This is a genomic window from Pseudomonas neuropathica (assembly GCF_051174785.1).
GTDB classification, from domain to species: domain Bacteria; phylum Pseudomonadota; class Gammaproteobacteria; order Pseudomonadales; family Pseudomonadaceae; genus Aquipseudomonas; species Aquipseudomonas neuropathica_A.
The window spans coordinates 4,131,888-4,187,500 of record NZ_CP195111.1 but is presented as its reverse complement, the minus strand read 5'-3'; the positions used below and the strand labels follow the sequence as shown (position 1 = coordinate 4,187,500).

The 55,613-nt window shown below is 60.8% G+C and carries 51 protein-coding genes (2 of these 51 cut by a window edge); 27 read left to right on the top strand and 24 right to left on the bottom strand.

The features are described from left to right. Together ACRRSD_RS18875 and ACRRSD_RS18870 are read right to left on the bottom strand one after the other, a co-directional pair. On the bottom strand, window positions 1-1,324 hold the 5' portion of the coding sequence (locus ACRRSD_RS18875) for a CoA-acylating methylmalonate-semialdehyde dehydrogenase (protein WP_038360740.1). It extends 170 nt beyond the left edge of the window; the window shows 1,324 of its 1,494 coding nt (coding positions 1-1,324); it begins with the start codon at window positions 1,322-1,324; its stop codon lies beyond the left edge, outside the window. A 75-nt stretch (window positions 1,325-1,399) separates the two neighbouring features. Continuing rightward, entirely contained in the window at window positions 1,400-2,749 is a 1,350-nt protein-coding gene (locus tag ACRRSD_RS18870) for an aspartate aminotransferase family protein (protein ID WP_435034663.1), read from the bottom strand. A gap of 138 nt (window positions 2,750-2,887) precedes the next feature. On the opposite strand from ACRRSD_RS18870, the gene ACRRSD_RS18865 reads away from it, so the two are divergent. The 7 genes from ACRRSD_RS18865 to ACRRSD_RS18835 all read left to right on the top strand — a co-directional run bounded on the left by ACRRSD_RS18865 (window position 2,888) and on the right by ACRRSD_RS18835 (window position 10,826). Then, complete coding sequence (locus ACRRSD_RS18865; protein ID WP_305441260.1) at window positions 2,888-3,808, top strand: LysR family transcriptional regulator; 921 nt, start codon at window positions 2,888-2,890, stop codon at window positions 3,806-3,808. 131 nt (window positions 3,809-3,939) lie between these two features. Beyond that, the gene (locus tag ACRRSD_RS18860) at window positions 3,940-5,328 is read left to right on the top strand and encodes a uracil-xanthine permease family protein (RefSeq protein WP_435034662.1); all 1,389 of its coding nucleotides are present in this window, start codon (window positions 3,940-3,942) and stop codon (window positions 5,326-5,328) included. A gap of 88 nt (window positions 5,329-5,416) precedes the next feature. Then, a complete protein-coding gene (locus ACRRSD_RS18855) occupies window positions 5,417-6,067 on the top strand; it encodes a TetR/AcrR family transcriptional regulator (protein ID WP_038360732.1) in 651 nt (216 codons plus the stop codon). A 7-nt stretch (window positions 6,068-6,074) separates the two neighbouring features. After that, a complete protein-coding gene (locus ACRRSD_RS18850; protein ID WP_435034661.1) occupies window positions 6,075-6,656 on the top strand; it encodes an IMPACT family protein in 582 nt (193 codons plus the stop codon). Window positions 6,657-7,232: 576 nt separating this feature from the next. After that, on the top strand, window positions 7,233-8,780 hold the full coding sequence (locus ACRRSD_RS18845) for an ABC transporter ATP-binding protein (RefSeq protein ID WP_435034660.1): 1,548 nt from the start codon (window positions 7,233-7,235) through the stop codon (window positions 8,778-8,780). Window positions 8,781-8,793: 13 nt separating this feature from the next. Further along, window positions 8,794-9,900, top strand: a complete 1,107-nt coding sequence (locus ACRRSD_RS18840) for an ABC transporter permease (RefSeq protein ID WP_435034659.1) — start codon at window positions 8,794-8,796, stop codon at window positions 9,898-9,900. Then, window positions 9,900-10,826: an ABC transporter permease gene (locus ACRRSD_RS18835; RefSeq protein WP_134175660.1), complete on the top strand. Its 927-nt coding sequence runs from the start codon at window positions 9,900-9,902 to the stop codon at window positions 10,824-10,826. Before ACRRSD_RS18840 ends, ACRRSD_RS18835 begins: the two co-directional genes overlap by 1 nt. On the opposite strand, the gene ACRRSD_RS18830 is transcribed toward ACRRSD_RS18835, so the two are convergent. Continuing rightward, window positions 10,823-11,302 (bottom strand): hypothetical protein, encoded by a 480-nt coding sequence (locus ACRRSD_RS18830; RefSeq protein WP_435034658.1) that lies wholly within the window; start codon window positions 11,300-11,302, stop codon window positions 10,823-10,825. The two genes, ACRRSD_RS18835 and ACRRSD_RS18830, sit on opposite strands and share 4 nt — an antisense overlap. Window positions 11,303-11,384: 82 nt before the next feature. Here ACRRSD_RS18830 and ACRRSD_RS18825 point away from each other — a divergent pair, with 82 nt between their 5' ends. From ACRRSD_RS18825 to ACRRSD_RS18815, 3 genes are all read left to right on the top strand, one after another. Continuing rightward, window positions 11,385-11,735, top strand: a complete 351-nt coding sequence (locus tag ACRRSD_RS18825; protein WP_077570877.1) for a MerR family transcriptional regulator — start codon at window positions 11,385-11,387, stop codon at window positions 11,733-11,735. 25 nt (window positions 11,736-11,760) lie between these two features. Next, entirely contained in the window at window positions 11,761-12,444 is a 684-nt protein-coding gene (locus ACRRSD_RS18820; RefSeq protein WP_435034656.1) for an SDR family oxidoreductase, read from the top strand. 252 nt (window positions 12,445-12,696) lie between these two features. After that, window positions 12,697-14,055 carry an 8-oxoguanine deaminase gene (locus ACRRSD_RS18815; protein WP_435034655.1) on the top strand — a complete coding sequence of 453 codons (1,359 nt, stop codon included), beginning with the start codon at window positions 12,697-12,699 and terminating at the stop codon, window positions 14,053-14,055. A 124-nt stretch (window positions 14,056-14,179) separates the two neighbouring features. On the opposite strand, the gene ACRRSD_RS18810 is transcribed toward ACRRSD_RS18815, so the two are convergent. Further along, a complete protein-coding gene (locus ACRRSD_RS18810) occupies window positions 14,180-15,271 on the bottom strand; it encodes a calcium:proton antiporter (protein WP_435034654.1) in 1,092 nt (363 codons plus the stop codon). A 287-nt stretch (window positions 15,272-15,558) separates the two neighbouring features. On the opposite strand from ACRRSD_RS18810, the gene ACRRSD_RS18805 reads away from it, so the two are divergent. The 3 genes from ACRRSD_RS18805 (at window position 15,559) to ACRRSD_RS18795 (ending at window position 18,776) form a co-directional block, all read left to right on the top strand. Beyond that, entirely contained in the window at window positions 15,559-16,632 is a 1,074-nt protein-coding gene (locus ACRRSD_RS18805; RefSeq protein WP_435034653.1) for a BMP family ABC transporter substrate-binding protein, read from the top strand. Window positions 16,633-16,776: 144 nt separating this feature from the next. After that, complete coding sequence (locus tag ACRRSD_RS18800; protein WP_435034652.1) at window positions 16,777-17,742, top strand: 2-oxoglutarate and iron-dependent oxygenase domain-containing protein; 966 nt, start codon at window positions 16,777-16,779, stop codon at window positions 17,740-17,742. Window positions 17,743-17,822: 80 nt separating this feature from the next. Next, a complete protein-coding gene (locus ACRRSD_RS18795) occupies window positions 17,823-18,776 on the top strand; it encodes an adenosine deaminase (RefSeq protein ID WP_435034651.1) in 954 nt (317 codons plus the stop codon). Window positions 18,777-18,897: 121 nt separating this feature from the next. Here ACRRSD_RS18795 and ACRRSD_RS18790 read toward each other — a convergent pair whose 3' ends face one another. The 3 genes from ACRRSD_RS18790 to ACRRSD_RS18780 all read right to left on the bottom strand — a co-directional run bounded on the left by ACRRSD_RS18790 (window position 18,898) and on the right by ACRRSD_RS18780 (window position 22,400). Continuing rightward, entirely contained in the window at window positions 18,898-20,280 is a 1,383-nt protein-coding gene (locus ACRRSD_RS18790; RefSeq protein ID WP_122606376.1) for an MFS transporter, read from the bottom strand. A gap of 138 nt (window positions 20,281-20,418) precedes the next feature. After that, window positions 20,419-21,153, bottom strand: coding sequence for an ArsR/SmtB family transcription factor (locus ACRRSD_RS18785; RefSeq protein WP_038360695.1), 735 nt, complete (start codon window positions 21,151-21,153; stop codon window positions 20,419-20,421). A gap of 317 nt (window positions 21,154-21,470) precedes the next feature. Continuing rightward, window positions 21,471-22,400, bottom strand: coding sequence for a LysR family transcriptional regulator (locus ACRRSD_RS18780; RefSeq protein WP_435034650.1), 930 nt, complete (start codon window positions 22,398-22,400; stop codon window positions 21,471-21,473). A 119-nt stretch (window positions 22,401-22,519) separates the two neighbouring features. Between ACRRSD_RS18780 and ACRRSD_RS18775 the strand changes: the two genes are divergently transcribed. The 3 genes from ACRRSD_RS18775 (at window position 22,520) to ACRRSD_RS18765 (ending at window position 24,193) form a co-directional block, all read left to right on the top strand. After that, the gene (locus ACRRSD_RS18775; RefSeq protein WP_435034649.1) at window positions 22,520-22,813 is read left to right on the top strand and encodes a putative quinol monooxygenase; all 294 of its coding nucleotides are present in this window, start codon (window positions 22,520-22,522) and stop codon (window positions 22,811-22,813) included. Between the two features lie 32 nt (window positions 22,814-22,845). Beyond that, a complete protein-coding gene (locus ACRRSD_RS18770; protein ID WP_435034648.1) occupies window positions 22,846-23,859 on the top strand; it encodes a zinc-binding alcohol dehydrogenase family protein in 1,014 nt (337 codons plus the stop codon). A 160-nt stretch (window positions 23,860-24,019) separates the two neighbouring features. Next, window positions 24,020-24,193, top strand: coding sequence for a hypothetical protein (locus tag ACRRSD_RS18765; protein WP_007914687.1), 174 nt, complete (start codon window positions 24,020-24,022; stop codon window positions 24,191-24,193). Window positions 24,194-24,200: 7 nt separating this feature from the next. Here the strand turns inward: ACRRSD_RS18765 and ACRRSD_RS18760 are convergent, their stop codons facing one another. Both ACRRSD_RS18760 and ACRRSD_RS18755 read right to left on the bottom strand, forming a co-directional pair. Next, window positions 24,201-25,403 (bottom strand): multidrug effflux MFS transporter, encoded by a 1,203-nt coding sequence (locus tag ACRRSD_RS18760; RefSeq protein WP_435034646.1) that lies wholly within the window; start codon window positions 25,401-25,403, stop codon window positions 24,201-24,203. Window positions 25,404-25,492: 89 nt separating this feature from the next. Next, window positions 25,493-25,690, bottom strand: coding sequence for a cation transporter (locus tag ACRRSD_RS18755; protein WP_034154772.1), 198 nt, complete (start codon window positions 25,688-25,690; stop codon window positions 25,493-25,495). A gap of 148 nt (window positions 25,691-25,838) precedes the next feature. Here ACRRSD_RS18755 and ACRRSD_RS18750 point away from each other — a divergent pair, with 148 nt between their 5' ends. From ACRRSD_RS18750 to cueR, 3 genes are all read left to right on the top strand, one after another. Continuing rightward, entirely contained in the window at window positions 25,839-26,222 is a 384-nt protein-coding gene (locus tag ACRRSD_RS18750; RefSeq protein ID WP_102901604.1) for a hypothetical protein, read from the top strand. 195 nt (window positions 26,223-26,417) lie between these two features. Continuing rightward, a complete protein-coding gene (locus ACRRSD_RS18745) occupies window positions 26,418-28,811 on the top strand; it encodes a heavy metal translocating P-type ATPase (RefSeq protein WP_435034644.1) in 2,394 nt (797 codons plus the stop codon). After that, on the top strand, window positions 28,808-29,221 hold the full coding sequence (gene cueR / locus ACRRSD_RS18740) for a Cu(I)-responsive transcriptional regulator (protein ID WP_025111722.1): 414 nt from the start codon (window positions 28,808-28,810) through the stop codon (window positions 29,219-29,221). Before ACRRSD_RS18745 ends, cueR begins: the two co-directional genes overlap by 4 nt. Here cueR and ACRRSD_RS18735 read toward each other — a convergent pair. The 3 genes from ACRRSD_RS18735 to ACRRSD_RS18725 all read right to left on the bottom strand — a co-directional run bounded on the left by ACRRSD_RS18735 (window position 29,175) and on the right by ACRRSD_RS18725 (window position 33,367). Next, the gene (locus tag ACRRSD_RS18735) at window positions 29,175-30,383 is read right to left on the bottom strand and encodes an MFS transporter (RefSeq protein ID WP_435034641.1); all 1,209 of its coding nucleotides are present in this window, start codon (window positions 30,381-30,383) and stop codon (window positions 29,175-29,177) included. The genes cueR and ACRRSD_RS18735 overlap by 47 nt on opposite strands. 326 nt (window positions 30,384-30,709) lie before the next feature. Continuing rightward, window positions 30,710-31,606 (bottom strand): PA4780 family RIO1-like protein kinase, encoded by an 897-nt coding sequence (locus ACRRSD_RS18730; RefSeq protein WP_103306280.1) that lies wholly within the window; start codon window positions 31,604-31,606, stop codon window positions 30,710-30,712. Window positions 31,607-32,089: 483 nt separating this feature from the next. Continuing rightward, on the bottom strand, window positions 32,090-33,367 hold the full coding sequence (locus tag ACRRSD_RS18725) for an acetyl-CoA C-acetyltransferase (RefSeq protein ID WP_435034639.1): 1,278 nt from the start codon (window positions 33,365-33,367) through the stop codon (window positions 32,090-32,092). Window positions 33,368-33,620: 253 nt separating this feature from the next. Here ACRRSD_RS18725 and ACRRSD_RS18720 point away from each other — a divergent pair, with 253 nt between their 5' ends. The 4 genes from ACRRSD_RS18720 (at window position 33,621) to ACRRSD_RS18705 (ending at window position 39,536) form a co-directional block, all read left to right on the top strand. Further along, window positions 33,621-34,973, top strand: a complete 1,353-nt coding sequence (locus ACRRSD_RS18720) for a 3-oxoacyl-ACP reductase (RefSeq protein WP_435034638.1) — start codon at window positions 33,621-33,623, stop codon at window positions 34,971-34,973. A gap of 2 nt (window positions 34,974-34,975) precedes the next feature. After that, complete coding sequence (locus ACRRSD_RS18715) at window positions 34,976-35,830, top strand: MaoC family dehydratase (RefSeq protein ID WP_435034637.1); 855 nt, start codon at window positions 34,976-34,978, stop codon at window positions 35,828-35,830. A 299-nt stretch (window positions 35,831-36,129) separates the two neighbouring features. Next, complete coding sequence (locus ACRRSD_RS18710; protein WP_435034636.1) at window positions 36,130-37,731, top strand: collagen-like triple helix repeat-containing protein; 1,602 nt, start codon at window positions 36,130-36,132, stop codon at window positions 37,729-37,731. A gap of 134 nt (window positions 37,732-37,865) precedes the next feature. Then, window positions 37,866-39,536: a ShlB/FhaC/HecB family hemolysin secretion/activation protein gene (locus tag ACRRSD_RS18705; RefSeq protein ID WP_435034634.1), complete on the top strand. Its 1,671-nt coding sequence runs from the start codon at window positions 37,866-37,868 to the stop codon at window positions 39,534-39,536. Window positions 39,537-39,680: 144 nt separating this feature from the next. Here ACRRSD_RS18705 and ACRRSD_RS18700 read toward each other — a convergent pair whose 3' ends face one another. The 9 genes from ACRRSD_RS18700 to cpaB form a co-directional block, all read right to left on the bottom strand. Beyond that, window positions 39,681-42,071: an autotransporter outer membrane beta-barrel domain-containing protein gene (locus ACRRSD_RS18700; protein ID WP_435034633.1), complete on the bottom strand. Its 2,391-nt coding sequence runs from the start codon at window positions 42,069-42,071 to the stop codon at window positions 39,681-39,683. Window positions 42,072-42,257: 186 nt separating this feature from the next. Next, window positions 42,258-42,530 (bottom strand): DUF3613 domain-containing protein, encoded by a 273-nt coding sequence (locus ACRRSD_RS18695; RefSeq protein ID WP_435034632.1) that lies wholly within the window; start codon window positions 42,528-42,530, stop codon window positions 42,258-42,260. Window positions 42,531-42,541: 11 nt separating this feature from the next. Further along, window positions 42,542-43,231: a tetratricopeptide repeat protein gene (locus ACRRSD_RS18690; protein ID WP_435034631.1), complete on the bottom strand. Its 690-nt coding sequence runs from the start codon at window positions 43,229-43,231 to the stop codon at window positions 42,542-42,544. Window positions 43,232-43,241: 10 nt separating this feature from the next. Next, a complete protein-coding gene (locus tag ACRRSD_RS18685) occupies window positions 43,242-44,132 on the bottom strand; it encodes a type II secretion system F family protein (RefSeq protein WP_435034629.1) in 891 nt (296 codons plus the stop codon). Further along, on the bottom strand, window positions 44,129-45,013 hold the full coding sequence (locus tag ACRRSD_RS18680) for a type II secretion system F family protein (RefSeq protein ID WP_435034627.1): 885 nt from the start codon (window positions 45,011-45,013) through the stop codon (window positions 44,129-44,131). Before ACRRSD_RS18680 ends, ACRRSD_RS18685 begins: the two co-directional genes overlap by 4 nt. A gap of 10 nt (window positions 45,014-45,023) precedes the next feature. Next, on the bottom strand, window positions 45,024-46,295 hold the full coding sequence (locus ACRRSD_RS18675) for a CpaF family protein (RefSeq protein WP_435034626.1): 1,272 nt from the start codon (window positions 46,293-46,295) through the stop codon (window positions 45,024-45,026). Continuing rightward, window positions 46,292-47,482: a pilus assembly protein gene (locus ACRRSD_RS18670; RefSeq protein WP_435034625.1), complete on the bottom strand. Its 1,191-nt coding sequence runs from the start codon at window positions 47,480-47,482 to the stop codon at window positions 46,292-46,294. The genes ACRRSD_RS18675 and ACRRSD_RS18670 overlap by 4 nt, the downstream gene beginning before the upstream one ends. Beyond that, window positions 47,479-48,750 (bottom strand): type II and III secretion system protein family protein, encoded by a 1,272-nt coding sequence (locus tag ACRRSD_RS18665; RefSeq protein WP_435034624.1) that lies wholly within the window; start codon window positions 48,748-48,750, stop codon window positions 47,479-47,481. The genes ACRRSD_RS18670 and ACRRSD_RS18665 overlap by 4 nt, the downstream gene beginning before the upstream one ends. A gap of 21 nt (window positions 48,751-48,771) precedes the next feature. Further along, complete coding sequence (gene cpaB, locus ACRRSD_RS18660) at window positions 48,772-49,719, bottom strand: Flp pilus assembly protein CpaB (RefSeq protein ID WP_435034623.1); 948 nt, start codon at window positions 49,717-49,719, stop codon at window positions 48,772-48,774. Window positions 49,720-50,056: 337 nt separating this feature from the next. Here cpaB and ACRRSD_RS18655 point away from each other — a divergent pair, with 337 nt between their 5' ends. Together ACRRSD_RS18655 and ACRRSD_RS18650 are read left to right on the top strand one after the other, a co-directional pair. Next, a complete protein-coding gene (locus tag ACRRSD_RS18655) occupies window positions 50,057-50,266 on the top strand; it encodes a Flp family type IVb pilin (RefSeq protein WP_435034622.1) in 210 nt (69 codons plus the stop codon). A 71-nt stretch (window positions 50,267-50,337) separates the two neighbouring features. After that, on the top strand, window positions 50,338-50,754 hold the full coding sequence (locus ACRRSD_RS18650; protein WP_435034620.1) for a response regulator: 417 nt from the start codon (window positions 50,338-50,340) through the stop codon (window positions 50,752-50,754). Window positions 50,755-50,786: 32 nt separating this feature from the next. On the opposite strand, the gene ACRRSD_RS18645 is transcribed toward ACRRSD_RS18650, so the two are convergent. Continuing rightward, entirely contained in the window at window positions 50,787-51,560 is a 774-nt protein-coding gene (locus tag ACRRSD_RS18645; protein WP_435034618.1) for a response regulator transcription factor, read from the bottom strand. A 124-nt stretch (window positions 51,561-51,684) separates the two neighbouring features. Further along, window positions 51,685-52,155: a prepilin peptidase gene (locus ACRRSD_RS18640; RefSeq protein WP_435034617.1), complete on the bottom strand. Its 471-nt coding sequence runs from the start codon at window positions 52,153-52,155 to the stop codon at window positions 51,685-51,687. Between the two features lie 75 nt (window positions 52,156-52,230). On the opposite strand from ACRRSD_RS18640, the gene ACRRSD_RS18635 reads away from it, so the two are divergent. Then, complete coding sequence (locus tag ACRRSD_RS18635) at window positions 52,231-52,671, top strand: TadE/TadG family type IV pilus assembly protein (protein WP_435034615.1); 441 nt, start codon at window positions 52,231-52,233, stop codon at window positions 52,669-52,671. Next, window positions 52,668-55,403 (top strand): PAS domain-containing protein, encoded by a 2,736-nt coding sequence (locus tag ACRRSD_RS18630; RefSeq protein ID WP_435034613.1) that lies wholly within the window; start codon window positions 52,668-52,670, stop codon window positions 55,401-55,403. The genes ACRRSD_RS18635 and ACRRSD_RS18630 overlap by 4 nt, the downstream gene beginning before the upstream one ends. Here ACRRSD_RS18630 and ACRRSD_RS18625 read toward each other — a convergent pair. After that, window positions 55,400-55,613: the 3' portion of a pilus assembly protein TadG-related protein gene (locus ACRRSD_RS18625; RefSeq protein WP_435034611.1), read on the bottom strand. Its footprint extends 1,778 nt past the window's final position; only the last 214 of its 1,992 coding nucleotides appear in the window; its start codon lies beyond the right edge, outside the window; it ends in the stop codon at window positions 55,400-55,402. The two genes, ACRRSD_RS18630 and ACRRSD_RS18625, sit on opposite strands and share 4 nt — an antisense overlap.

Sequence of the window (55,613 nt, the reverse complement as noted above, 5' to 3'; positions counted from 1 at the left end):
CCGGCAGCGGTACGTTGACGCCAACCATGCCGACTTCGATCTCGTCGCAGAACAGACGCGCCGCTTCACCGTCACGGGTGAAGATGCAGGTGCCGTTGCCGTATTCGTGATCGTTGATCAGTTGCATCGCCTCTTCCAGGCTGTTCACACGAACGATGCACAGGACCGGCCCGAAGATCTCTTCTTTATAGATGCGCATCTCTGGGGTGACGTTGTCGAACAGGCAGCCACCGAGGAAGAAGCCTTCTTCATGACCGGCCACGCTGAAACCACGACCGTCGACCACCAGGGTCGCGCCCGCTGCCACGCCGTCGTCAACGTAACCGCTGACTTTGTCGCGCGCCTGACCGGTCACCAGTGGCCCCATGTCCAGACCGCACGAAGTGCCGGCGCCGATTTTCAGCGCCTGAATCTGTGGAACCAGTTTCGCCACCAGCGCATCCGCGACCTGGTCACCCACACACACGGCAACCGAGATCGCCATGCAACGCTCGCCGCACGAACCGTAGGCCGCGCCCATCAGTGCACTGACCGCGTTATCCAGATCGGCATCCGGCATCAACACTGCGTGGTTCTTCGCGCCGCCCAGTGCCTGAACGCGTTTGCCGCGCTTGGTGCCTTCGGCATAGATGTACTCGGCAATCGGCGTCGAACCGACGAAACTCAGCGCTTTGACTTCCGGCGCTTCGATCAAGGCGTCCACCGCAGTCTTGTCACCGTGCACCACGCTCATCACGCCTTTCGGCAGACCGGCTTCCAGCAGCAGCTGAGCGATCAGCAGTGTCGAGCTTGGATCGCGCTCGGACGGCTTGAGGATAAAGCAGTTCCCGCAGACAATCGCCAGCGGGTACATCCACAGTGGCACCATGGCCGGGAAGTTGAACGGGGTGATCCCGGCAACGATGCCCAGCGGCTGGAAGTCCGACCATGCGTCGATGTTCGGGCCGACGTTGCGGCTGTACTCACCCTTGAGGATTTCCGGGGCAGCGCAAGCGAACTCGACGTTCTCGATGCCACGCTTCAGTTCACCGGCGGCGTCTTCCAGAGTTTTACCGTGTTCTTCGCTGATCAATTGCGAGATGCGTGCTTCGTTCTGCTCCAGCAGTTGCTTGAAGCGAAACATCACTTGCGCACGTTTGGCCGGTGGCGTGTTGCGCCATGCCGGGAACGCAGCCTTGGCGGCATCGATGGCTTTCTGGATAGTCGCCTGGCTGGCCAGTGGCAGCTTGTGGATAGCCTGACCGGTAGACGGGTTGAATACATCAACCGCGCGACCGTTCTCGGTCACCAGTTCGCCATTGATCAAATGCGGGATAACGCTCATCGAAAACTCCTGAATTCTTGGCCACGGGCCCCGTCAAGGAGTGCCCGTTTTTGTAGGTATATATAGAAGGAAAAATCAGTCGAGTTTGTTCAGCACTTCGCCGACCGCGTCGAACAGACGATCGAGGTCTTGCGGCTTGCTGTTGAAGGTTGGCCCGAACTGCAGGGTGTCGCCGCCGAAGCGCACGTAGAACCCGGCTTTCCACAGAGCCATGCCGGCTTCGAACGGACGCACGATGGCGTCGCCGTCGCGCGGGGCAATCTGGATCGCGCCGGCCAGACCGAAGTTACGGATGTCGATAACGTTCTTCGAGCCTTTCAGACCGTGCAGCGCGTTCTCAAAATGCGGAGCAACTTCCGCAACGCTCTGTACCAGATTCTCCTTTTGCAGCAGGTCGAGTGCTGCCAGGCCAGCGGCGCAGGCCACCGGGTGCGCCGAGTAGGTGTAGCCGTGCGGGAATTCCACAGCGTATTCCGGGGTCGGCTGATTCATGAACGTCTGATAGATCTCGGAGCTGGCAATCACCGCGCCCATCGGGATCGCGCCGTTGGTGACTTGCTTGGCGATGCACATCAGGTCCGGGGTCACGCCAAAGGTGTCGGCGCCGAACATATTGCCGGTACGGCCGAAACCGGTGATCACTTCGTCGAACACCAATAGGATGCTGTGCTGATCGCAAATTTCGCGCAGACGTTTCAGGTAACCCTGTGGTGGAACCAGCACGCCAGCGGAACCGGCCATAGGTTCTACGAATACTGCGGCGATGTTCGAAGCATCGTGCAACTCGATCAGCTTCAACAGCTCATCGGCCAGCGCAATACCACCCTGCTCCGGCATGCCACGGGAGAACGCATTGCTCGCCAGCAAGGTGTGCGGCAGGTGATCGACGTCCATCATCGCCTGACCGAACAGCTTGCGGTTGCCGTTGACGCCGCCGAGGCTGGTGCCGGCGATGTTCACACCGTGGTAGCCACGGGCACGGCCAATCATTTTGGTTTTGGTCGACTGCCCTTTCAGGCGCCAGTAGGCACGGACCATTTTCACCGCGGTGTCAGCGCACTCGGAACCGGAGTCAGTAAAGAAAACGTGGTTCAGATTGCCCGGGGTCAGTTCGGTGATTTTCTCAGCCAACTGGAACGACAGCGGGTGGCCGTACTGGAAGCCCGGCGAGTAATCGAGGGTGCCCAACTGTTTGGCGACCGCTTCCTGAATTTCCTTGCGGGTGTGGCCAGCGCCACAAGTCCACAGGCCAGACAGCGAGTCATATACCTTGCGGCCCTTGTCGTCGATCAGCCAGCTGCCTTCGGCGCCAACGATCAGACGCGGGTCGCGCTGGAAGTTGCGGTTGGCGGTGTACGGCATCCAGTGCGCGTCCAGCTTCAGTTGGCTGGCCAGTGGCGACGGCGCGTTTTCAGGCATGTTCATCGGGCAAAACCTCGCAGGGCATAAGCTTCAGGGAGATAAAAAGCGTTGTTGCAGCTAAATTGCCACGCGGATAAAGTCTGTGAAATTCAACTCTTCTAACCTTCAGTTAGAACTCTGCTAAACAATGAGAATAATGAGATGAGCAGCCGCCGCCCCGATCCGCTGGCCCAGGTCAGTGACTTTGATATTCGCCTGCTGAGGATTTTTCGCAGTGTGGTGGAATGCGGTGGCTTCTCGGCGGCGGAAACCGTGCTCGGCATCGGTCGCTCGGCGATCAGCCAACAGATGAGCGACTTGGAGCAGCGCCTCGGTTTGCGTTTATGCCAACGTGGGCGCGCGGGGTTTTCGCTGACCGAAGAAGGTCGCGAGGTGTATCAATCGGCGCTGCAACTGTTAAGTGCGCTGGAAAGTTTCCGCACCGAGGTCAATGGCCTGCACCAGCATTTGCGTGGTGAGCTGATCATCGGCCTGACCGACAACCTCGTCACCCTGCCCCATATGCGCATCACCCACGCCCTCGCTCAGTTGAAGGAGCGCGGGCCGGATGTGCAGATTCAAATCCGCATGATTGCGCCGAATGAAGTCGAGCAAGGCGTGCTCGATGGGCGTTTGCATGTCGGCGTAGTGCCGCAGGCCAGCGCGTTGTCGGGGCTGGAGTATCAGCCGCTGTACAGCGAGCGTTCGCTGCTTTATTGCGCGGTGGGTCATCCGCTGTTTTACGTCGATGACAAACAACTCGATGACGAACGCCTGAACAGTCAGGACGCGATTGCGCCGACGTTCCGTTTGCCGGCGGAGATTCAGGCGCATTACCAGGCGCTCAATTGCACGGCCAGTGCTTCTGACCGTGAAGGTATGGCGTTTCTGATTTTGACCGGACGTTACATCGGTTACCTGCCGGATCACTACGCCAGTCTCTGGGTGCAGCAAGGTCGTTTGCGTGCGCTGAAAGCGCAAACACGTTTCTACGACTTGAGCCTCGCATCGGTCACGCGCAAGGGGCGCCGCCCTCATTTGGTGCTGGAGAGCTTTCTGGAGAGTCTGGCGGCAACGCGTTGAAGGCAAGATCAAAAGATCGCAGCCTGCGGCAGCTCCTACGTTTGCGGGTGATTCGCTCATAAAGCTGAGCAAGTGGACAGGTTTTTGCAGAGGGGGAATTACTTCGTTCCTTTGATAAGAAGCCTTAAGCCATGCAGCCAGATTCCGCACCGTCCAGCGACCTGATCTACGGCCTCAACGACCGCCCCAAACCACTCGCCGCGATACTCGCGGCGCTGCAACACGTACTCGCCAGTTTCGTCGGCATCATCACCCCGCCGCTGGTGATCGGCTCGGCCCTCGGGCTGACCGCGCATTTGCCGTACCTGATCAGCATGGCGTTGATGGTTTCGGGCGTCGGCACCTTTATTCAGGCGCGGCGGCCATTCGGGATTGGCGCGGGAATGATCTGTCTGCAAGGCACCAGTTTTGCTTTTCTTGGTGCGGTGCTGTCGGCCGGTTTTCTGGTCAAGCAACGTGGCGGCAGCCCGGAAGACATTCTGGCGATGATCTTCGGTGTGTGCTTTTTCGGCGCAGTCGTGCAGATCGTCCTCAGCCGCTTCATCGGCCAGTTGCGCAGAGTCGTCACGCCGCTGGTGACCGGCATCGTTATCACCCTGATCGGCATCAGTCTGATCAAGGTCGGCATCACCGATCTGGGCGGTGGCTTCAATGCGCCGGACTTCGGTGCACCGGGCAATCTGGCGCTGGGCGTGTTTGTGTTGCTGACGATCATTCTGCTCAACCGCTCGAACACGCCATGGGTGCGCTTGTCAGCGATCATCATCGGCTTGGTGCTCGGCAGTCTGGCCGCGTGGTTCAGTGGGAAGCTGGTGCCGCAGCCGTTGCCTGACTTGCCACTGGTGAGTTTTCCTACGCCGTTCAAGTTTGGCTTCAGCTTCGACTGGACGGCTTTCCTGCCGGTCGCGCTGATTTATCTGATCAGCACCATCGAAACCGTCGGCGACCTCACCGCCAACTGCATGCTTGCCCGCCAGCCGATCAGCGGCCCTTCCTATATAAGCCGCCTGCGCGGTGGCGTACTCGGCGACGGCGTGAGTTGCATGATCGCCGCGACGTTCAGCGCTTTCCCCAACACCACGTTCGCGCAGAACAACGGCGTGATCCAATTGACTGGCGTCGCCAGCCGCTACGTCGGTTTGTACATCGGCGCGATCCTGTTTTGTCTCGGTATGTTCCCGATGATCGGCGCCGTGCTGCAACAGATCCCGAAACCGGTGCTCGGCGGCGCGACTCTGGTGATGTTCGGCGCGGTGGCCGCTGCCGGCGTGCGCATCCTCGCGCAGTCGCCGCTGGACCGACGCAGCATGTTGATCATCGCCACGTCGTTCGGCGTCGGCCTGGGCATCGCCGCACAACCGAACCTGCTGCACCTGCTGCCGAAACTGGTGCAGAACCTGTTTGATTCGGCGATCACCAGCGGTGGCCTGACCGCGATCATCCTGTGTCTGCTGCTGCCGGAGTCGAAACCAGAGGTCGCTGAAGCACCTGCTTCGCTGAACAAGATCGAACAGGCGTAACGGTTTTATTGCGCAAGGACTTGTCGGATGCCTGTGGGTGCGCTATCAACGCAACTGGTTGCACCCACAGACAAACCCGGAAGTGCCTATGACCTTTGAAGTCCCAGCCCATGGCGGCAAACCCGCCAGCCGCATTCGTCAGAAAAACGAAGAGACCATCCTCAAAGCCGCCGAAGACGAATTCGCCCGTCACGGTTACAAAGGCACCAGCATGAACACCATCGCGCAGAATGCCGGATTGCCCAAGGCCAACCTGCATTACTACTTCACCAACAAGCTTGGGTTGTACGTGGCGGTGCTGAGTAACATCATCGAGCTGTGGGACAGCACCTTCAACACCCTCACCGCCGAAGACGATCCCGCCGAAGCGCTGACCCGCTACATCCGCGCCAAGATGGAATTCTCCCGGCGTCAGCCGCAAGCCTCGCGAATCTTTGCGATGGAAGTGATCAGCGGCGGCGAATGCCTGAGCGAATATTTCAATCAGGATTACCGCGCCTGGTTCACTGGCCGCGCGGCGGTGTTTCAGGCGTGGATCGACGCAGGCAAAATGGACCCGGTCGATCCGGTGCACCTGATCTTCCTGCTGTGGGGCAGCACCCAGCATTACGCTGACTTCGCCACGCAGATCTGTCGCGTCAGCGGGCGCAGCAAGCTGACCAAACAGGACATGGAAGACGCCGGCAACAACCTGATCCGCATCATTCTCAAAGGCTGCGGCCTCACTCCTCCTCTATAAGACGCTTATGCCTTTCACCCTCAGCGGTTTTTGCGAGTACCGCGAAGAGATTCGCAAAAGCCGCTTTATCACCTTCGCCACGCCGATCGGCAGCCCCGCCGAGGCCCAGGCATTTTTCGAACAACACAGCGATTTCAACGCCTCGCACAATTGCTGGGCGTGGAAACTCGGCGATCAATACCGCAGCAATGACGACGGCGAACCGGGCGGTACGGCCGGGCGACCGATTCTGGCGGCGATTGAGGCGCAGGATTGCGATCAGGTCGCGGTGTTGGTGATCCGTTGGTACGGCGGGATTCAACTCGGCACTGGGGGTTTGGCCCGGGCATATGGCGGTGGCGCGAACAAGTGCATGCAAACCGCAGCGAAGATCGAATTGATCAGTCGGGTGCCGTTGAGCTGCGCTTGCGGATTTGCCGAGTTGGCGTTGGTGAAGTTACGAGTGGCGGATCTGGGTGGGTTGGTGGTGGAGGAGAACTTCACCGCGAACGGGGTTGAGTTGAAGTTGGCGATAGGTGAGGCGCAGATTGCGCTGCTGCAGGGGCAGTTGGCGGATCTGAGTCGGGGGCGGATTTTGTTGCAGCGCTGAAGCAAGATCAAAAAATCGCAGCCTTCGGTAGCCCCTACGGTAGTTGCGATGTTTTGGGGCGAACGCGATTTTACGTATTCCACACACTTGCCCACATCTGCTGTGTACCCGACTGTGGATAACCTGAGTACATTCCGCTGTAACCCTTCTGTCACGTGGCTTTGCGCGGTTTGCTCACTTTTCGTTCAATTCATCCGACGAAATGAAATTTTCAAGCCGAAACAATCAGTTAGCACTGTTTATCACCATTAGAAGAAAGCACCGCAGTGCTTATGCCCGGGTGCACAGCTTGCGCACAATAACTGTGGAACAAGCTGTGGATAACCCGTTCATGGCTGGCGCAGTCGCTGGATCCATCTAGCCCCCGAGGGTTTGCTCGTTTTTTGATCAGATCATCACGGGCAAAACTGGCGCCCGATCAACGGCTTTGCTCTGAATTGGTGCCGTCGTCGCGCAAAATTCAGCCCTGAATGCTCTACGCCAAGTGCAGCCAGAGGCCCCCCGCTCGCGTTCCTGACTCAATGGCCAGGAAATTGCTTTATCCACAGGCACAACTCCAAGCAAGTCGAGCCTGTCATGTCTATTACTGCTCCCATCCCGCGTCTGCAATTGCGCCATATCAGCAAACGCTATCCCGGTTGTCTGGCCAATGACGCCATCGACCTGAATATCGCGCCGGGCGAAATCCATGCACTGCTCGGTGAAAACGGTGCCGGCAAAAGTACCTTGATGAAGATCATCTACGGCGTCACCCAGGCCGACGCCGGCGAGATGCTCTGGCAGGGTCAGCCAGTGAATATCCGCAACCCGGCGCAGGCACGGCAGTTGGGGATCGGCATGGTGTTCCAGCATTTTTCGTTGTTCGAGACGCTTAATGTGGCGCAGAACATTGCGCTGGCCATGGGTGCTGCAGCCGGCACGCCGAAACAACTGGAACCAAAGATTCGCGAAGTGTCGCGCCGTTACGGCATGGCGCTGGAGCCGGAGCGACTTGTCCACAGCCTGTCGATCGGCGAGCGGCAACGGGTGGAGATCGTTCGCTGCCTGATGCAGGACATTCGTCTGCTGATTCTCGACGAGCCAACCTCGGTGCTGACGCCGCAAGAGGCCGACGAGTTGTTCATCACCCTGCGCCGCCTCGCCGCCGAAGGCTGCAGCATTCTGTTTATCAGCCACAAGCTTGGTGAAGTGCGCGCGTTGTGTCACAGCGCCACGGTTCTGCGCGGCGGGCGTGTCGCCGGACATTGCCGGCCGGCCGAGTGCTCGGATCAGCAGTTGGCGCAGTTGATGGTCGGCGAAGCCGCGGCGTTGATTGGCGACTATCCGAAGGTCAGCGGCGGCGCGGCGTTTTTGCGGGTGAGCGGATTGAGTTGGCACAACCCGGATCCGTTTGGCTGCTCGTTGGCGGACATCAATCTGCAAGTACGCAGCGGTGAAATCGTCGGCATCGCCGGGGTTGCGGGCAATGGTCAGGATGAGTTGCTTGCCCTGCTCAGCGGCGAACAAACCTTGCCTCGGGCGGAGGCCGCGACCATTCGCTTCGCTGAGCAACACGTCGCGGACTTGCGCCCGGATGCGCGGCGCAAACTGGGTTTGGCGTTCGTGCCTGCCGAACGCCTCGGCCACGGCGCGGTACCGGAATTGAGTCTGGCCGATAACGCTCTGCTTACCGCGTTCCAGCAAGGCTTGGTCAGCCACGGTTTGATCGAACGCGGCAAAGTCGAAGCCCTCGCCCAACAGATCATTCAGCGTTTCGGTGTGAAAACCCCGGACACGCACACCGCCGCGCGCAGTTTGTCCGGCGGCAATCTGCAGAAATTCATCCTTGGCCGGGAAATCCTGCAGCAACCGAAACTGCTGATCGCCGCGCACCCGACCTGGGGCGTCGACGTCGGCGCGGCTGCGACCATCCACCGCGCGCTCATCGCGTTGCGCGATGCCGGCGCAGCGATTCTGGTGATTTCCGAAGACCTCGACGAACTGTTCCAGATCAGCGATCGCCTCGGCGCGTTGTGCGGCGGGCGCCTGTCGACGTTGCACAACACCACCGATACACAACTCATCGACGTCGGCGGCTGGATGGCCGGTCAGTTCGATCATTCGCTTTCAGCCGCCACGTTTTAACGGAGTTTTCCACATGCTGCTTTCCCTCGAACCCCGTGGCCAGCAATCGCGCTTGATGCTGTGGTGCTCGCCGTTGTTGGCAGCGGCGCTGACGCTTGGTTGCGGCTCGCTGCTGTTTATCGCCCTTGGCCACGACCCGCTGCAAACCTTGCACACGCTGCTGATCGCGCCGGTCAGCGATTTGTATGGCGTCTCTGAATTATTGGTCAAAGCGCTGCCGATTCTGCTCTGCGCACTGGGGTTGGCCGTGGCGTATCAGGCGCGAATCTGGAACATCGGCGCCGAAGGTCAATTACTCCTCGGCGCGCTCGCCGGCAGTGCCTTGGCGGTGAATATCATCGGCATGCAAAGTCGTTGGGCGCTGGTATTTATTCTGCTCACCGGCACCCTCGCCGGTGCGGCGTGGGCCGGGCTGACCGCGTGGTTGCGCACGCGCTTCAACGCCAACGAAATCCTCACCAGCATCATGCTCAATTACATCGCCCTGAACCTGCTGCTGTTCTGTGTGCACGGACCGTTGAAAGATCCCGCCGGCTTCAACTTTCCCGAGTCGGCGATGTTCGGCGACGCCAGTCGTTTGCCGCTGCTGATGGACGATGGCCGCGTGCATGCCGGGGTGTATTTCGCCTTGCTCGCACTGGTCGCCGTGTGGGTGTTGTTGCAGAAAAGCTTTGTCGGTTTCCAGATCAAAGTGCTTGGCATGGACAAGCGTGCCGCAAGGTTTGTCGGCTTTCGCGAGAAGCGCTTGATCTGGCTGGCGCTGTTGATCAGCGGCGGCTTGGCAGGGCTCGCAGGTGTCTGCGAAGTCACCGGGCCGATTGGCCAATTGGTGCCGCAGGTTTCGCCGGGGTATGGCTATGCGGCGATTACCGTGGCGTTTCTCGGGCGCCTGAATCCGATCGGGATTCTGTTCTCCAGCCTGTTGATGGCGCTGCTGTACATCGGTGGCGAGAGCGCGCAAATGACTCTGAATCTGCCGCAGGCGATCACCCAGTTGTTCCAGGGAATGATGCTGTTTTTCCTGCTCGCCAGTGACGTGCTGATCCTCTATCGGCCACGTCTGAATCTGCGCTGGGTGAAGCGCACTTCGACCACCGCCGTAACTGCCGGAGCGCTGTGATGGATATCGATCTGTTGAGCAATATTTTCTACGCCATGGTGCGTTGCGGCACACCGCTGTTGCTGGTGGCGCTGGGGGAACTGATCTGCGAGAAGAGCGGCGTGCTTAATCTTGGGCAGGAAGGGATGATGCTGTTTGGCGCGGTGATCGGTTTTATCGTCGCGCTGAACAGCGGCAACCTGTGGCTCGGCGTGTTGCTGGCGATGTTGGCCGGGATGCTGTTGTCGTCGCTGTTTGCCTTGGTGGCGTTGGTGTTCAATGCCAATCAGGTGGCGACCGGTTTGGCCCTGACTATTTTTGGTGTCGGGCTGTCGACCTTTGTCGGCGCGGCTTGGGTCGGTAAACCGCTGGCTGGGTTTGAGCCGTTGGCGATTCCTTATCTGAGTGACATTCCGCTGATCGGGCGGATGCTGTTTGCTCAGGATCTGCTGGTGTATCTGTCGTTCGCGCTGTTTGCGCTGGTGGCGTGGGTCATCGTCAAAAGTCGTGTCGGGTTGATCATTCAAGCCGTGGGCGAGAACCCGGATGCGGCCAGTGCGATGGGCTTGCCGGTGTTGACGGTGCGCACGCTGGCGGTGCTGTTTGGCGGGGCGATGGCCGGGTTGGCCGGGGCGTATCTGTCGCTGGCGTACACGCCGATGTGGGCGGAAAACATGACCGCCGGGCGTGGCTGGATCGCGCTGGCGCTGGTGGTGTTTGCCAGTTGGCGAGTGTGGCGGTTGTTGCTCGGCGCATATCTGTTTGGCCTCGCCAGCATCCTGCACTTGGTGGCGCAGGGGTTGGGGCTGGCGATTCCGTCGAGTCTGCTGGCGATGCTGCCGTACGTGGCGACGATTGTGGTGCTGGTGTTGTTGTCGCGGGATGCGCTGCGTACGCGGTTGTATGCGCCGGTATCGCTTGGGCAGCCTTGGCAGGCGGGGCATTAAGAGGTGAATTTACTGGCCTCTTCGCGAGCAAGCTCGCTCCCACAGGGGATCTGAGTGAACTCGGTCAACTGTGGGAGCGAGCTTGCTCGCGAAGGCGTCAGCACAGGCAACACTTGAGCAATGCCCCACGCCAGTTCGAATACCAGGAAAACAATCAGAATCGAACTGGCACCGTGTAACAAGGCATACGCCTGCCAAGCCGCAAACAAAAACCTGGCCACCGCGTCATACCGTCCATAAAGCGCCTGCGGATCACGAATCCGCAGCACCGCCCAAACACACACCACCGAACCCAACAGATTCGCCATCAACAGATGCACAGGCTGAAACGCCGGCAGTTCGCCGGGCAAGTCCAGTGCGGTCAATAAACCGTGCACAAGCGCAAAACTCCACGGCGTGGCAAACGCCGCCGTGACGATCAGGTCATACCAGGCGCTGCCACGCACCACGTTGCGATACTGCGTTGAAGTCCACATTGTCCTTGCTCCAGAAATCCAGGGAGCAAGTACGGTAAAGCCTGGAGTATGCTCCAGGGTCAATAGCCCTTTGAGAGCCAGCATGCGCATCGGTGAATTAGCCCAGGCCAGCGCCGTCAGCCGTGACACCCTGCGTTTCTATGAGCAGCGCGGGTTGATTGCGGCGCAGCGTAGTGCCAACGGTTACCGCGACTATCCGCCGGAGATGGTGCAACTGGTGCTCTATATCAAGACTGCGCAGCGTCTGGGATTTACCCTCGGCGAGATCGGCGACAGCGTTGCCGCGTTGTGGAACGCGCCCGATCCTGACAACGCCGTGGCGCAGTTGCTGCGCGACAAGCTGCAACTGATCGAAACCCGCATGCGCGAACTCGACGCGCTGCGGCAGGAGTTGCAACTTCGCCTCGGTCAGGCCTGTCCATTGAATCCATGATCCTCATTCATCAAGGAAGCCCTTCATGTCTGCAAAAAACGCACTGATCATCGGCGCCTCCCGGGGCCTTGGCCTCGGTCTGGTGAAAACCCTGCTGGCCGACGGCTGGCAAGTCACTGCTACCGTGCGCAATCCTGCCAATGCCGATGCGCTTCAAGCATTAGGCAAGGTGCGGATCGAGAAGCTCGACATGGACGATCAGCAAGCGGTGATCGCCCTGAGTCAGCAACTCAAGGGCGAAACTTTTGACCTGCTGTTCGTCAACGCCGGGGTCAAAGGCCCGGCCGATCAGACCCCGGGCGGCGCAACACTGGCCGAAGTCGGTCAGTTGTTCTTCACCAACGCGGTGGCACCGATCAATCTGGCCCAGCGTTTTGTCGGGCAAATTCGTGACGGTAGCGGTGTGCTGGCGTTCATGAGTTCAGTGCTCGGCAGCGTGACCATGCCGGACGCGCCGGAACTGGCGCTGTACAAGGCGAGCAAGGCTGCGCTGAATTCGATGACCAACAGTTTTGTCACGCAGTTGGGCGAGCAGAAAATGACCGTGTTGTCGTTACATCCGGGTTGGGTGAAGACCGACATGGGTGGTGAAGGTGCTGATCTGGATGTAGAGACCAGCACCCGTGGGCTGGTTGATCAGGTGAATGCTTATACCGGTAAGGGCGGACATCACTTCATCAATTACAAGGGCGAAACGATCCCCTGGTAATTGATGATCCCCTGTAGGAGCTGCCGAAGGCTGCGATCTTTTGATCTTAAAAACAAAATCAAAAGATCGCAGCCTTCGGCAGCTCCTACAGTGGTTGTGTATTTTGGTGATGTTGTCCGGTCGGGTTGGGCTTGCCCGATGCGGCAATTTGTTTGAAACTGCGCCCCTCGTCCCTCGCGGCGACCCTGGATCAGCAGACAGGGCATCACTGAGCTGGCAACCCTGAACCCCATTTTCAGAGGAGCCGGCAACATGCCCGCGACCCGTACCTGGTTAAAAAATCCCCTCGCCATTTTCACTTCCAACGAACTCGATGCCCGTGGCGGTCTTGTCGTGCAAGACGGTGTCATCGTCGAAGTCCTTGCTGCCGGCCAACAGCCGTCGGCGCCGTGCAATGAAGTGTTCGATGCCCGCGAGCATGTGATCCTGCCGGGCCTGATCAACACTCACCATCACTTCTATCAAACCCTGACTCGCGCTTGGGCGCCGGTGGTCAATCAGCCGTTGTTCCCGTGGCTGAAAACCCTGTACCCGGTGTGGGCGCGCCTGACGCCAGAAAAACTCGCCCTCGCCACCAAAGTCGCTTTGGCTGAATTGCTGCTGTCGGGTTGCACCACCGCTGCGGACCACCACTACCTGTTCCCGGACGGCCTGGAAAACGCCATCGACGTGCAAGTCGAAAGCGTCCGCGAACTGGGCATGCGCGCCATGCTCACGCGCGGTTCGATGAGCCTCGGTGAGAAGGACGGCGGCCTGCCACCGCAGCAGACAGTGCAGGAAGGTCAGGTGATTCTCGACGACAGTCAGCGCCTGATTCACGAGTACCACGAACGTGGCGACGGCGCGCAGATCCAGATCGCCCTGGCGCCGTGCTCACCGTTTTCGGTGACCCCTGAAATCATGTCCGCCAGTGCTGAACTGGCCAACAAGCTCGACGTGCGCCTGCACACGCACCTCGCCGAAACCCTCGACGAAGAAGATTTCTGCCTGCAGCGATTCGGCCTGCGCACCGTCGATTATCTCGACAGCGTCGGCTGGCTCGGCCCGCGCACCTGGCTGGCCCACGGCATCCATTTCAATCCGGACGAAATCGCTCGCCTCGGTCAGGCGGGCACCGGTATCTGCCATTGCCCTAGCTCGAACATGCGTCTGGCTTCCGGCATTTGCCCGAGTATCGATCTGACTGACGCGGGTGCGCTGTTTGGTCTGGGCGTGGATGGTTCGGCGTCCAACGATGCCTCGAACATGATTCTCGAAGCGCGTCAGGCGCTGTACATCCAGCGTCTGCGTTATGGCGCCGAGAAGATCACCCCGGAACGCGTGCTGGGCTGGGCGACCAAGGGTTCGGCGAGCTTGTTGGGCCGTACCGATATTGGTGAGATTGCCGTAGGCAAGCAGGCAGATCTGGCGTTGTTCAAGCTTGATGAGCTGCGTTTCTCGGGCAGTCATGATCCGATTTCGGCGCTGCTGCTGTGCGGTGCTGATCGTGCGAATCGGGTGATGATTGGTGGCCAGTGGCGTGTGGTGGATGGCCAGGTTGAAGGGCTCGACTTGAAAGGCCTGATCGCCGATCACAGCCAAGCGGCGCGCCAGCTGATCGCCGGTACCTGATCCACCACCGTTCAAAACTGTGGGAGCGAGCCTGCTCGCGAAGAGGGAGTGTCAGACAACATGTTTGTTGGATGACACACCGCTTTCGCGAGCAGGCTCGCTCCCACATTGGTTTCTGCCAGCCTCAGAGACCGAGCAAGGACAGCATGATGAACGTCGCAAACAGCACAAAGTGGGTCATGCCTTCGATGGCATTTGTTTCACCGTCATTCAGGTTGATCGCACTGACGATCAGCGTGATGAAGATCATCACCGTCTGCACCGGAGTCATCGCCATCTGAAACGGCTGGCCGGTATACAGCGCCATCGCCTCCATCACCGGCACAGTCAGAATCACCGTCGACAATGACGCCCCCATCGCAATGTTCACCACCGACTGCATGCGGTTGGCCAACGCTGCGCGCAACGCGGTCAAAATCTCCGGCGCGGCGGAAATCGCCGCGACCAGAATCGCCGTGATCACCGGCGGCGCGCCCGTGCCTTCCAGGCCCAGATCGAGGGTCTTCGACATCACTTCGGCCAATGCGCCGATCACCACAATGCCAAACACCAGAATGCCGATCGACAGGCCAATGCTCGGTGCTTTCGCGTGTGAGTCCTGCGGTTCTTTCTTGCGGCGTTTGTCCGGGTAGCTGTAGCTGAAAAAGTAACTGTGCGGCCCGACCTGCATGCGCAGAAACAGCGCATACAGCACCACCATCGCACCGATGGTGAACGCCGAATAAATCTTCCAGTTGGCCTCAGGAATAAACTCCGGCACCACCATCGACACGCCCATGGCGGTGAGGATCATCACGCTGTAGCTGCGCGCGGAATCATCGTTGTACGACTGTTCGCCGTGTTTGATCCCGCCCATCAGCGCGGCGAGGCCGAGGATGCCATTGATGTCGAGCATCACGGCCGAGTAGATCGTGTCGCGCACCAACGTGGGCGACGCTTCGTTGCTCATCATGATTGCCAGGATCACCACTTCGACCAGCACGGCCGCCAGCGTGAGGATCATCGTACCGTAAGGGTCGCCGACCTTTTCGGCGAGCAATTCGGCGTGATGGGCGACGCGCATCGAGGCGGCGACGATGAAGGCGATCAACACCAGGCCGGCAGTCAGCGCGACGATCTGGCCGCTGTGCAACATCCAGTGTTCTAGCGGATAGGCGACGCACGCGGCGATGACGGCCAGTAGCAGAAAACTTTCTTGCTTGAGGATTGTGAACATGGCGGGCCTTTTGCCGAAAGAGTGCGAATGAGCTACTGACTGCGGAGCGGCGCTAACGTTTCGTTACACCTTAGCGCACCAAGCGATGGCAGTTGGTTTCAGGCGTGCACTTTTATCTGCCCTGCCGGCCCCTTCGCGAGCAAGCTCGCTCCCACATTGAAATGCGATCCCCTGTGGGAGCGAGCTTGCTCGCGAAGGCCACACCGTGGTTTCGGATTGTTTGTTGTCCTTTTGGTCAGCAATTTGCATTGACCCTGACCACACACAACAAAATGGAGCTCCCATTCATGCAAATACGTCCGCTGCACAAACTGCTGTGCGCCGCCCTCGGTCTGGGGATCAGCCTGAGCGCCAGCGCTGCCGATCCGCTGAAGGTCGGTTTCGTTTACATCGGCCCGATCGGTGACCACGGCTGGACGTATCAGCATGAGCAGGGGCGCAAGGCACTCGCAGAAAAACTCGGTACGCAGATCACCACCAACTACGTCGAGAACGTCGCCGAAGGTGCCGACGCCGAGCGAGTGATCCGCAACATGGCCAAGGACAAGTACGACCTGATCTTCACCACCTCTTTCGGCTACATGAACCCGACGGTGAAAGTCGCCAAACAATTTCCCAAAGTGACCTTCGAACACGCCACCGGCTACAAACAGAACAAAAACCTCGGCACCTATCTGGCGCGCACTTACGAGGGTCGCTACGTCGGCGGTTTCCTCGCGGCGAAGATGACCAAGACCAGGAAAATCGGCTACGTCGCTTCTTTCCCGATCCCCGAGGTGATCCGCGATATCAACTCGATTCAACTGGCCTTGAACAAATACAACCCCGGCACCGAGATCAAAGTGGTGTGGGTCAACTCCTGGTTCGATCCGGGCAAGGAAGCGGATGCGGCCAACGCGTTGATCGATCAGGGCGTCGACGTAGTGTTCCAGCACACCGACAGCCCGGCGCCGATTCAGGCCGCCGAACGTCGTGGCGTATACGCGGTAGGTTACGCCTCGGACATGGCGCACTTCGGGCCGAAAGCGGTGTTGACCTCGATCGTCAACGACTGGGCGCCACACTACATTCAGGCGACGCAGAGCGTGATCGACCACACCTGGAAACCTCAAGACTACTGGGGCGGATTGAAGGAAGGCACGGTTGAACTGCCGATCAGCGATCTGGTGCCGGCGCCGGTGAAAGCCGAGGCCGAGCAGATCATTGCCGACATCAAGAGCGGTGCCTTCCAACCGTTCACCGGGCCGATCAAGGATCAGGCCGGCGTCGAAAAAATCCCGGCGGGCGTAAGCGCGACCAATGCGGAACTGGCGTCGATGAACTACTACGTAGAAGGCATGAAGGCCGAGATGCCGAAGTAAATATCCAATTCACCACACAAAACCCTGTGGGAGCGAGCCTGCTCGCGAAAGCGGTGTGTCATTAAACAAAAATGTTGTCTGACACTCCCTCTCGCGAGCAGGCTCGCTCCCACATTGGAAACTCAGCGTATTCAAGGATTGTGTATGGATCAGCTTCCGATCATCGACATTAGCCCGCTCTATAGCGACGACGAAAACGCCTGGCCTGCCGTGGCAAAACAGATCGACCTGGCCTGCCGCGAATGGGGCTTTTTCTACATCAACGGTCACCCGATTTCAGCGCAGCGCATCGACGCCGTGCTCGATCAGACTCAACGTTTTTTTGCGCTGCCCGCAGCGGAAAAACTCAAGATCGACATCACCCAGACCCGCCATCATCGCGGCTACGGCGCCATCGCCACCGAGCAACTCGACCCGAGCAAACCCAGCGACCTGAAAGAAACCTTCGACATGGGCCTGCACCTGCCGGCCAACCATCCGGACGTGCTCGCCGAAAAACCGTTGCGCGGGCCGAACCGTCATCCAGCGCAAACCGGATGGGCTGAGTTGATGGAGCAGCACTACCTCGATATGCAGGCCCTGGCGCAAACCTTGTTGCGGGCGATGACTATCGCGCTGAACATCGAACGCGACTTTTTCGACAGCCGCTTCGTTGATCCGGTCAGCGTCCTGCGCATGATCCATTACCCACCGCGCCACACCGCCAGCTCCACCGAACAGCAAGGCGCCGGCGCGCACACTGATTACGGCTGCATCACCCTGCTCTATCAGGACAGCGCCGGCGGCCTGCAGGTGAGAAACGTCAAAGGCGAATGGATTGACGCGCCACCAATCGATGGCACCTTCGTGGTCAATCTCGGCGACATGATGGCGCGCTGGAGCAACGACCATTATCGCTCGACCCCGCACCGGGTGATCAGCCCGCTCGGCGTAGATCGCTACTCGATGCCGTTCTTTGCCGAGCCACACCCGGACACGCGCATCGAATGCCTGCCCGGTTGTCAGGATGCACAGCATCCGGCGAAATATCCGACCACCACGTGCGCCGATTTCCTGCTGTCGCGCTTCGCCGATACCTACGCCTATCGTCGCGAGCAGGAAGCCGTTTGATGGATCGCTTGGTCAGGTTTTGCCAATTGTTTCGACGAGCATCTGTAGAATGCCGTCATTGCACCTGATGAGAAAAGAATATGTACGATTGGCTCAACGCCTTGCCCAAGGCCGAACTGCACCTGCACCTGGAAGGCTCGCTGGAGCCTGAGCTGCTGTTCGCCCTGGCCGAGCGCAACAAGATCGCCCTGCCGTGGAACGATGTGGAAACCCTGCGCAAGGCTTACGCCTTCAACAACCTGCAGGAATTCCTCGACCTGTATTACCAGGGCGCGGACGTATTGCGCACCTCACAGGATTTCTACGACCTGACCTGGGCCTACCTGCTGCGCTGCAAGGCGCAGAACGTCATTCACACTGAACCGTTCTTCGATCCGCAGACCCACACCGACCGGGGCATCCCGTTTGAAGTGGTGCTCAACGGCATCGCCGCGGCATTGAAGGATGGCGAGCAGCAACTGGGCATCACCAGCGGTTTGATTCTCAGTTTCCTGCGCCACTTGAGTGAGGAAGAAGCCGAGAAAACCCTCGACCTGGCGCTGCCGTTCCGTGATGCGTTTGTCGCGGTCGGTCTGGACAGCTCCGAGATGGGCCACCCGCCGAGCAAGTTCCAGCGTGTGTTCGATCGTGCCCGCCACGAAGGCTTCCTGACCGTTGCCCACGCTGGCGAAGAAGGCCCGCCGGAGTACATCTGGGAAGCCATCGACCTGCTGAAAATCCAGCGTATCGACCATGGCGTACGCGCCATCGAAGACGAACGCCTGATGCAGCGGATCATCGACGAGCAGATCCCGCTGACCGTGTGCCCGCTGTCGAACACCAAGCTTTGCGTGTTCGATCACATGTCGCAGCACAACATCCTCGACATGCTTGAGCGTGGCGTGAAGGTTACGGTGAACTCCGATGACCCGGCCTACTTTGGTGGTTATGTGACCGAGAACTTCTACGCGCTGCATGAGCATTTGGGCATGACCCAGGATCAGGCCAAGCGCCTGGCGCAGAACAGCCTGGATGCGCGACTGGTAAAACCATAAGCAGCAGCGCATGACCAATGTGGGAGCGAGCTTGCTCGCGAATGCGGTGTGTCATTCAACGAAGATGTTGTTTGATGTAACGCTTTCGCGAGCAAGCTCGCTCCCACAGTTGGTTTAGGGTTCAGCCAATAACTTCTGCTTCAGTCAGCTCTTCCAGGGTTTTCCCCCGCGTCTCCATCCCGAACAGCCAGACCACCCCCGCCGCGATCGCAAAGCACGCCGCGCCCAGCGCAAACACCCCGCCCTGCCCGGTTATCGGGAACACCAGCCCGGTCACCAACGGCCCGAGCAACGAACCCACGCGGCCAATGGCCGAGGCAAAGCCCGATCCGGTTGCCCGCGCCGACGTCGGATACAACTCCGGCGTGTAGGTGTAGAGCACCGCCCACATGCCGAACAGGAAAAACTGCATCAACAGCCCGGTGCCGATCAGCAGCGCCACGTTGCCGCCAAACACCGCACTCTGCCCATACAGAAACGCCATCACCCCGCCGCCGAGCAGCGTGACGATGCACACCGGCTTACGCCCCCAGCGCTCGACCAGCCACGCCGCCATGAGAAATCCGGGAATCCCGCCCAGGGATATCAGTACCGTGTAATACACCGACTGCGTCACGGCAAAACCCGACTGTTGCAGCAACGCGCTGAGCCACGACGTCAGCCCATAAAACCCGAGTAGCGCAAAGAACCACAGACTCCAGATCATCGTCGTGCGCTGACGATACTGTGGCGACCAGATCTGCTTGAGCGCGGCAAAGAAATCGCCGGGCGGCGTCACGGTGCGCGGCAAGCGCAGCGGTTCCGGCAACGCTGCACCGCCGAGCGACGAACGCACCCGCGCCTCGATGCCGTTCAACACCTTGTCTGCCGCCTCATGTCTTCCAGCCTGTTCCAGCCAGCGCGGTGACTCGGGAATGAAAAAACGGATCGCCAACACAAACACCGCCGGCACCGCCAACACCAGAAAAATGTCGCGCCAGCCAATCAGTGGCAGCAGAAAGTAGGACAGCACCCCGGCAGCAACGAAACCCAGCGGCCAGAAGCCGTCCATCAATGCGATGTAGCGCCCGCGGCGTTGCGCTGGAATCAGTTCGGACAGCATCGATTGGGCGATCGGGAATTCCATGCCCATGCCAATCCCCAACAGAATGCGAAACAGCGTCAGCGTCTCGACCGTTTGTGCCGTCGAGCACAGATAACTGGCCACACCCCACAAGACGATGCTCCACTGAAACACCGGTTTGCGCCCGAAACGATCGGCGAGCATGCCGGACAGCGACGCCCCCAGCACCATACCGAAAAAGCTCGAACTGGCGAGCAGTCCTGCTTGCGCACTGCTCAGGCCGAACTCGGCTTTGATCGAGCCAAGCAGGAACGTCATCATCGCCAGATCCATGGAGTCGAAGAAAAACGCCAGTGCGATGATGATGAAAATGATCCGGTGATAACCGCTGAGTGGCAGTCGTTCCAAGCGTTCTGCCGCACTGTAACCGTGAGTGTCCATGCCGCCTCCCCCATCCGAAATGTCCCCGGATCGAGTGTGCGTGATAGCGCCTCGGCGTTCGTGCTGGATGCGACCTGTTCGCAGTCGTGGACGACGCCAGAAGCGCTGAGGCAGTTGCGGGCGTCGATTGCGAGTGCTCTACAAGGCCATTTCCAGCTCGGTTTCCCTCGCGAATCGATGCAGTTCCCGTTGGCCGGTGGCCGTCAATTGCAAGGCCCGAGAGTCGTTCGGTAGCGTCAGCCAACCGGACTGCATGAACAACTGCAACAGTGCGGCGCCGAGTGAGCCCCCCATGTGCGGACGACGTTCGCTCCAGTCCGGGCATGCACACGCCACCTGCACGTTGCGGTGAGCCAGCGCCTGAATGAACACGCCACGGCCAGCCAAGCGGTTCGCGCCTTTGTGGGTCACCACGACGCGTTGTTCAAGCTGCTCGATCCAGCCGGCATCGAGCAACCGCTGATACAGATCCGCCGCCAGCGTACCGCCGAGGTGGTCATCGCAAAAACGCGCGCGCAACAGCGAAGACGGTGCGGTCTGCGGCTTGGCCATGGGGGTGGTGCGCTTGAACACCTCGGGAATTTCCCGCGGCGCACTGGCGATAGTGGCGCTGGCCAATGCTTCAATCGCCGCACCGACCTCCGGTGCCGAGAGACGGAAAAAACGTTTACGACCACGGACTTCGACCTTCAACAGACCACCCGTCGATAGCCGCGCCAGGTGCGCACTGGCCGACGACGGCGACAGCCCTGCCAATAGCGCAAGCTCCTCGGTTTGCCGGGCCGAGCCATCCATCAACGCCCACATCATCGCGCTGCGCTTGGGGTCGGCCAGCAACGTGGCGATCTGGCTGATGCAAGGTGCATGTTCCATGTGTTCACTCCCTGTTGAATCGTATCTTCTACTGCTCGGAGACATCTTGGCCGGTAATGAGTCATCGGCCAAGACGCGAAAATCGCCATGAACCGGGGCGAGGCAAGCCACTGACGCAGCTTGCTCCGGCACAGAACCCGCAGCAGTTGCGCGACCGTCACTCGAAGACTGGCGACGCGCTGCGAGGGTCTCCGGGCCGGGGTGTCGGTGCTGGCATGAGGCGGGCGCTAGTATAAGCGGGTTAGCCCCCGCGTCCCGCGCCGGGGCCTGCGCAGGTGGTGATTGTTCCTGAGAGAAATTTCTCTATTTACCTGCGACTAATGATCAACTTTCGGAAAAACGGGAAATTGACTACTTAAATCAGCGCATCGGCTGGCGAGCATTTCCCTCAGAAGGTTCACCGGCTTACTCAATTGTGCGCGATGGGCGCACAACAAATTCAGCGGTGCGCGCTCACAGAGCAGCTCTGGCAGCAGCACTTTGAGGCGCCCGGCGAGCACATCGGCGCCCACATCCAGCCACGACTTGTAGGCAATTCCGGCACCGGCGAGCGCCCACAGGCGCACAACGTCGGCGTCATCGCTGAAACGGTCGCCACTGACGGTGAGGCCGACTTCACGTTTACCGTCATGAAAACTCCAATGGTCATGAACCCGGCTGCCGAGCATGTACAGCAGGCAGTTGTGCTGAGTCAGTTGTTCGAGCTGGTGCGGCTCGCCGTGTCGGGCCAGGTACGCCGGGGAGGCACACAGCACACGGCGGTTTTGCGGGGCGATGGGCAAAGCGACCAGGCTCGAGTCTTCTGGCTCGCCATAGCGCAAGGCGATGTCCACCGGTTGACGGAACAAATCGGCGATGCGGTCGCCAAGCAGCAAGCGCACGGTCAGCTTCGGGTGCTCGCGCTGGAACTCGTCGAGCCATGGCAGCAGCAGATTGCGCCCGAAGTCCGAGGGCGCCGACAACTGCAGAACGCCGCTGACCTGTTCCTGCCCGCTGGCGAGCAAACGCCGGCCTTCATCAAGATTGCTCAGCGCCGCCCGCGCGTATTCGAGAAAGCCTTCGCCTTCGGCTGTCAGCCGCAGGCTGCGGGTCGAACGGGCCAGCAAGCGCGCACCGAGTTGCTGTTCGATCCGTTTCAACGCCGCACTGGCCACGGCCGCGGACATGTCCATCACCCGCGCCGCTGCTGACAAACTGCCCAGGTCCGCCGCCCGGACAAACAACTGCAAGTCGTCGAAACGCAGCATGCTCAGCCTCGATTATCAAAAAAATATTGAAAGAGACTGCCCTTTTAGCCGGTTTTATCTCGCAGAGAAATAGCCAATCATCTCTCCATCGTATTCATCCCGCTTCTCTGGAGCCGAGCATGTCCCAGCCATTCACCGCTATTGCCACCCTGATCGCCAAACCGGGCCAACAGGACCTTCTCGAACAGGGCCTGCACGCACTGGTTGAGCCGAGCCGTGCCGAAGCCGGGTGCAGCCAGTACGACTTGCATCGCGACCTCGCCGACCCGCAGGTGTTTTATGTGATTGAACACTGGGCCAGCGAAGCGATTCTTGAGGCGCACAACGCCAGCGCGCACTTCCAGCATTTCCAGGCAACGGCTGGCCACGCCATCGAACACTTTCAGCTCAAGCGCCTCGGCACGATTGCCTGACCCCTTCTTCTATTACCTGTACGGAGCCACTCATGAAAGCCATCGCCTATTACGCTTCACTGCCGATCAGCGACGCAAAATCCCTGCAAGACATCGAACTGCCAGAGCCGGTCGCCGGCCCGCGCGATGTGCTGGTGGAAGTCAAAGCCATTTCGGTTAATCCGGTCGACACCAAAGTGCGGCAGAACGTGGCTCCCGAAGAAGGTGCAGCGAAGGTGCTGGGCTGGGACGTCGCCGGTGTGGTCAAGGCTGTCGGCAGCGAAGTGACGTTGTTCAAGGCCGGCGACAAAGTCTTCTACGCCGGCTCCATCGCCCGTGCCGGCGGCAACAGTGAACTGCACGTGGTCGATGAACGTATCGTCGGCCATATGCCGAAATCCCTTGGTTTTGCCGAAGCCGCCGCGCTGCCGCTGACCGCGATCACCGCCTGGGAGCTGTTGTTCGAACGCCTGCAAATCCGCGAAGGCAATACCGATGAAGGCCAGAGCCTGCTGATCGTCGGTGCCGCTGGCGGGGTTGGCTCGATCCTGACGCAATTGGCCAGGCAACTGACCGGTTTGAAGGTGATCGGCACTGCGTCCCGCGAGCAGACCCGCGACTGGGTCAAAGAACTGGGCGCCGATCTGGTCATCGATCACAGCCAGCCGCTGAGCGAAGAACTCAAGCGCGCCGGGATCGACAGCGTCAGCCACGTCGCCAGCCTGACTCAGACGGATCAACATCTGGATCAATTGGTCGAGGCGCTGGCGCCGCAAGGCAAACTGGCACTGATCGACGATCCGAAGTCGCTGGACGTGAGCAAACTCAAACGCAAGAGCCTGTCGCTGCACTGGGAGTTCATGTACACCCGCTCGCTGTTCGAAACGCCGGACATGATCGAGCAGCACAAACTGCTCAATCGCGTAGCGGATCTGATTGATGCCGGGACGTTGAAGACCACGGTGGGCGAGCATTTCGGTACGATCAATGCGGCGAACCTGCGTCGCGCCCATGAGCTGCTGGAAAGTGGCAAAGCCAAGGGGAAAATTGTTTTAGAAGGTTTCTAAAAAACCGCACAGAGCAGCCTTCGCCGGACCTAGAGCGGTCGGCGGGGCTGCGCTGTTCTTTGCCGTCAGTCCGATGCTTGACCGTTGTCACAATTGCGATCGTATTCAGGTCTACAATCGAAGCCTCTGCGATACATCTTTTACGCAAGGGAGGTCAGCAATGAAGATCCTGATAAAAGAAGTGGCAAAGTCTCAATGGCAGGTTCGTCTGGACCAACACGCCGTGACATTCCGCAGTGAAGCCGAAGCACTGGCCTTCACTCGCACCCTCGAAGCGCGACTTTGCGCGCCCCATCAGATTCCCGACCGCAGCCAGCAGCGCGCCGCCGGCTGAAGTTGTTTTATGCCTCGGCCTGAGCTTGAGCCAGTGCCCGGGCATTCTGCAGACGGCGGGTGAGCAGCGCCACGCACACCACCAGCAAACCGCAAATGCTGATGACGATCGCCATCGGCACAGCCGTGCCGTCGTGTAACACCCCCACCAGCGCCGAAGCGCCAGCGGCGACGCTGAATTGCATGCAGCCCAGCAGTGCCGAGGCACTGCCGGCGCGCGCGCCCTGTCCGTTCATCGCGCAGGCGGCGGCGTTGGGGCTGATGCAGCCCAGGCTCGACACGCAGATAAACAGTGGAATCAGCAGCGGCCACAAGGATTCGGTGTGCATCGCGCTGACCGCGAGCAGCGTCAGCCCGGCGCCGAAATAAACCCACACCGCCCGCGACAGCAGGAACGCCGGGCCACGTTTGGCCAACAAGCGCGCGTTGACCTGCGCCACCAGAATGAACCCCGCCGCGTTGGTGCCGAATAGCCAGCCGAAGTGCTCGGCCGGCACGCCATACAACTTGATGAAGATAAACGGCGAACCGGCGATGTAGGCAAACATACCGGCAATGGCGATACCACCGGTCAGGGCATGGCCGAGATAAACCCGATCCTTGAGCAAACGCCCGTACTGGCGCAGCGCACCGGACAACGGCTGGCGCGGCATGTGCGCCGGCATACTTTCCGGCAGACCCAGGGCCACGGCCAATCCGGCCAGCGCACTGAACCCGGTCAGCACCAGGAAAATCGACTGCCAGCCTGTGGTGTTGACCAGCAGGCCACCGAGCATCGGCGCCAGAATCGGTGCCAGGCCCATCACCAGCATCAATTGCGAGAAGACTTTCGCCGAACCCACCGCGTCGCATTTGTCACTGACCACGGCCCGGGAAATCACCATCCCCGCACAGCCGCCGAGTGCCTGGACGAAACGTGCGCCGATCAGCCATTCCAGGTTGGGCGCATAGGCGCAGGCCAGTGATGCCAGAGTGAACAGCGTCAGACCGACGAGCAACGGGATGCGTCGGCCAAAGCGATCCGCCACCGGGCCGTAAGCCAGTTGGCCAATCGACAACCCGGCGAAATACGCCGCCAGCGTCATCTGCACGTGTTTCTCGTCGGTGCCGAACGCCAGCGCCATGGAAGGGAATGCGGGTAAATAGAAGTCGATGGCCAAGGGCCCGAAGGCGGTCAAGGCACCGAGAATCAGAATGGTACGGAAGTTCATCAGGCATCCAGGTTGGCAAGTCGGCAGCCCGACAGTCTAGCCGTGCCCGGAGGCCTTGAACATTCCGATAGCTCGCTAACTATAAAACTTCAGACGAGTTTCACTGCGTAGCCTTCTTCGCTGATGACCTCAATCACCTGCTCGGCGCTCAGCGCACTTTCGACGCCGACCTCTTTCGCGGCCAGGTCGACACGCACGCTGGCCGCCGGATCCTTGGCCTGTACCGCGTTGGTGATGGCTTTGACGCAGTGACCGCAGGACATGCCTTGAACGTTGAACACTTGCATGGAATGACTCCTTTGAGTGAGGTTGCCGGCAGTTTCGAGCTTGCCACGATGACAAGGTCAAGTTCTTCAATAAACTGCCGGGCTGGCAATCGGCGCCGCGCTCGGCCAAGCTGCGTGCATCAATGACTTAAATTCAGGAGATTCAGCCATGCGCTGGTCAGCTTTCAGCCTGTTTGGCTTGCTCAGCCTCTTTGCCGCCGTTCCTCAAGTGCAAGCCGCCGGTGAGGATTACGGCGTTCTGATCATCTCCCGTGAGCGTCTGGAAGTGGCAACCTCCTGCGAGATCGGTGTGTATATCCAGGATCAGCTGTCGGCACGCCTGTTTCAGGAACAGAGCACATCTTTCAACTTGCCACCTGGCACTGTTTCGCTACGTCTGAAACTACTGCCGGGGCAAGTACCGGGTTGTAATCCGGGCTTGCTCGCACCGGGTTCACAGGAAATAAAACTGCAGGCGGGCGATGTGCAGAAGTACCGGATCGCGATGACACAGGAAGGCATGTACCTGAAGCGCGCCGATCTCGGCTATTAAGCAAATCCAGACCTGTGGGAGCGAGCCTGCTCGCGAATACGGTGTGTCATTCAACGATGATGTTGACTGATCCGCCGCTTTCGCGAGCAGGCTCGCTCCCACAGTTTGTTTTGCAGCGCATCAAAGAATGGCGCTTGACCTTGCCCGCATGGCAAGGTTGATCCTTGTAGGTATCTACTACAGGGAGTACGACCGATGTCCGATTCCATCACTTTCGACCTGCCGATTGCCGGCATGACCTGCGCCAGCTGCGCCGGCCGTGTCGAGCGGGCCTTGAGCAAAGTCAGCGGTGCCAGTGCCGTCAGCGTCAACCTCGCCACCGAGCAGGCCCGCGTGCAGGCACCCGGCAACAGCCTGCCGGCGTTGATGGCGGCGGTCGAACGTGCCGGTTACAACGTCCCACAGCAAACCATCGAATTGACTATCGAAGGCATGACTTGCGCCTCGTGCGTCGGTCGCGTCGAGCGTGCCCTGAATAAAGTCGCCGGGGTGAAAAGCGTCAGCGTCAATCTCGCCAACGAACGCGCCCACCTCGAATTACTCGGCCAAGTCGATGCGCAAACCCTGCTCGACGCCGTGAGCAAGGCCGGCTATTCAGCCAGCGTCTGGCACGCCGAACACCCACAAACCGATAACCAGCAGCACAAGCTCAAACGTGAACGTTGGGCACTGATCTGCGCGATCGCCCTCGCCCTGCCGCTGGTGGCGCCGATGTTGCTGCAACCGTTCGGCATCCACTGGATGCTCCCGGCCTGGGCGCAATTTGCCCTCGCCACGCCGGTGCAATTCATTTTCGGTGCACGTTTCTATGTCGCCGCGTGGAAAGCGGTGCGCGCCGGCGCCGGCAATATGGACTTGCTGGTCGCTCTCGGCACCAGCGCCGGTTACGGCTTGAGCCTCTATGAATGGGCCACCGCTGCCGGGCGCATGCCGCACCTGTATTTCGAAGCGTCGGCAGTGGTTATCGCCTTGGTGCTACTCGGCAAATATCTGGAGAGCCGCGCCAAGCGCCAGACCGCCAGCGCCATCCGTGCCCTCGAAGCGTTGCGTCCGGAGCGGGCGATTCAAGTGATCGACGGCCGCGAGCAGGATATCGCCATCAGCGCGTTGCGCCTGAACGATCTGGTGTTGGTCAAACCCGGCGAACGTTTCCCGATCGACGGCGAAGTCATCGAAGGCCAGAGCCACGCCGATGAAGCGCTGATCAGCGGCGAGAGCCTGCCGGTGCCGAAACAACCGGGCGACAAAGTCACCGGCGGCGCAATCAATGGCGAAGGCCGCTTGCTGGTGCGCACTCAGGCGCTCGGTGCGGAAACCGTACTCGCGCGGATCATTCGTCTGGTCGAGGACGCTCAGGCCGCCAAAGCGCCGATCCAGAAACTGGTGGATAAAGTCAGCCAGATCTTCGTGCCGGCGGTGTTGCTGATTGCCTTGGCGACACTGATCGGCTGGTGGCTCTACGGCGCCCCGATCGAAACTGCGCTGATCAATGCGGTTGCTGTTCTGGTCATCGCTTGCCCGTGTGCATTGGGTCTTGCCACGCCAACGGCGATCATGGCTGGCACCGGTGTAGCGGCGCGCCACGGCATTTTGATCAAGGACGCCGAAGCCCTGGAACGTGCCCATGAAGTCAGCAGCGTGGTGTTCGACAAGACCGGCACGCTGACCTCCGGCATGCCGCGCATCGCCCATTTCAGTGCCGTCGATGGTGATGAAAATATGCTGCTGACGCTGGCCGGCGCCCTGCAACGCGGCAGCGAACACCCGTTGGCCAAAGCGGTGCTGGATGCGGCAGCGGAGCGAGGCCTGAACGTGCCTGATATCAGCGACAGCCAGTCGCTGACCGGTCGTGGCATCGCCGGCAGTCTCGATGGTCGACGTCTGGCGCTGGGCAATCGGCGGATGCTCGAAGAAAATGCCTTGAGCGCGGGTAACCTGAGCGAATCTGCCCAGGCATGGGAGGCCGAGGGCCGTACGCTGTCGTGGTTAATCGAACAAAGTCCTGAACCGAAAGTGCTCGGTTTGTTTGCCTTCGGTGACACCGTGAAACCCGGCGCACTGGCAGCCGTGCAGCAACTTGCCGCCCGGGATATCCACAGCCATCTGCTGACCGGCGACAACCGTGGCAGCGCTCGCGTCGTCGCCGAGGCCCTGGGCATCAGCAATGTCCACGCTGAAGTGCTGCCAGCGGACAAAGCCGCCACCGTCACCGAGCTGAAAAAAACCGGCGTGGTCGCCATGGTCGGTGACGGCATCAACGACGCCCCGGCGCTGGCCGCTGCCGACATCGGCATCGCCATGGGCGGTGGCACCGACGTGGCCATGCACGCGGCGGGCATCACCCTGATGCGTGGCGACCCACGGCTGGTGCCGGCGGCGCTGGAGATCAGCCGCAAGACCTACGCGAAGATCCGCCAGAACCTGTTCTGGGCCTTCGTCTACAACCTGATCGGCATTCCGCTGGCAGCGCTTGGCCTCCTCAATCCGGTGTTGGCCGGTGCAGCCATGGCGCTGTCGAGCGTCAGCGTGGTGAGCAATGCGCTACTGTTGAAAACCTGGAAACCCAAGGACCTGGAGGAACACCGATGAACATCGGTCAAGCGGCCAGACACAGTGGCCTCAGCGCGAAAATGATCCGTTACTACGAGTCGATCGGCCTGCTCAAAGCGGCCCATCGCACCGACAGCGGTTACCGGGTCTACGGTGACGATGACCTGCACACACTGGCATTCATCAAGCGCTCGCGGGACTTGGGCTTTTCCCTGGAAGAGGTCGGCAAACTCCTGACCCTGTGGCAGGACCGCCAGCGCGCCAGCGCTGATGTGAAGGCATTGGCGCGCCAGCACATCGACGAGCTGAATCAGAAGATCCGTGAACTTGGCGAGTTGCGCGACACCCTGCAAGACCTCGTCGAGCACTGTAACGGCGACCACCGTCCCGACTGCCCGATTCTCAAGGAGCTGGCGTCGGGCTGCTGCGCGCAACCCGCCCGCGCTTGAGCGCCAAAAACTTTATCGTGAGCAATGTGCCGAGGGGAATGCCGTGGAACAGCATGACCACGGCACCCGGCGTCCACCACGCGTAGAACGGCGCGGCGATGAGCATGCCGATACCGAACCCGGTCATTTGCAACAAGGTCAGCACGCTGAAAATCGGCAGGCGCAATTGCTCGGGTTCGCGTTGCAGACGCGACATCAGCCCGACTTCGGAAAAGCCGTCACCCAGCCCTGCCGGCAAGGAAAACAGCAGCAGACCGTAGAGGCTGTGCTGCTGGAACATCAGGATAAAGCCGCAGGACATCAGTGCAACGCCGAAGAAAAAGCGTCGTTCGAGGTTGATGTTGTCCGAGCCTTTGAGACGACTGGCGATTCGCGCCCCCAGCAGTTTGCCGCTGGCCCACACCGCGAGCATCAGGCCCAGCGTGGTGCTCGCCGACTCCGGCGTGAGCAGTTTGGAGATAATCGGAAAACCGACGTTATGTGCGGCGCTGCCCAAGGTGTCGGCCATGGTCACCGCCAGCATCGCGGCAATCACCGGTGCAGCGCGCAGGCCTTGCTTGAGTGCTGTCCATTCACCGCGTTCATGTTCTTCGTTTACGGTCGCGGGGGCGAACCGCAGCGGCACGATCAACAACGCCGCGAGCAGGTAGGTCAGCGCATTCAGGGCGAACACCGCTTCAAAGCCAAAAGCCGCGACCAGCAAACCCGACACCAGACTGCCCCCGACCATCGCGGCGGATGAAGCCGAGGTGATCCACGCGTTGGCCTTGAGCAATTGATCCGCAGGGATCAAACGCGGCAATTGACTGTTGAGGCCGATGGCGAACATCGAATTGCCCAGACCCAGACCAAACGCTATCACCGGCAACAGCATGGCCTGCTGGCTGACGGGCACAATCAATAACAGACCCAGCACGCTGGCGCGCAGCAGGTCGAACGCGATCAACGGTGCGCGGCCGCTGCAACGGCGGTAGAACGCAGTGCCGATCAGACTGGCAAACACCCCGCCGCCCACACGACTGGCGAGGAAAATCCCGACGCTCATGGCGCTGTTGCTCAGCAGGTAGACGTAGGTGGCCAGCGCGACCATGTTGAGGAAGGCGCCGAAATCGGAGATCAGGCGTGCAGTGACGATCAGGTGGGTGTTGCGCGGGGTGGTCACATTCAGTCCTTGAGTGTGGCTGGAGCGGTGGACAGTAGACGTGAATTTGCGTTGATCCGAAAGAGGCCCTCACCCTAACCCTCTCCCAGAGGGAGAGGGGACTGATTGGGGGATGCTGCGGAGATACGCCGACCTGAAATTTCTTTACCGAATCAGACAAGTCCAAATGCTGACCCCATCCAATCCATAATCGACCCAGTGTTACAGGTCGATGTATGACTCAACACACCTCGGTCGGCCCCCTCTCCCTCCGGGAGAGGGCTGGGGTGAGGGAGCTTCTGATTCAAACAAAAAACCCGGCCGAAGCCGGGTTTCTCGTCAAGCAATCACTGCATCCACGGTGGTGGCGGTGGCTCGTCGGACTTGCCTTTCGGCTCGTCGTCCGCCGCGCGGATGGCCTGCTTGCGTTCCTCGTCGAGGCGCGCCGCTTCGATCTCGCGCAACACCCCGCCGACATCGGCCAGGTCTTCCGGATCATCGAACTCACCGGTCAGCACACTGTTCGGGTGCAAGGTGCCGGCTTCGTACAACGCCCACATTTCCTTGGCGTACTTGGTCGTCTTCAACTCCGGGGCAAAGCGGCCGAAGTACGAAGCCATGTTGCCGACATCGCGCTCCAGCATGCTGAACGCGTGGTTGTTGCCGGCAGCGTCGACGGCCTGCGGCAGGTCGATGATGACCGGGCCGGTCGGCGTCAGCAGCACGTTGAACTCCGAGAGGTCACCGTGCACCAGACCGGTACACAACATCAGCACGATCTGCGAGATCAGGAACGCGTGATACTCGCGCGCCTGATCCGGCTCCAGCACCACGTCGTTCAGACGCGGTGCAGCGTCGCCGAACTCGTCGGCGACCAGTTCCATCAGCAGCACGCCATCGAGGAAGTCGTACGGCTTGGGCACTCGCACGCCGGCACCGGCCAGACGGAACAGCGCCGCCACTTCGGCGTTCTGCCAGGCATCTTCGGTCTCTTTGCGACCGAACTTGGAGCCCTTCGCCATCGCTCGAGCCTGTCGGCTGTTGCGGACCTTGCGGCCTTCCTGATACTCGGCCGCCTGGCGGAAACTGCGTTTGTTCGCCTCCTTGTAGACCTTTGCGCAACGTAACTGATTACCGCAGCGCACCACATAAACAGCTGCTTCTTTACCACTCATCAGTGGGCGCAGCACTTCGTCGACCAGACCGTCCTCGATCAGGGGTTCAATGCGTTTTGGAGTCTTCATCAGCTTTTATTGTGGGTCCTTTATTACCAAACACGCGAATGTCACTCGTTATACGGCAATCCTCGCATTACGGGGAGGGGTTGCCGACCTGTGAACCTGTGAATGCACACACTGTGCCGAAAAATCGACCGCTGCGAATCATAGCCGAGCCTTGCCTGTTTGTTGTTATCGGCCGTTGAGGGCATTTGCGACAGAATCTGACATCTGCGGTTTCAGCCCTTTTACCCTCACCCCAGCCCTCTCCCGGAGGGAGAGGGGGCGGACCGAGGCGTCTGGCGTTATACATCGACCTGAAATACCGCGTCGATTATGGATTGGAATAAACATCTGACTGAAACACGTCGATTATGGATAGGGCTAACGATCTGACTGAAACAACGTCGATTATGGATTCGGTGAAGCACGTTCAGGTCGGCGTATCTCTCAAACATCCCCCAATCAGTCCCCTCTCCCTCCGGGAGAGGGTTAGGGTGAGGGGTTTTTCTAGCGTTCGATAATCGCGGTGACACCCTGCCCACCCGCCGCGCAAATGGAGATCAGGCCCCGCCCCTTGCCTGCGGCGTCCAGCAACTTCGCCAGGTTCGCCAAGATACGCCCACCGGTCGCGGCAAACGGATGCCCAGCCGCCAGCGAACTGCCCTTCACATTGAGTCGGCTGCGATCGATCGAGCCTAGCGGTGCGTCGAGGCCCAGGCGGGTTTTACAGTATTCCGGATCCTCCCAAGCCTTCAACGTGCACAGCACCTGCGCAGCAAAAGCCTCGTGAATTTCGTAGTAGTCGAAATCCTGCAAGGTCAGCCCGTTGCGCGCCAGCAAACGCGGCACAGCGTAGACCGGCGCCATCAGTAGCCCTTCGGCGCCGTTGACGAAATCCACCGCCGCCGCCTCGCCATCGCGCAGGTAAGCGAGGATCGGCAAGCCACGTTCCTTTGCCCATTCTTCGCTGCCAAGCAGCACCACCGAGGCACCATCAGTCAGCGGTGTGGAGTTGCCCGCGGTCAGCGTGCCTTTGGCGCTTTTTTCGAAGGCAGGTTTCAACGTCGTGAGTTTTTCCAGGGTCAAGTCCGGGCGCAAATTGTTGTCGCGGGTCAGGCCAAGGAACGGCGTCATCAGGTCGTTGTGCCAGCCTTCGCTGTAGGACGCGGCGAGTTTGTGATGGCTTTCGAAGGTCAGCTGATCCTGCTCTTCACGCGGGATCTGCCAGGTCTGCGCCATCAGTTCACAGTGCTCGCCCATCGACAGCCCGGTGCGTGGTTCGCCGATGCGTGGGAAATCCGGAATCAAATGTTTGGGCCGCAGTTGCAGAAAGGTTTTCAGCTTGTCGCTGGTGGTCCTGGCGCGGTTGGCTTGCAGGAGGATTCTGCGCAGGCCTTCGCTGACGCTGATCGGGGCGTCGGAGGTGGTATCGACGCCACCGGCAATGCCGCACTCGATCTGGCCGAGGGCGATCTTGTTCGCCACCAGGATCGCCGCTTCCAGGCCGGTGCCGCAGGCTTGCTGAATGTCGTAGGCGGGCGTGGCCGGAGACAGGCGCGAGCCGAGCACGCATTCACGGGTCAGGCTCATATCTCGTGACAATTTCAGCACCGCGCCCGCCACCACTTCACCGATCCGCTGGCCGTGCAGGTTGTAGCGTTCGATCAGGCCTTCAAGGGCGGCGGTGAGCATCGCCTGATTGCTGGCCGTGGCGTAAGGCCCGTTGGAACGGGCGAAAGGGATACGGTTACCGCCAATGATCGCGACACGGCGCAGCTGACTCATGAATAACTCCTTGGATAAATTCGGGTTGAAACAATCCCTGTGGGAGCGAGCTTGCTCGCGAAGAGGGCGGCACATTCACCACTTTTACCGACTGATACGACGCCTTCGCGAGCAAGCTCGCTCCCACAAGGTCCGCGCATGTCTGCAAGACCTGCTAAACCTCAGTGTCTAGCGTAGGCCTTATTGCGTGAATCGAACGATTGATTGCTATCGGTAGTCCACACTTTGAACCCCAACTTCTGGAGAGCGTTCCATGTCTGACCGCTATATCGACTTCGCCAACTCGTCCATCGGCCATCGTCTGGTCGGGGCGCTGGGTCTGCCGTCGCCGGTGCGACTGGAACGCTGGCAGGCCGGACGGCTGCGGCCGGTGGAAGGTGCACTGCTGATCGGCGGCGGGCCATTGGCCGAGCGCATCAGTGCCTTTGCCAACCGTTTGACCGACGGCATTTACCGTTACGGCGAACAACCGGCGGCGGCCACTGAATGGATTCCCGGCCACGGCCCGAAGCTCAAAGCCGTGGTGTTCGACGCCAGCGAACTGTTGCAGACCGACCAGCTCAAGCAACTGCGCGAATTCTTCCAGCCACTAATGAAGAACCTTGAGCACAGCGCGCACTTGGTGATTCTTGGCCGCGCGCCGGAAACCCTAAGTGATCCGTTTGCCGCCAGTGCGCAACGCGCGCTGGAAGGGTTTTCCCGTTCGCTGGCGAAGGAGCTGCGCAGCGGCGGCACACTGCAACTGATCTACGTTGGCGAAGGTGCTGAAGATCAGCTGGAAGGTCCGTTGCGGTTTTTCCTCTCGCCAAAAAGTGCGTTTGTCTCCGGACAGGTGATTCGCCTGACAGCGTGTGCAACGCCAGTAACTGACTGGACACGCCCCTTGGCCGGACGCAAGGCGTTGGTCACCGGGGCTGCGCGCGGGATCGGCGCGTCTATTGCCGAAACGCTGGCCCGCGATGGTGCCGAGGTGATTCTGCTGGACGTGCCACCGGCGAAAACCGACCTCGAAGCCCTCGCCGCTCGCCTCGGTGGCCGCGCCATTACTCTGGATATCTGCGCCGCCGATGCCGCCACGCAACTGATCGAACAACTGCCTGACGGCCTCGACATTCTGGTGCACAACGCCGGTATCACCCGCGACAAGACCCTGGCCAACATGACCCCGGAATTCTGGGACGCGGTGCTAGCGGTCAACCTCAATGCGCCGCAAGTGCTGACTCAAGCGCTGCTCGACAGCGGCACGCTGCACGATGATGCGCGGGTCGTTCTGCTGGCTTCGATCAGCGGCATTGCCGGCAACCGTGGGCAAACCAACTACGCTGCGAGCAAGGCCGGGCTGATCGGTCTGGCACAAGCTTGGGCGCCCACACTGCTGGAACGCGGTATCAGCATCAACGCCGTCGCGCCCGGTTTTATCGAGACGCAGATGACCGCGCACATTCCGTTCGGCCTGCGTGAGGCCGGACGGCGCATGAGTTCGCTCGGTCAGGGCGGCTTGCCGCAAGACGTCGCCGAAGCCGTCGCATGGCTGGCACAACCGGGCACCGGCGCGTTCACCGGTCAGGCGCTGCGGGTCTGTGGACAAAGTGTTCTGGGGGCTTAGGCATGAGCATCGAATGGCACACGCTGGATCGCGAACCGAGTCTGCCCGGGCTATACGCACGAGCGGCGACGCGCCGCAAAATCACTGGCAGGCAATTGCCCGACAGCGGTCTGCGCTGTTGGGTCGACATCGATGGCAAGCGCCTGACGGCCTATCGCAAGGTCTGCGGATTCGTCGATGACGGTCTGCTGCCGCCGACCTATCCGCACATCCTCGCCTTCGCCTTGCAGATGCAACTGCTCACCGCCAGGGAGTTTCCGTTTCCCCTGCTGGGGCTGATTCATCTGAGCAACCGCATTCGCGTGTTGCGCCCGATGGGCGGGATCGGTCGGGCGCAAGTGAGCGTGCGGGTGCATAACCTGCAGCCGCATCCGAAGGGCGCGACGTTCGATTTACTGACCTCTCTGGATGATCAACTCGGGCCGTTGTGGGAAGCCGAAAGCCAGATGCTCTGTCGCGGCGTGAAACTTGAGGGCGAGCCTGTCGAGCAGACTTGGGAGCCGTCGCAAGCGCTGGTGGAAGTGGCCCGCTGGAAAGCCCCCGCGGATATCGGTCGGCAGTACGCCAAAGTGTCCGGAGACTACAACCCGATTCACTTGAGTGCAGCGAGTGCCAAGCTGTTTGGGTTTCCAACGGCCATCGCCCATGGTTTGTGGAACAAGGCGCGAACGCTCGCAGCCCTGAACGATCATTTGCCCAAGGCCAACCTCGAGATCGCTGTGCACTTTCGCAAACCGGTGCGTCTGCCCAGTGAGGTGACGTTACTGGCGAGTGCCGCGGGGTCCAGTGGTGAGTTGCGCCTGATCGGTGCACAGAACCTGGAGCATATGGTCGGGCAGTGGCAACCGATTGCCTGAGCTCTCGGGACACCGTTAATTGTGTGTATATAACTTAAGTTTTCGCCGTCCTTCTCCCTTCCATTGAAAAAACCAGGGCCTTGATTATCAAGGCCTTTTTTTGTCCGCCTATATCCTGGGTATTAGTCCTTAGGCGCTGAACTTCACCTTATATATAAAGGCGTTAATACCAACTTGAGAATGGTCGCAAACCGGCTCCTGGACTGAGATTGAGCACAACGGACGAAGGCATCACCGGCGTCAGATCGGCGAGCCATCGAAGTCAACGAACGTTGTCACAGGTGCAAGGAATTACGATCATGAAAACTCAAGGCGTGTGGTGCAAATCGGCAATCGCTCTGGCATTGATTCTCTCCCTTGGCCTCACCGGGTGCAGCAGCGGTGGTGGCGGTCATAAAAGCAGTTCCGGCAGTTCTTCGGCGGATGGTACGGCGGGGACTGGCGGCACATCGGATACGGGTGGCACGGGCAGCACGGGCGGCAGCGGTGATACCGCAGGCACTGGCGGGACCGGTGGCACGGGCGGTACAGGCGGCACTGGTGGCACTGGTGGCACCGATCCGACTAATCCGACCAATCCAACCAACCCGACGGACCCGACCGATCCCACCAACCCGACCAATCCAACTCCCACACCGTTGGTGACCACCACGCTGGTGCAGGATGTCGGTAATACCGTAGCGGGTGTCGGCGATGGCGTCGGCCAGATCGGCGACTCCCTGAGCACTGTTCCGGTGGTCGGTGGCGTCGTACAAAGTGCGGCCAACACCGCAGGCAATGTTGTCAGCACCTTGGGTGATGGCGTCGCCAATGGCGTTGGCAAACTGGCCACCGACCCTAATGGCCTGACCACCACCGTTGCTTCGGTTGGCGGTGTAGTGACGGATGTCGGCGACGGCGTTTCCGACCTCAGCGCCAAGCTGTCCACTGCCACCAGCAGCGTGCCAGTGGTTGGCGGTGTGGTCACCAAAGTCGCGCCGCTGCTTGATGGGGTCGGCGAGAAAGTCACCATGCTCGGTAATACCCTCGACACCACGCTGAGCAGCGGCCCGACCAGCCAACTGACCAACAAACTCGGCGGTAGTCTGGTGCCGGTGATTGCGATGGTTGAAAGCACCACTGACAAAGTGGGCGATGCGACCGGTCTGGGCGACCCGCTCAAAGGCGTGGTGGCGAAAGTCGGTGGCGCGGTGAACACACTGGGCGGCAAGGTCACCGATGCAGGTAACGGCAATGCCTTGACCAACACACTTGGCGGCGCGTTGAGCGATACCGGCACCGCGGTCGGCAAGGCAGGTGGTCTGGTGTCCAACGGTACCGGTTCAGGCACCGGCGGTGGCATCGGTGGCGGCCTCGGTGGGACTGGCCTGCTGCAAACCGTCGGTGGTGCTGTGGTCAATGTCGGCTCAGGTCTGGCGGCGGGCAACGGCACGCTTGCCGCGCCTGGCAACGTCCTCGCCGCGGCCGGCAACACGGTGGCTTCGCTCAACACTGTGCTTGGCGGTTCGGGTTCACCGATCACCGCGCCGACCTCGACACTGGCCACGGCTGGCGGTGCCTTGGGCAACGCTCTGAATCCAGTCACCAGCGCGGTCACCAACCTGACCCAGCAAGTCGGTGGCGCCACCGGTCTCGGCTCGCCAGTCGCCAGTCTCACTGGCCAGGTCGGCGGTGCCGTCAGCAATATTGGTGGCGCGATTGCCGCGACCAACAACCCGGTGACCACGGCAGTCGGTGGCCTGGTCACAAACGTCGGCGGTACCGTCGCAGCAGTCGGCGGTCTGGTCAACGGCGGTACCAGCGGGGGTACCAGCGGGGGTACCAGCGGGGGTACTACCGGTGGCGGTCTGGGCGGTGTACTTGGCGGTCTGACCGGCGCTTTGGGAGGTAACAAACGCTAAATTGCACCTGGCCGATTCGACGGCCTCACCTACAGCGCCTACGCTTGGTTGAGGGCGGAAGATTCCCACGAGTCTTCCGCCTTTTTTCTTAGGAAAATTCAGCCCAGTGCTGTGATCTGACCATGGAGTGTCCTATGCGCGTAATGGCATCCCTGCTGTTCCTCAGTCTCAGTTCCGCCGCCCTCGCCGACACCCTGCCCAGCTTTCTCAACAGCAACGAAACCATCCGCAATCTGCCCGTGCCCAACCTGCCGGCCGACGCCTATCGCCCGAGCGCCACGCCGGTGCAAGTGCCAGACGCCGGTGCAGCCGCCGCGCAGCCACTGTTGATGGACACCAAAATCAATCTGCAAACCGTGCAGATCGAAGGCGGCACTCTCTATCCGCTCAACGAAATCGCCGAAATCTATAAACCACTGATCGGCCGGCAGGCGACCCTCGCCGAACTGATCGAAGCCACGCGCAACATTACCCGTCGCTATCAACAGGACGGCTATCTGCTGTCCTACGCGTTCCTGCCGCAGCAAAATTTCAATGACGGCGTCGCGCGCGTGGTGCTGGTGGAAGGCTACGTGCGCGATATCCAGATCCAGGGCGATGTCGGTCGGGTCAAAGCCCTGCTCGACAAACTGGCGGCGAAAATCCAGACCGAACGACCGCTGACCCGCAAGACCTTCGAGCGCTACACCACGTTGATGACGCGCATCCCCGGCGTGACGATCCAGGCCCAAGTGCCACCGCCCGGCACCACCGATGGCGCCACGACGCTGGTCGCCCAAGCCAGTCGCAAACCCTTCACCAGCACGCTGAGCACCACCGAAGATAACCGCAACGGCACCCAGGCCCTGCTCGGTGTCAGCAGCAATTCGCAGACTGCGATGGGTGAGCAATTGACCCTCAGCGGCCTGTTTCCACCGGGTGACGATCACGAACATTACTACCGGCTCGACTACAACCAGTTCATCAATGACGAGGGTGCACAACTGGCGCTGTCCGCTTCCCGCTACCGCGCCGACCCCGGCACCAATGTCGTGCTCGACAATGGCCTGCAACTCAAACCGCACCGCGAAAACGATCGCTACTCGATCGGTTTCACCTTGCCGCTGATTGCCGCCTCCAACGAACTGCTGACGGCCGGTTCAAGGCTTTACGCGGTCAACGACAAAACCCGCTACAAGGTTATCGGCTTTCCGCTGAGCGTCGAAGAACGCACCGACGTCCGCGCCCTCGCCTTCGAGAGCGACTGGCGCAAGGCCGATGCCCGGCAACTGCGGATCCTCAGCGGCGGTGTGTACCAAGGCGTGGACAGCATGGGGGCGAAAACCAACAACAACGCCATCGACCTCGACTTCTTTCGCCTGCGCCTGTCCGGCGTGCAGAGCGACAAGTTCTTCGACAATTGGCAAGGGGTGCTGTCCGCCGCGCTGTACTGGAGCGACGACAGCCTGCCCGACAGCGAGCGCGCGGTGTTCGGCGGGCAGAATTTCGGGCGCGGCTATCCCGACGATCAAGCGTCCGGCGACAAGGGCTGGGGCGTGGCGTACGAGGTCAACTACAGCTTCAACCGCGAGAGTAACTGGGTGCGCATCCTGCAACCGTATGTCGTGCTCGACCGCTCGCGCAGCTGGTTCAATGAACTGCCGGTGCGGGCGAATAACCTGTCATCGGCAGCGATCGGCCTGCGCTTTGGCGATGCCAAGTACTACAACATTGCGCTGGAGGCGGCGAAGGCGATGTCGGATGAAGCCCTGGACACGTTCAATCGCAAGCCGCGGTACAGCATCAGTTTCAGTTACCAGTTGTAGCGCCGGGATTGCACGCCAGCCCTGAGTCAAAACGACTGTGGGAGCGAGCCTGCTCGCGAAAGCGCTGGGTCAGCCAACCGTTCTGTTGACTGACCCATCGTCTTCGCGAGCAGGCTCGCTCCCACAGGTTTTGCGTGGTGCGGATCAGAACGCGTAACGCACCTTCGCGGTAAAGCCGTCGGCATTGAAACCGTTGGCCGTTACGTAGTTGTACGAGCCGCCGACGCTCCACGCGCCCATCCGATAGTTGGCGCCCAGGCCCAGTTCATAGCTGTCGCGCACCGGCGTGGTGCCGCGGCTGGTGAATGAGTCGCCGCCGAGTACGAACGAGGATGAGGTCGCCACCTTGTCGCCAATCACGTCATGCCAGGCCATGACTTTCGCTTCAGGTTCAAGACTGCCGGTGCCGAGCGCAAAATCGGCGGCCAGGCGCGCACCGAAACCCAGCTCACCGACTTCATAACGCTGGCTGCCGACATTCAATGCCGCCGCACTGCCCTTCTCGCGATACGCATCCATGCCCACGTTGGCGTAACGCGCACCGACCTGCGGCTCCAGGACAACTTCGGGCCTCAACTGCACGGTGTAACCGGCCAGCGCCGAGACGCCGAATACATCGCTGTCGTAATCGCCCTTGGCACGTGTGCCGGCGATGTAGCGCTTGGACTCGTTGTCATTCCAGCCGTACATCAGCGAGGCGTCGACGAACCAGTTGTCATGCGTCCAGTTGCTGTAGACCGTCAGCGCATGGCCGGTGACTTTGGTTTTGCTGCCGAGGTCGGATTTCACGTCGGTATCTAGGTAGCTGTAGGCCAGGCCCAGCGTGGTGTCAGCGTTCAATTGACCATCGGCGCCCACGGCAATCCCGTGGCTGTCGGCGTCATAACCGGCAACGCCGTGGCGCTGGTCCTGATTGGCATCGCTGCTCAAGGCTTGCAGCCAGACGCCTTTGTCGGTCGAACCGCTGGCGTGGCGCGCACGGCTGGAACGCTCGTTGATCACACCCGACACCAGCGTCTGACTGTTGGTGGCGGCGCGCAGCACGCCGCGGCTGACGTCCGGGCTGAGGGATTCGGACAGGCGCGCCAGTGCGACATCGGTGCCGGCATTGGCGAAGGCCTGGAACACCGGATCCTGTTCGTCGATTCGCGACATCACCGCCGACAGGCGCCCCACCGACGTCGCCGCATTGCGACTGCCGCCGACCGCAAGGGTGTTGTCGGCAAGCGTCTGATCGGACTTGGCCGTCACCACGGTGGTGATGTCGTTGCCTTGTACGCCGAAGCTCTTCACATCCAGCAATGCAGAAGAGGAGGTTACGGTCAGGTTACTGCCACCGAGCAGAGTGCCCGAGCTGATCAAGGTGTAGCGCGTGCCGCCGGGCGTGACGCGGAAATCACTGGAGCGCGCCAGCAGTCGCAGTTGCGCACCCGGGGCAATATCGGTGGTGCCCGTAACCTTCAACACCGGTAGCGCTGGATTGGTGTCGTTGCCCAGGTACATCTCCAGCACCGAGTTGGCTTCCTCCATGTCGAAGTCGCCGATGATCGTGGTGTGCGGGCGCACCAGGGTCAACGTGCCCTCCTGGATCGTGACGTAACCGGACTTGATAACCGAACCGTCAAAGATCGCATCGCCGTCGATTTTCACACCGGACAGCCCCAGCAGGTCGCCCCTCACGGTGCCGCCAAAGAAGTCAAAATAACTTTCGCCATCATCTACCTGAATGGCCGCTTTGCCACCTTCGATCAGACCGTTCAATTGGTAGATGCCGAACGGTTTGCCGCCCGCCACCTGGCCACTCACGTGCACACCGATGGACTCACCGGAAATCGTGCCGCTGTTGTCCAACATGGAAAGACTCTGGTTCGTCGAACGATTGAAGGTGACCCCCTCCAGCACGAGCGCCTCAGCATCGCTACCGGTGGCGCGAATAGTGCCGTCGTTGCTGATCGCGCTCTGGACAGTGGCACCGTCGAGAAACAATCCCACGGCATCCGTACCGCTGGCGCTGATGGTGCCGCGGTTGCTGAATCCGCTGCTTTTGGTGTGGACCAGCATCACGCCACTGGCATTGGCGCCACTGACTTCGATACTGCCATCGTTCATGACGAAGTTACCGAGTGTGCTCCCAACATCGGAAATACCCGTGGAACTACCAGTCCCCGTCAACCCGTGAACCGCAATCGAGCCGCTGTTGATCAAGCCGAACGCAATATTGGTCGCCACTGCACCGGAGGCGCCGATGTTGATCCCCACGCCATGGGTGGCGCCGTCAATACGGATGCTGTCGTTGTTGCGCAACTGCCGCGCCCTCAGTCCCATGAACTGTGCACCGAAGGTCAGCCCGGGCGCCGCTAGCGGCGTGGCGTTCAAATTGCCATGCAATTCGACCAGATTGGTCGTGTTCAGCAGGGTGCTATCGAGCGGTGCACTGCTGATGTCGAAATTGGAATCGGCAGTGGCGGAACCGGCATGCAGGATGGCGGCAGCAATAGACAGCGCCAGTAACGAATGGCGCACGCGAGAGGTCATCAAAGGAAAATCCCTTCCAAAACATGAAAAACAGTTTCAGCAGGGTTCACATAATCGTTCAGGCATCCCTACCGGCCCGCCAGATGGTCTGGCCTGAGCGCGGGGGAATTTACACGAGCCATCATTTCGACACCATCAAAAAGTCAACGAGATGGCGTCAATTTTCAGATACCCCGACGGAAGGGCTCAGCCCCCCGACCCACTGTCGACCTTGCCGCCCTGCTCCTGATCGAAAAACTGCGGGATTTCATGCTGGTAGCTTTTCAGCCAGCGCTGCATGGCCTCCTCGCGTTCCGCGGGCGTAACGGTCTGGATCTTCGGCGAGGCCACTTTGTTGCGCGCCTGCAGTTGCAGCCAGCCTTCGGTTTCCTGTTGCTGGGCCGAAGCCGGGCCGGCGTCGATGGCGTGGCTGGCGAGCGGCAAGGCCAGCAGGCCGAGGCAAAGCAGCGTGGCTTTCATCGCAGTTCTCCTTATTTGAGCATCGCCGTGACGGCAGCGGTGGAGCGGCCCGGCACTTTGAGTTTTTCCGCGCGGCTCTGCGCCTCGCTGAATTGCGCCGGACTCAAGCCGAGACGGCTGACCAGTTCGGCTGCGCGGTTCCAGTCATCCTGATACAGCAACAGCGTCACCAGATTGAGCGCCGCCAGTCGATCACTCTGCTTGAGCTCCATGGCGGTGAGGAATTCGAAACGGGCGTCGTCGATGCGCAACTGGTTGAGGTACACCACGCCCAGATCGTTGCGGATTTTTTCGTCGGTCGGCGCCAGCCGCGCCGCGCGTTGCAGGTGCGCCTGAGCCTGACCGTAGTCGGATCTGGCGGCGGCGAGCTGGCCCAGTCCATGCTCGGCCTCGGCCGCCAGGCAGGTGCCGAGCAAGCTGCGATACAACGGTTCAGCCTCGCTGCGCCCGAGCAGTCGATAGACCTTGGCCTTGCGCAAACGCACATCAGCGAGGTTATCCGGCAGGCTTTGCAGGTTGGCCAGGCTGGCGTGCAGTTTGCCGTCATTGGCCATGTCATCGGCGAGGTTCAGCGACAACTGCTGATCGGAACTCAGCTTGCCGCAACTGGCGCTGCTGGTCAGCGCCTCCCAAGGGTTCTGCCCGGTGTTGGCACAGCCACCGAGCAACAGAAGACATGCACCCGCAATCATTGCTTTCATTACTACTCCTTCAGGCACCCAACGCTTTCGCCAGGGCGGTGAAGCCCGGGCCGGCGAGGACAATCAATAACGCCGGGAAGAGAAACAGCATCATCACGACGGACATTTTTGCCGACATCTTCGATATGTATTCCTGCAGGCGCGTCAGGCGCCGGTCATCGAGCAGTTGCTTGAGCGACAGCAGCGACTTCATCGCGCCGCCACCCTGATACAGCAATTGCTGGAGGATCACGCAGGTGTCGGTGAACTCATCGACCGCCAGCAATTGCGCGGCCTTGTTCAGTTCTTCACCCAGTTCAAGGCCGGAGTCGACCCGCGCCAGCACCAGCCGCAGTTCCTGGGTCAGCACCGGCAGCAAGGCTTGGCCTTCGTGGCTGAGCACACGCAGTGCCTGCTCCACGGCCATGCCGGATTCGAAGAGGATGCGCAGCAGCGGAATGAAGGTGCCGATCTCGCTCGCCAGTTGTTTCTGCCGCCGACCGACCGCAATCACCAACAGCCGTTTGGGCAACAGGTAACCGACGCCGAGGGCGAACAGCGGCGCGATCCACTGCCTTTCCACCGCGGGAAAAAACACCGACTGCACCAGCACCGTCAGCGCCAGCAGCAATAGCGGCGCGCCGATCTGACAGGCCGCGAACAACGAACGCTGGCGGGCGCTGCGCCATCCGAGGCGGTTGAGCAGGGCTTGGGTTTCGTTATCGAGCTTGACGCTGTGCTGGCCGACTTTGCTGTCACCCAACACTTGCAGGAGGTTGCCGAACCGGTTTTGCCGCAGCAGGTCACCTTCCAGCCGACGACTGATCAGGCGGGCACGGCGGCGCTGCTCCAACAGGCTGCTGAGCAGTAACAGTGCCGCGCCAAGCAACAGCAAGGCGCTGATCATCAGAGGCGTCGTCATAGGCTGCGCAACATCCGCCAGAGCAAAAGACTGCCCACCACCTGCATGCCGAACGCCGTGGCCAGCATGCGCTGTCCGGACGGGTCGTGCCACATGGCGACCAGATAAACCGGATTGGCCATCAGGAAGTACCCGGCCATGATGATCGGCAGCAGGCCCAGCACCCACGCAGTCAGGCGTGTTTCACCGGTCATGGCACGTAACTGCCGGGAGGCCTGGTCGCGCTCGCGAATCACCTTGATCAGGTTTTCCAGCAGCTCGCTGGCGTTACCGCCGTAGCGATGATTGACCTTGAGGCCGAGGGCGAACAGGCGAAACTCATCGCGCTCATACAGCTCAGCCAGATCCGACGCCGCGTCCGGCAGGCTCACGCCCAGCTGGACGTTGCGCTGGATCCGCCCCATCGCGTCTTGCAACGGATTGTCACTGGCCTCAATGGCGCCGAGCACCGCATCGGCGAGGGTGCGCCCGGACTTGAGGCTGCGCACGGTGTGGTCGAGCAACGGCGGCAATTGCTCGATCATGCGCCGCAAACGGCGCTGGTAACGCCAACTGACATAGCCGCGCACGGCCAGCGGCGGCACGATGAGCAACACGAGCAAACCGACCCATCCGAGCAGGGCGAAACCCAGCAACATGACCAGCGCCCACAGCAGCAGCCAGAGGCCGAGACGGTCTGTCGGCCGGCCCAGTCCTGCGCGCAAAAATGCCCGCTCCAGCCCCGCCCAACGTGACGCCGGCGCGGTCATTTGCGGTTGTCCCTGATTGAGCCGGTCGAGCACCCGCTCGGCGCCGCTCTGACGCAAGCCGTTGTAGAACAGGCGCAGTGACAGCCCGAGCAAGGTCAGGCAAATCACGATCAGCAGCAGCGGTTTGAGCATGCCATGGCCCTCAGTGCGCGAGCGTCGGTTCGCGGCGCAACTTGTCGCCCGCCGGGTTGACCGCCTCGCGCAGAAAACCGAAGCCCGTGCGCCGGTCGAGACGGAACAGGGTATTGGTGACGTAGACGTCATCGCGCACGCCGACCACTTCAACCACTTCACTGACGCAGCGCCGGCCATCGGGCATGCGCGTCAGTTGAATGACCACATCCAGCGCTGCGCAGATCATCTGCCGCAGGGTGCGTTCGGCAATGGTGCGGCCAGTCAGGCCGACCAGGGTTTCCAGGCGCAACAAGGCGTCCTGGGCATTGTTGGCGTGTACGGTGCTCATCGAGCCATCGTGACCGGTGTTCATCGCCGTCAGCACATCGACCACTTCGACGCCGCGAATTTCCCCGAGGATGATCCGGTCGGGACGCATGCGCAGGGCGTTGCGGATCAAGTCGCTGGCCTTTACTTCACCATGGCCCTCGGCGTTCGGCGGGCGGGTTTCCAGGCGCACAACGTGCGGGTGGCCGAGTTGCAACTCGGCAACGTCTTCGATGGTGACGAGGCGCTCGTGAGGATTGATCAACTGACTGAGGATGTTCAGCAAGGTGGTTTTACCGGTGCCGGTGCCGCCACTGATGAGAATGTTGCAGCGTTTGCCCACCGCTTCCTGGATGAAGTCATAAATCGCCTGATCGATGGTTTGCATCGCCATCAGGTCCGTGCTCTTGAGCATGTCCTTGCGGAATTTGCGGATCGACAGACACGGCCCGTCGAGGGCGATCGGCGGGATGATCGCGTTGACCCGGCTGCCATCCGGCAGGCGCGCATCGACCATCGGCGACGACTCGTCGAGACGCCGCCCGAGCGGTGCAAGAATGCGCTGCATGACCCGTTCGACGTGATGCGCATCGATAAAACGCAAGTCGCTCAGATGCAGCACGCCGTCGCGTTCGATGAATACCCGGTGCGGGCCGTTGACCAGAATCTCGGTGACCGCGTTGTCGCGCAGCAACACTTCCAGCGGACCGAAACCGGTCAGCTCATCGACGATTTCTTCCGCCAGACGCTCCATCTCGTAACGGGAAATCGCCAGGTGCAGGCGCGCGATGTACTCGGCGACCTTGTCGATGACGAACTGCGAAAGCACCTGCCGCGAACCCTCCAGCAGATTTTTCCCGGACTCTTCGATGGCGTCGATGATGTAGCGGTGCAACACCAGTTTCAAACCGTCGTGGTCGCTATTGCCGGCGGCATGACGCTGCGGCCCGCCGAACAGTTGCTCGCTGTTCATGATGTGCCTCGCAAGCGATCGAACCAGCTGGCTTTGGTCTTGGCCAGGCCTTCGGAGCGTTTCGCCAGGCGTTCGCCGAGGGTGCGCAGGCTTTGGCTGATGGCTTCACGCGGGGCCAGTTCGAACAGGGTGACGCCCTGGTTCTTGGCGTTGAGGCGGATCTCCGGACTGTAGGCGAGCACGGCGATCACCTCCAGGCCGAAGGTCTTGCCGAGGGTGTCGGAGTCCGGTGTGACGTTGCGCAGATAGCGATCCACCAGCAGCCGGCCGTGATCGAGTTTCATGCCTTTTTCGCGCCACAGATTGAGCACGGCGAGGTTGCGCCGGCAGTCGAGCACGTTCTGATCGGTGTACCACAACAGCTTGTCGCAATGACTGACGAAGGTGCGCAGCGCTTCACTGTCGGGCTGGCCGGTGAGGTTGACGACAATGTGCTGGAAGTGTTGGCGCAACGCGCTAAGCAACATGTACAACTCGGCGGCACTGGTGCGCTCCAGCGGCTCGTCGCCAGCGGCGTAAGCAAGAATGCGCAGGCCCGCTTCGGCGCTGGTGAAGGCGCTGTCGATCAGGGTCGCGTCGAGACGTCGCAAGTGGCGCAACGCATCGCCGAAGTGGAACGAGCTCTCAAGCCCGAGCAGGGCCAGGCTGTCCCCGCGCGGCAAGCCCAGATCCAGCAGCAACGTTTGCTGGCCGCTCTTCTGCACCACCAGCGCCATGTGGTTGGCCAGCAGCGCGCCGTCGGCGTTGCTTTGCACCCCGTAGAGCACGGTCAAACCGCCGAGCTGGGCATTCGGCGTCACTGGCGGCAGGCGTTTGCTCAAGCGCCGCACCAGCCCGGCGACCTCACTGGAGCGCGAGCCGTAGGCGACGAAATCCCGAGCGCCAGCGCGCATCGCGTTCAGCACAAGCTGATTGTCCATGCCGTCGCCGAGGGCGACGATAGCGAGCATCGGCTTGGCTTCCAGTACACCTTCGATCAAGGCGCTTTGCGCGACCAGATGATCGCGATCGAGCCCCACGAACACCAGGCTGGCGAAGGTCACATCGACCAGCGCCAGCAACTCGTCAAGGCTGCCGCCACCGGCGCTGACCACTTGACCGAGGGGCGCCAGCGCGCCTTGCAGCCACTCAAGATCGGTGTCGTTGCGGGTGATGGCGAGGAAGGTCTGGCTGAGGCTCTGGCTCATTGCGATAACCCACTGCGTTTATCGAAGTTGCCGTTTTCGAGGAAGTACAGGCGATACCAGTTCGGGTCGTAGTTGCGCAGTTTTTCCCCCGGCAGCGACGGCAATGGCGCATTGACTGCCAATGGCTGAACCAGGTGCGGCGTGACGATCATCAGCAACTCGCGTTCTTCGCGATTGATCGAGGAGTTGCGAAAAAAGGCGCCGAGTATCGGGATGTCACCCAGGCCGGGAAACTTGTTCACCTGAGAGGCGTTTTGCGTGCTGATCAGGCCGCTGATCACGAAGCTCTCGCCATCGGCCAGAGAGATGCTGGTGTCGGTGCGCCGGATGGTGAACGCCGGCACCTTGGTGCCGCCGATGGTCACACCGTTGTTGTAATCCAGCTCGCTGACTTCCGGTGCCACTTTCAGAGCAATGCGATCATTGCTGACCACTGTCGGGGTCAGGGTCAGGCGGATGCCGAATTCCTTGTACTCGATGGAATAACTGTTGCTGTTGGAGCTTGGCACCGGGATCGGGATTTCACCGCCGGCAAGGAAGCTCGCGCTTTGCCCGCTCAGCGCCACCAGACTTGGCCGCGCCAGGGTGTAGGCGAAACCGCTGCCTTCCAGAGCGTTGACGATACCGAGGAATTTGCTGCTGCCGCCGCCCCAGACGATGTTGAACATATCATTGGCCAGCGGGATGCTCGGCACCGCGATGCGCGGGTCAATGTTGGCCAATGGCACGACACCGGGTGTGACTCCGGTGTTGGGCACCGTACCCGGTGCGCCGAAAAGGAAATTGTTCGAGCCTTTGCCGTAGATCGAGGTGCCCGCTTCCTTGAGTTTGGTCCGGCTGACTTCGACGAAGCGGATATCGGTCTGCACTTGCGAAGGCAAATTCGGGTCGCCCGTCGCCGGCAGCGCAACGGCCGTCATCGCCGCACTCGCCTTGCCTTGCACGAACACCATGCTCTGGCGCGGGGTGCTTGCGCAGGCACTCCAGATCATCAGCGTAGTGGCGCCGGGCGCGACGCCGGTGAGCAGAATGCCCTGATCGCCCGTTACGCGCACGTCGGCAATTTTCGGGTCGCCCACCGCCACCCGGGTGATCGCCACGGGGGATTGCAGCGCCTGTTGCAAGCCTTCACCAACTTCCAGCGTTGCGGGCAGTGGGCCGAGCGCGGCGCAGTTACCTGCGGCAGCGGCGGCGCTGCCGATCGAGGCGACGCTCAGCAGTGAGGCCCGCAGCAAGCCGTTGAACAGGGGCGTAAAGCGTGTGCGCATGTAAAGGCGTCCTTGCTCGAATCAGGGAGTGGGTTGAGCGTTTTCGGCACCGCGGATGACTTCCACGGTCGGTTTGCGCGCAGCCGGTTGCCCGGCCATAGCCATCGGTCTGGGTGACGCCGTCAGGGACAATTGGCTGAAGTCCAGCAGCTCCCGCCGAGGCGTGTCGAGACGTGTGGCGGCATCGTTTTCACCGGCCCAGTATTTCGTCAGTTGCTGCTCATCGGCGCTGCGCACCGCGAGGCGCAACACTCCAGCACCCGAGGCCAGCATCAAACGACTGAGCAACGTTTCAGGCACAGCCAGCACCACGCTGCGTGCGGCCATGCGTTGTTGTTCCTGCTTCAGGCGTTCGTCGTCACTGCGCGCCGGGCCGGCAGGTTGACCATCGTTGGTCAGGCCCATCTGACTGCCGACACCCAGCACGCGCACGGCCGGCACCACCAGTTGTGCCGAGGCCTGCGGATTGCTTTCGTCCCTGCGCAAAAACAGCAGCACATCGACATAATCACCGGGTGCCAACTGCCCGCCGGCAGTGATCACTTCATCCACGGCCACGGCCAGTGCGCGCTCACCGGGGCGGATCATCCGCGCCAGTTGGCTGCCCGGCTCGAAGCTTTCGTCATTCAGCCAACTGCCGGCGCTCAACGGCCGCCACGGCGTACGGCCAACCACCTGTTCGATTTTGCTCAGACTGCCGGCGGGCGCCGTGCGCAGTTTTTCCACGGCAACGTCAGTCGCGGTGATCTTCACGAAGGGGGCGATATCGCGCAGCAGCACGACGACGGGTTGGCGCGTGGGGTCTTCCACAGGTTCAGGCTGGACGGCGGGCGCAACGGCAGGCGCCGCCACGGGTGCCGCGACCGGTTCGGTCACTGGCGGCCGGCTCAATGTGAGTCCCCAATATCCGGCGATGATGGCGCCCACCAGGAACAACCCGGCCAGACCCAGAGTGACGCGACTGTTCATGACGGCTCTCCCTTTCCCGCTGCGCTTGTCTCTTATGCAATGACCCGTGACTTCCAACGAGATGACTTCGCAATCAGGCAGCTATGAACAAGTAACTATTTCGCTATTTGACGGTAGCGCAGCCCGAACAAAACGCCATTACGAAGGTGGAAATATCCAACGAAAGTAGAGGCCTGAAGCGCCAAACGTGGTTTTTTTGCGTTAAACGGCTGACTACTACTTAGGTGTTAATCCGTTCTTACAGTTGTAGGGTCGAGAAATGCCGACAATGCTGATGCTGGCACAGGGAAATCATGTTGCGAACGCGCAACGCCTGGCGTGCCGAAGGAGAATCCCCATGTCGTATTCCCGCGTTGTTGCAAAAATCAGATCCGAGATTGCGTTCTTTAAAGACCTGGCCAAAGAAACCGAAGGCGCTTCAGCCATCGAATATGCCCTGGTGGTGGGCCTGGTGGCGCTGGTGGTTGCCACCTTCGGTAATGGCATCGGCACTCAGGTCAACTCGATCCTGACCTCGATCCAGACCGCGCTGACCCCGGCCCCCTGATTGGACCGATGACTTGTCAATGCGGCCATTGGGTTCTACCGTCAGCACTCAGTCCATTGCAGGTGTTGCCCATGACCTCTTCATCGCTTCCGCGCCAGCAGTTGCTCCTCGTCGACGATGAGGAGGACGCACTGCTGGAGCTGGCGGAGTTACTGGAGGGCGAAGGCTTCACCTGTCACACCGCCACGTCGGTAAAACTGGCTTTGCATCACCTGACCCGGCATCCCGATATCGCCCTGGTGATCACCGATCTGCGCATGCCGGAAGAAAGCGGCATGTCGCTGATCAAGCGTCTACGTGAACACACGTCGCGTCAGCACTTGCCAGTGATCGTCACGTCCGGGCATGCCGACATGGAGGATGTCAGCGATATGCTGCGCCTGCAGGTGCTGGACCTGTTCCGCAAACCGATCTATCACGTGCGTTTGCTGGAAACCCTGGACAACCTGTTTCCCAAGCCCAAGCTCAATCTTGTTCAAGGTCAATGACCCCGGTCAGTGCCGGGGTGATGCAGTCGCCGTTAGTGCGCGGTGACCCGTTGCCGTCCCGAGTTGCCGGGTGACAACGCCAGCGCCAGTTGGGTGCGGTTATGCATGTGCGTCAGACGCAGCACTTGCGAGACATAAAGCTTCACCGTGTTCTCGGTAATGCCCAACTCACACGCGATCTGATAGTTGGTCTGGCCCTTCCCCACCAATCGGGCGACATCGAGCTGACGTGGTGACAGCTGATTGAAAATCGCCGGTATCTCTACGCCTTCGACATCCCCCGGCGCTTCGTCACTCACGGGCGCGGGAGCACGGCGTACTTTGTCGAGATCGTGGTAGAGGTCGTCGATCGACTCGGAGAGGTATTGCAGCTTCTGATTCAGATGGCCCAGATGCAGGGTCTTCTGCCGCTCCTGCAAGACTGCTTCCTGGCGCTGCAGACCTTCGAGCAGTTCACCCAGGTCGATCGGTTTCTGGTAGTAGTCGGCGATACCGGCGCGCAAGGCCTTGATCACGTCCTGCTTGTCGGCACGTCCGGTCAGCATGATGGCTTCGAATACCCGATGTTTGCCGGACAGCCGCTGCAGTTCCTGCACCAGTTGAATGCCGTCCATGTCCGGCATATGCAGGTCACACAGCACCAGGCCGATGGCGGGATCTCGGACGAATTGCTCGATCGCCTGATTGCTCGATTCGCACGGCACGCAGTGGTAGCCGCTGCTTTCGATGAATTCGCAGAGTTCCTCGACGATCAGCGGCTGATCGTCGACCACCAGAACCTTTATCGCAGACGTAAGCTTGTTCACTTGCCACTCCATGCCCAGGCCAAAGGCTGACCGTTCCTGTACTGACAGCGCGAGGCTGTACAACGTTGATTTGAAAGTAGACCCACTTTCCTACTATGTACATAGCAGTAGTGGCGCTGCGCGACTAATGGATCCAATACAGAGTCAGGATTGTCCCGATCAGCACGAACGGTGCAAATGGCAGCTTTTTTGACAGGGGTGGGCCCAGATATCGAAGATGTTCTCTAAGCCATTGACCCATATGCGGCCAGAGTTTTGGCACCAGCAGGATCCAGATGAGGCTGGACAGCGCCGCGCCGATAAACGCGCCGAGCAGCACAGTGCCGTTCGTCGCGAGGGCCAAGGCTGTCATTAATTTCACATCGCCCGCGCCAAAACGTTTCAAAATATAACCGGGAAGAGTGAGGGCCAGCGCCAGTAACAGTGCCCAACCCGCCTGCGCCATATCGGCACCGAGCCAGGTGTTGCCGGTACTCAGCAAATACACCAGCGCCAACCCGCCCACACCCAGGGTCAGGCTGTTGCCGATATGCCGCTGCCGGGCATCCTGCGCCGCGCAGAGTGTCAGCCAGAGGAGTAAGACAACGCTATGCATGCGGTAAAAAACGTCCGTTTTGGCTGAATGATTCTATGCTGATATTACGTAGTGAAAGTCAGGGTAGACGCACTCATGAAATCCGGCCTCCCCCGCAAGCAAAAAGGCGCCGTCGCCATCGAATTCGCCTTGGTTTTCGTCATCTTTTTTGCCGTGTTTTATGGTCTGGTCAGCTACAGCCTGCCGCTGTTGCTGATGCAGTCGTTCAACGAATCGACGGCCGAGGCGGTACGCCGCAGCGTTGCACTTGATCCGGCCACCGCCAATTACCCCGCCGCCGTCACCGCCACTGCCAGAGCCGAGCTGAACCGGCAACTGGCCTGGCTGCCTGGTGCCCTGAACTTCAACGCGGCCGCAGACAGCAACATCACCTATGTCGGCGGCGTGCTGACGGTGACCATCAACTACCCCACCAGTAAATTGAATCAGGCGCTGCCGTTTCTGGTGTTGCCGGGCATCGGCACGGTTCCGCGCTTGCCCGCCACACTGCGCGCCTCGTCGAGCCTGCAGTTTTGAGTTCCGGAGAAAAGCTGTTCGCTCGCCTGCTCAATCGCCACCCGGAAACCGTCCCGCCGCTCGACATCCCTCTGGTGTCCAGTGTCGGCCTGCAGCTGTATCTGGATGGCGCCGGCCTGGTCAATCATTTGAGCGGGCCGCTGCGCCATCTCCTTGCGCAGCGGCTGGCCGCCAGTCACCCCGCGCACCTGCTCGAATACGTCTTGCCGCACAGCAGCCTAGCGCTTGAGGGCAGCCCCGCCGACTGGCAGGGACAAGTGCTCGACCTGGATTTTTTCAGTCTGGCCGGTCCACCGCTGCATTTGCGCGGTTGGCTGCAGGCACAGGGCGATGGCTGGCTCCTGCAACTGCTGGACATCGGCGATCTGCTCGGCGAACGACGACAGACGCGCAGTCGCGAGCAATGTCAGTTGCTGGCCACGCAAATACGCGACCACTTGCGCCTGGGCAGTCTCGCCCGTCTGCCTGATGTTTTGGGCGAGCAGTTGCAACGGCTGAGTCAGCATTTGCACGTGCCCTGCCTGGCGGTGGCATTGCTCGACGAACAAGGTCAGGGCTGGCAGATCCATCAGCACTACGCGGCGCTGAATGCACCGCAGATCTGGCGTGAGCAGCAAGCACTCGGCACAAGTCTGGACAGTCTCAACGGCGCGTTGCCGCAACGTTTGTTGCCTGGCGAACAACCGCGTCTGAGCGCCTTGCTCGGCCCGAACGAAGGCTTCGCCGTGCCCTATCGCGATGCCCAAGGCGTGGCCGCATGGCTGCTGTGCGCCGCTTACGACCCACAGCAACAGGCTCCGGACCTGAACGATCACGATTGGCTGTTGCTGGCCGCGGCTGTTGCCGCGCCGTTGCTGGAACGCCTGCGCGAGCATCGCCACCATCAGCAACTGGAACGCCTGGATGTGCTGCAAGCGCTGCTCGGCACCGGTTGGTGGGAAATCAGCAACGACCGTGCCGACGTGCAACTGGCGCCGGCACTGGCTGAGAGTCTGGGGCTGGCGGCGCAACGATTGCCGATTGAGGACTGGTTCAACCGGGTGCATCCCGCCGACCGCGATGAACTGCGCAGTCGCCTGCAATCGCTGCTGGATGAGGGCAGCCCATTGGAGTTGTGCGTGCGCCTGCAAGGCAACGATCAGGCATTGCCGCTGTGGTATCGCCTGCAAGGCCGCTCGCTGGGCATCGGCGCCGAACGCCGGTTAGTCGGTTTCATGCTCGACATCAGCGACATCAAGAATCAGCAGCAACAGGCCGCAGCCGCCCATGCGCGGCTGGATAACCTGATCGCCAGCTCACCCGCCGTGATCTACGTGCAGCGTTATGTCGAAGGTGCGCTGCAACCGACATTCTTCAGCGCCAGTCTGCAGCCGTTGCTCGGCTGGAATCTCGCCGACTGCGACAATGGCCGCCTGGTGGAACACGTGCACCCCGAAGACCGCCCGCGCTACTTCGAACGCACCCGCCAGTTGCTGCGCGAAGGCTCGGTGAGCACGCGTTATCGAATGCTCGACCGCCAGGGCCACGCCCACTGGCTGCTCGACGAAGCCCGGCTGCTGCGCGACGATCTCGGTCTGCCAGTGGAAGCGGTGGGCTTGTGGCTGGACGTCACCGAGGCCACGCTCGCCGCCGAACAGGTCAAGGCGAGCGAAGAGCGCTACCGGATTCTGGTCGAAGATTCACCGGCGATGATCTGCCGCTATCGCCCGGACCTGACGCTGACCTTCGGTAACCGGCCTTTGGCGACGTATCTGGAATGCCCGCCGGAGCAATTGCCCGGGGTCAATCTGGGCAGCTGGATGTCCGACGATCAGCGCGAAGCCTTCCTCCTGCGTATCAGCCAATTGACCCCGGAACTGCCGGTGAGCACCGCCGAAATCAATCTGCGTCTGCCCGGTCGCGAACATGCCTGGTGGGTCTGGTCGGATCGCGGCGTGTTCGATGCACAGGGGCAACTGGTCGAGGTGCAAGCGGTGGGCCGTGACAACACCGAGGTGCGGCGCTCCCAGCAACAATTGACGCAGAGCGCAAAAATGGCCACCCTCGGCGAAATGGCGACGGGCCTGGCCCATGAAATCAATCAACCGCTGAACGTGATGCGCATGGCCATCGTCAATGTGCTCAAGCGCCTGAGCAACGGCGATGTGCAGATCGATTATCTGACCGACAAGCTCAATCGCATCGACGCGCAAGTGCAACGGGCCGCGCGGGTGGTGGATCACATGCGCGTATTCGGTCGCCGCTCGGAAATCGAACAACATCCGTTCAACCCGCTCGAGGCGATTGAAGGCACGTTGTCGCTGTTGTCCGAAGGGCTGCGCGGCAAAGGTGTCGAGGTGCGAATCAAAGAGGCTGGTTTCCAGGTCGAGGTGCGCGGTTACGTCGATCAACTCGAGCAGGTGCTGATCAACCTGATGGTCAACGCTCGCGACGCCTTGCTCGGCAAGCGCGAAGCCGATCGCGACTTCCAGCCGTGGATCGCCGTGCATGCCGAGTGCGATGAGCACGTCGTGCGCCTGTGGGTCGAGGACAACGGCGGCGGCATCGATCCGCGCCTGCTGGAACGCATTTTCGAGCCGTTTTTTACCACCAAACCGGTCGGCGTCGGCACCGGTCTGGGCTTGTCGGTAAGCTACGGCATCATCGAAAACATGGGCGGCCGTCTGAGCGTGCGCAATGGCGCTGAAGGTGCGCGGTTCTGCATCGAGCTGCCGATTGCGCTGAGCGATTAGATCACCAGTGTCGGTTGGCCGGGCGGTCGACAACTGAGGTTGGCACCGACATCGACCCGGTTCAGGGTGATGCCGAGGTTGACGAGCAAACTGTCGAGTAGCGGATCGAGCACCGGGCTCAACAGATTATCAATCACCACACCGAGCGTGTTGTTGACGCCGGCCAGCACATCGGCGGTGGTGGTGAGCAAGCCGCCCAGCAGGCTTGAA

Excerpts from the sequence above, each read along its gene's own strand:
- ACRRSD_RS18870 (WP_435034663.1), bottom strand. The coding sequence starts at position 2,749 with ATGAACATGCCTGAAAACGCGCCGTCGCCACTGGCCAGCCAACTGAAG.
- ACRRSD_RS18865 (WP_305441260.1), top strand. The coding sequence starts at position 2,888 with ATGAGCAGCCGCCGCCCCGATCCGCTGGCCCAGGTCAGTGACTTTGAT.
- ACRRSD_RS18860 (WP_435034662.1), top strand. The coding sequence starts at position 3,940 with ATGCAGCCAGATTCCGCACCGTCCAGCGACCTGATCTACGGCCTCAAC.
- ACRRSD_RS18855 (WP_038360732.1), top strand. The coding sequence starts at position 5,417 with ATGACCTTTGAAGTCCCAGCCCATGGCGGCAAACCCGCCAGCCGCATT.
- ACRRSD_RS18850 (WP_435034661.1), top strand. The coding sequence starts at position 6,075 with ATGCCTTTCACCCTCAGCGGTTTTTGCGAGTACCGCGAAGAGATTCGC.
- ACRRSD_RS18845 (WP_435034660.1), top strand. The coding sequence starts at position 7,233 with ATGTCTATTACTGCTCCCATCCCGCGTCTGCAATTGCGCCATATCAGC.
- ACRRSD_RS18840 (WP_435034659.1), top strand. The coding sequence starts at position 8,794 with ATGCTGCTTTCCCTCGAACCCCGTGGCCAGCAATCGCGCTTGATGCTG.
- ACRRSD_RS18835 (WP_134175660.1), top strand. The coding sequence starts at position 9,900 with ATGGATATCGATCTGTTGAGCAATATTTTCTACGCCATGGTGCGTTGC.
- ACRRSD_RS18830 (WP_435034658.1), bottom strand. The coding sequence starts at position 11,302 with ATGTGGACTTCAACGCAGTATCGCAACGTGGTGCGTGGCAGCGCCTGG.
- ACRRSD_RS18825 (WP_077570877.1), top strand. The coding sequence starts at position 11,385 with ATGCGCATCGGTGAATTAGCCCAGGCCAGCGCCGTCAGCCGTGACACC.
- ACRRSD_RS18820 (WP_435034656.1), top strand. The coding sequence starts at position 11,761 with ATGTCTGCAAAAAACGCACTGATCATCGGCGCCTCCCGGGGCCTTGGC.
- ACRRSD_RS18815 (WP_435034655.1), top strand. The coding sequence starts at position 12,697 with ATGCCCGCGACCCGTACCTGGTTAAAAAATCCCCTCGCCATTTTCACT.
- ACRRSD_RS18810 (WP_435034654.1), bottom strand. The coding sequence starts at position 15,271 with ATGTTCACAATCCTCAAGCAAGAAAGTTTTCTGCTACTGGCCGTCATC.
- ACRRSD_RS18805 (WP_435034653.1), top strand. The coding sequence starts at position 15,559 with ATGCAAATACGTCCGCTGCACAAACTGCTGTGCGCCGCCCTCGGTCTG.
- ACRRSD_RS18800 (WP_435034652.1), top strand. The coding sequence starts at position 16,777 with ATGGATCAGCTTCCGATCATCGACATTAGCCCGCTCTATAGCGACGAC.
- ACRRSD_RS18795 (WP_435034651.1), top strand. The coding sequence starts at position 17,823 with ATGTACGATTGGCTCAACGCCTTGCCCAAGGCCGAACTGCACCTGCAC.
- ACRRSD_RS18790 (WP_122606376.1), bottom strand. The coding sequence starts at position 20,280 with ATGGACACTCACGGTTACAGTGCGGCAGAACGCTTGGAACGACTGCCA.
- ACRRSD_RS18785 (WP_038360695.1), bottom strand. The coding sequence starts at position 21,153 with ATGGAACATGCACCTTGCATCAGCCAGATCGCCACGTTGCTGGCCGAC.
- ACRRSD_RS18780 (WP_435034650.1), bottom strand. The coding sequence starts at position 22,400 with ATGCTGCGTTTCGACGACTTGCAGTTGTTTGTCCGGGCGGCGGACCTG.
- ACRRSD_RS18775 (WP_435034649.1), top strand. The coding sequence starts at position 22,520 with ATGTCCCAGCCATTCACCGCTATTGCCACCCTGATCGCCAAACCGGGC.
- ACRRSD_RS18770 (WP_435034648.1), top strand. The coding sequence starts at position 22,846 with ATGAAAGCCATCGCCTATTACGCTTCACTGCCGATCAGCGACGCAAAA.
- ACRRSD_RS18765 (WP_007914687.1), top strand. The coding sequence starts at position 24,020 with ATGAAGATCCTGATAAAAGAAGTGGCAAAGTCTCAATGGCAGGTTCGT.
- ACRRSD_RS18760 (WP_435034646.1), bottom strand. The coding sequence starts at position 25,403 with ATGAACTTCCGTACCATTCTGATTCTCGGTGCCTTGACCGCCTTCGGG.
- ACRRSD_RS18755 (WP_034154772.1), bottom strand. The coding sequence starts at position 25,690 with ATGCAAGTGTTCAACGTTCAAGGCATGTCCTGCGGTCACTGCGTCAAA.
- ACRRSD_RS18750 (WP_102901604.1), top strand. The coding sequence starts at position 25,839 with ATGCGCTGGTCAGCTTTCAGCCTGTTTGGCTTGCTCAGCCTCTTTGCC.
- ACRRSD_RS18745 (WP_435034644.1), top strand. The coding sequence starts at position 26,418 with ATGTCCGATTCCATCACTTTCGACCTGCCGATTGCCGGCATGACCTGC.
- cueR (WP_025111722.1), top strand. The coding sequence starts at position 28,808 with ATGAACATCGGTCAAGCGGCCAGACACAGTGGCCTCAGCGCGAAAATG.
- ACRRSD_RS18730 (WP_103306280.1), bottom strand. The coding sequence starts at position 31,606 with ATGAAGACTCCAAAACGCATTGAACCCCTGATCGAGGACGGTCTGGTC.
- ACRRSD_RS18725 (WP_435034639.1), bottom strand. The coding sequence starts at position 33,367 with ATGAGTCAGCTGCGCCGTGTCGCGATCATTGGCGGTAACCGTATCCCT.
- ACRRSD_RS18720 (WP_435034638.1), top strand. The coding sequence starts at position 33,621 with ATGTCTGACCGCTATATCGACTTCGCCAACTCGTCCATCGGCCATCGT.
- ACRRSD_RS18715 (WP_435034637.1), top strand. The coding sequence starts at position 34,976 with ATGAGCATCGAATGGCACACGCTGGATCGCGAACCGAGTCTGCCCGGG.
- ACRRSD_RS18710 (WP_435034636.1), top strand. The coding sequence starts at position 36,130 with ATGAAAACTCAAGGCGTGTGGTGCAAATCGGCAATCGCTCTGGCATTG.
- ACRRSD_RS18705 (WP_435034634.1), top strand. The coding sequence starts at position 37,866 with ATGCGCGTAATGGCATCCCTGCTGTTCCTCAGTCTCAGTTCCGCCGCC.
- ACRRSD_RS18700 (WP_435034633.1), bottom strand. The coding sequence starts at position 42,071 with ATGACCTCTCGCGTGCGCCATTCGTTACTGGCGCTGTCTATTGCTGCC.
- ACRRSD_RS18695 (WP_435034632.1), bottom strand. The coding sequence starts at position 42,530 with ATGAAAGCCACGCTGCTTTGCCTCGGCCTGCTGGCCTTGCCGCTCGCC.
- ACRRSD_RS18690 (WP_435034631.1), bottom strand. The coding sequence starts at position 43,231 with ATGAAAGCAATGATTGCGGGTGCATGTCTTCTGTTGCTCGGTGGCTGT.
- ACRRSD_RS18685 (WP_435034629.1), bottom strand. The coding sequence starts at position 44,132 with ATGACGACGCCTCTGATGATCAGCGCCTTGCTGTTGCTTGGCGCGGCA.
- ACRRSD_RS18680 (WP_435034627.1), bottom strand. The coding sequence starts at position 45,013 with ATGCTCAAACCGCTGCTGCTGATCGTGATTTGCCTGACCTTGCTCGGG.
- ACRRSD_RS18675 (WP_435034626.1), bottom strand. The coding sequence starts at position 46,295 with ATGAACAGCGAGCAACTGTTCGGCGGGCCGCAGCGTCATGCCGCCGGC.
- ACRRSD_RS18670 (WP_435034625.1), bottom strand. The coding sequence starts at position 47,482 with ATGAGCCAGAGCCTCAGCCAGACCTTCCTCGCCATCACCCGCAACGAC.
- ACRRSD_RS18665 (WP_435034624.1), bottom strand. The coding sequence starts at position 48,750 with ATGCGCACACGCTTTACGCCCCTGTTCAACGGCTTGCTGCGGGCCTCA.
- cpaB (WP_435034623.1), bottom strand. The coding sequence starts at position 49,719 with ATGAACAGTCGCGTCACTCTGGGTCTGGCCGGGTTGTTCCTGGTGGGC.
- ACRRSD_RS18655 (WP_435034622.1), top strand. The coding sequence starts at position 50,057 with ATGTCGTATTCCCGCGTTGTTGCAAAAATCAGATCCGAGATTGCGTTC.
- ACRRSD_RS18650 (WP_435034620.1), top strand. The coding sequence starts at position 50,338 with ATGACCTCTTCATCGCTTCCGCGCCAGCAGTTGCTCCTCGTCGACGAT.
- ACRRSD_RS18640 (WP_435034617.1), bottom strand. The coding sequence starts at position 52,155 with ATGCATAGCGTTGTCTTACTCCTCTGGCTGACACTCTGCGCGGCGCAG.
- ACRRSD_RS18635 (WP_435034615.1), top strand. The coding sequence starts at position 52,231 with ATGAAATCCGGCCTCCCCCGCAAGCAAAAAGGCGCCGTCGCCATCGAA.